The sequence below is a fragment of the Microbacterium sp. RU1D genome (assembly GCF_900156435.1).
GTDB lineage: Bacteria > Actinomycetota > Actinomycetes > Actinomycetales > Microbacteriaceae > Microbacterium.
In genome coordinates this window covers 395,598-451,727 of sequence record NZ_FTPQ01000003.1, presented here as the reverse complement: position 1 = coordinate 451,727, position 56,130 = coordinate 395,598, and the positions used below count along the sequence as shown (strand labels likewise).

Genomic DNA, 56,130 nt, shown 5'->3' with positions numbered 1-56,130 from the left:
GGGCGAGCGTGGACTCCTCGCGGACGCTCCCGCGGAGGCGGACGACGTCTTCGGCCGCGTACGTGCGCTCGATGCCGTCCCAGCGGGGATCGTTCTCCCACGCGGCGCGGATCTCATCGGCGGTCTCGGTCTGGTCGCCGGGGCGCAGGGGGTGCGAGGCGGGGGTGGCCTGGATCGTCATGTCGTCCTCCTTCGTGTGCCGGGGCGTCGGTGCCCCGTGGAGACCACTGTCGATGAAAAACAGGGCCTGAAAACGGGATTCATCATGTGAAGATCGCGCGATCTTCTGTCGGTGTGAGAACCTTCCGCTATGGACACCGGCGTCTCCATCCCCGCGGCTCCCCTCCCGTCCGACCATGAAGAGGTGGACACCCTCACCATCGGTCGGCGCATCCGGCAGCTGCGCGCCGCGCGCGGCATGACCCTCGACGACCTCGCGACCGCCGTCGGGCGCGCGCCGAGCCAGATGTCGATGATCGAGAACGGCCGGCGCGAGGCGAAGCTCACGCTGCTGCAGGCGATCGCCCGCGCGCTCGAGTGCAAGCTCGACCAGCTGCTGGATGCCGAGCCCCTCGACGCGCGCGCGACCCTCGAGCTCTCCGTGGAACGCGCCATGCGCGGGCAGACGTTCCAAGCCCTCGGGATCGCCCCCTTCCGCGTGGGCCGGTCGGTCCCCGACGAAGCGCTCGCCGCGATGCTCGCGCTGCAGGCCGAGATCGAGCGTCTGCGCGAGGAGCGCTCCGCGACCCCGGAGGAAGCGCGGCGGGCCAACGTCGCCCTCCGTCGGCTCATGCGCACGCAGGACAACCACTTCCCGGAGCTCGAGCGCGTGGCATCCGGCATCCTCGAGGCGATCGAGCACCCGGGCGGACCTCTCACGCAGCGCGGAGCGAGCGACATCGCCGCCCACCTCGGCTTCACGCTGCACTACGTGCCCGACCTGCCGTCGTCGACGCGGAGCATCGCGGATGCCAGGAACGGCCGGCTCTACCTCTCCACCACCGTCGCGAAGGGCGACCCGCGCGCCGCGGTGCTGCAGGCGCTGTCGAGCCGGATCCTCGGTCACGGCGAGCCGACGAGCTACGACGAGTTCCTGCGCCAGCGCGTCGAGACCAACTACCTCACCGGCGCGCTGCTCATGCCCGAGTCGCACGTCGTTCCGGCGCTGCGTGAGGCGAAGGAGCGGCGCACACTCAGCATCGAAGACCTCCGCGACGCCTACTCGGTGTCGTACGAGACCGCCGCGCACCGCTTCACCAATCTCGCGACGGTGCACCTCGGCATCCCGGTGCACTTCTTGAAGGTGCACGAGTCGGGGACCATCACGAAGGCGTACGAGAACGACGACGTGAACTTCCCCACCGACCGCCTGGGTTCGATCGAGGGGCAGATGTGCTGCCGGCGGTGGACGAGCCGCGTGGTCTTCGACGAGCACGACCGCTTCAACCCGTACTACCAGTACACCGACACGGGCAACGGCACCTACTGGTGCACCGCGCGCGTGGAGCAGTCGAGCGAGGGCGCGCACTCGGTGAGCGTGGGGGTGCGGTTCGACGACACGAAGTGGTTCCGCGGGCGCGACACGCCCAACCGCGGCGTCTCGCGGCACGCCGTCGAGGCGTGCTGCCGCCGAGCCCCCGCCGCCCTCGAGAACGCCTGGCGCGGGCAGGCCTGGCCGAACGTCCGCACGCCCCGGACCCTGCTCGCCACCCTGCCGACGGGGTCGTTCCCCGGAGTGGACACGACGGAGATGTACGAGTTCCTGGAGGCGCACGCGCCGGCGGAGGAGGGCGGGCGTCGATGACACCGACCGGGCCGCAGGCGGACCGGCCGCGGAGACGATGCCGTGCGGCGGCGAGGTCACCCGCCGTTGTGAGCGCGCCCCCCGCCCGGCCCTACCCCGCCAGCCGCAGCGCCGTCCACAGCTCCGCGCGCGCGGCGAACGACGACAGGTCCTTCCCGAGCACGCGCTGCGCGAGGGCGATGCGCGCCCGCACCGTGTGGCGATGGATGCCGAGCGCCGCTGCCGTCGCCTCGTGCGAGCAGTCGTGGGCGAGCCACGCGTCGAGGGTGTCGACCAGTGCCGATCCCTCGGTCTCATCGTGTCGACGCAGGGGAGCCAGCGCTCCCGCCGCGACCGTGCGCGCGGCCTCCGAATCCAACGCCGAGAGGAGCCCTGCCCGGGCGGTGTCGGCGAAGTCCGCCAGGCCGGCGTCCTCCGAACGGTCGCGCGCCGTTCGAGCCTGGGTCAGCGCGCGAGAGAACGTGTCGTACCCGGTGGGGGCCGAGCAGCCGACGACGAGCTCGAAGCGGGCGGCGATCTCAGTAAGGCTCTCCCGGGCGCCCGCCGGCACCACGAGAACCAGGCCGTCGTCGCCGCGGCCGAAGAAGAGCTCGCCCCGCCCCTCCTGCGCGCGCGTCTCGAGCCATTCCGAGAGCGCCGTCGAGCGCATCGCCGTCGCGGCGGTCACCCCCACGATGACCGGCGCGGTCGGCAGCGGACCGAACAGGTCGCGCGCCGAGCGTCGCGCGAGGGTCGGGTCGTCCGTCGAAAGCGACTGGACGAGGCCGGCGCGGAAGGTCCCGATGGCGCGACCCAGGCCGTCCTGCTGCTCCAGGGCGAGGGCGGCCATCGCGACGACGGCGGTCACGACGCTGCGGGCCTCGTGGTCGAGGTCGGAGGCCTCGATCGCCAGGGCGCCGCGCAGGTGCCCTCCGCGTCCGAGCGTCTGGACGCTCACGGCGCGGTCGCCGGCGGTCAGCGCTCCGGCCGCGCGCGTGCCGCGGCGGAGCATCGTCGTGACCTCGGCGGCGAGGGCGTCGGCGGTGGCGACGGGCAAGGCGCCCGCGGGGAAGGCGGTGCGCAGCGCACCCGCCGCGTCGTACAACCCCACCCAGCAATCGAGCTGCCGCGAGAGCTCGGCGAGGGTGGCCGACAGGCCGTCGGGCCGCAGGGCCGCGAGCGACACCGCGCGCTGCGCCGCGAGAGACCAGCTGCGACGCGCATAGGCGTCGGCCGCGATCGCCTCGGCACCCGCGCGCGCGACGGCGATGAAGGGGGTGCGGTACGGCACCTCGAACAGCGGCATCCCGGCCCGCCGGCACGCGTCGACCAGGGGAGCGGGGATGCCGTCGCGCACGACCTCCGTGCCGAATCCGAGGCCCTGCACGCCCCGCGCGAGCAGACGTCCGACGTAGGCCTCGTAGTCCGCGGCGGTCGCCTCGGCGAACTGGGTGCCCGTGGTCAGCAGGACGAGGCCTTCGCTGAGGAACGGCGTCGGATCGGCGAGGTCGCTCGAGTGCACCCATCGCACGGGGCGATCCAAGATGCCGGGAGCCAGGTCGTCGTCGGCGACGAGTCGCAGGTGCAGGTCGCGTCGGGACAGGAGGGCGCGCAGGCTCGGTGGGGCGGGGGCGGTGTCGGCCATCACATCTCCTGTACGACTCGTATACGACGGCGCCTGCGACTGTACAGGCAGGAGAGTGCGGGGCGCCGCGCGGCGTCCGTAGCATCGCCGCCATGAGCCTCGACACCCTCCCCCTCGTCGGCGGTCCGTCCCTCGCCCAGGAGCGCCGCATCGTCACCGCCATCCCCGGCCCGCGTTCGCAGGAGTTGCTGGAGCGAAAGGCCGCCGCTGTGGCATCCGGTGTCGGCCACACCGTGCCGATCCAGGCGGTCGCCGCCGGAGGCGGAGTCGTCGTCGACGCCGACGGCAACTCCCTCATCGACCTCGGCTCGGGCATCGCCGTCACGAGCGTCGGCAACGCCCACCCCGCGGTCGTCAAGGCCGTGCAGGAGCAGGTCGCCGCCTTCACCCACACGTGCTTCATGATCTCGCCCTACGACTCGTACGTGTCGGTGGCCGAGGCCCTGAACCGCCTCACGCCCGGTGACCACGCCAAGAAGAGCGCGCTGTTCAACTCGGGCGCCGAGGCCGTCGAGAACGCCGTCAAGATCGCGCGCAAGTACACCAAGCGCCAGGCCGTCGTCGCGTTCGACCACGGCTACCACGGCCGCACCAACCTGACCATGGCGCTCACGGCGAAGAACATGCCGTACAAGAGCGGCTTCGGACCCTTCGCGGCCGAGGTCTACCGCGCCCCCCTGTCGTACCCCTTCCGCGACGGGCTGACCGGCCCCGAGGCGGCAGCCAAGGCGATCTCCGTCATCGAGAAGCAGGTCGGCGCTGAGAACCTCGCGGCCGTCATCATCGAGCCGATCCAGGGCGAGGGCGGCTTCATCGTCCCCGCCGACGGCTTCCTCAACGCGATCGTCGACTGGTGCCACGACAACGGCGTCGTCTTCATCGCCGACGAGGTGCAGTCCGGCTTCGCCCGCACCGGCGCGATGTTCGCCAGCGAGCACTTCGGCATCGTCCCCGACCTCGTCACCACCGCCAAGGGCATCGCGGGCGGTCTGCCCCTCGCGGCCGTGACCGGTCGTGCCGAGATCATGGATGCCACCCACACCGGCGGTCTGGGCGGCACCTACGGCGGCAACCCGATCGCGTGCGCCGCGGCTCTGGCATCCATCGACGCCTTCGAGAACGAGGGCTTCGTCGAGCGCGCGCGGGAGATCGGCGTCCTGCTGAAGGACCGCCTGCACGCTCTGCAGCACAACGACCCGCGCATCGGCGACGTCCGCGGGCACGGCGCGATGATCGCCGTCGAGTTCGTGGACCCCACCACCGGCGCGCCCGACGCGGCGCTCACCTCGGCGGTGGCCAAGGCCGCGATCGCCGAGGGCGTGATCGTGCTGACCTGCGGCACGTACGGCAACGTCATCCGGTTCCTCCCGCCGCTGTCGATCGGCGACGACCTGCTGAACGAGGGTCTCGACGTGGTCGCGGCCGCCCTCGCCCGCAGCTGACACCCGTCCCGGCGGCGGCGGTCGACCCGAGAGCCCGCCGCCGTCGGGCCATCCACGAAGACGTGAACGACACAACGAAGGAAGTTCCCATGGATGACATCACCCGCGACGTGGTCGTGATCGGGGCCGGCGCCGCCGGTCTCACCGCGGCCAACGACCTGCGAAAGGCCGGTCTGTCGGTCGTCGTGCTGGAAGCGCGCGACCGCGTGGGCGGACGCCTGTGGACCGACGTCATCGACGGCGCGATGCTCGAGCTCGGAGGACAGTGGGTCTCGCCCGACCAGACCGCCCTGATCGACACGGTGGCCGACCTCGGCCTGTCGACCTACAGCCGCTACCGCGAGGGTGACAGCGTCTACGTCGGCGCCGACGGCGAGGCCAAGCGCTTCACGGGCGAGATGTTCCCCGTCGCGCCCGAGACCGAGAAGATCATCGACGAGATCACCGCGCGCCTGGACGCCATGGTCGCCGAGATCGACCCCGACAAGCCGTGGGAGCACCCGCGGGCCGTCGAGTGGGACAAGATCTCGTGGGACGCGTGGCTGCGCCGGCAGACCGACGACGACGAAGCCGTGCGCAACCTCGCCTTCGCGACGGGCTCGGCGATGCTCACCAAGCCCACGCACACGTTCTCCTTGCTGCAGTCGCTGCTCATGGCGGCATCCGCGGGATCGTACTCCCACCTCGTCGACGCGGACTTCATCCTCGACAAGCGCGTCACGGGCGGCCTCCAGCAAGTCCCCGAGCTGCTCGCCGAGCGTCTGGGCGACGACGTGCTGCTCAACCAGCCGGTCCGCCGCATCATCTGGGGCGATGAGTCGGCGCCGTCCGAGCGCCCCGCCGCCACGGACACCGGACGACGGGTCGACGAGCTGCGCGCCCTCACCGCGCGCGTCGAGGCCGCGGCATCCTCCTCCTCCGGCGTCACCGTGATCGCCGACGGCGTGACCGTGCGGGCCCGCTTCGCCGTGCTGGCGCTCGCGCCGGTGCTGTACTCGCGCATCTCCTTCGAGCCGCCGCTGCCGCGACTGCAGCACCAGATGCACCAGCACATCTCGATGGGCTTCGTCATCAAGGTGCACGCCGTGTACGACCGCCCGTTCTGGCGCGAGCAGGGGCTCTCGGGCACCGCCTTCAGCCCCTACGAGCTGTGCCACGAGGCGTACGACAACACCAATGACGGCGACGAGCGCGGCACCCTGGTCGGGTTCGTGTCGGACCAGAACGCCGACGACCTCTTCCGCCTCAGCCCCGAGGAGCGCAAGGAGCGCATCCTCGACTCGCTCGCCCGCTACTACGGGCCCGAGGCGAAGAACCCCGAGGTCTACTACGAGAGCGACTGGGGAACCGAGGAGTGGACCCGCGGAGCGTACGCGGCGAGCTTCGACCTGGGCGGCCTCCAGCGCTACGGCGCCGATCAGCGCCGGCCGGTCGGGGCAATCCACCTCGCCTGCAGCGACATGGCGGGTGCCGGTTACCAGCACGTCGACGGGGCGATCCGTCAGGGTCACCGCGCCGCCGACGAGATCCTCGAGCGGACGCGCGGATGAGCGGCGACCGCGTCGTCGTCGGCTACACGGCGACCGACGCCGGTGCCGACGCCCTCGCGTTGGGCGCCCGCCTGGGCGCAGCCCTCGGCGCCCCGGTCCACGTCGTCGTCGTCCTGCCCTCCCCGCAGGGCAACGTCTCGATCCCTACGGCCGCGTCCTACGACCGCCTGGTCGAGGACACGGCACGCGGATGGCTCCGCGACGCCCTCGCGCGCCTGGGCGACCCGGCCGGCATCCGGGGACACGTGCGCTACGCGCACGACGTCTCCGACGGCCTGGTCGCCGCGGCGGAGGAGTTCGGTGCGGGCGTGATCGTCGTCGGCACCGGCGGAGGCGGCCCGCGCGGTCGTCACCGTCTCGGCACGACCGCCGAGGAGCTGGTGCACTCGGCTCCCGTCCCCGTGGCGCTCGCCCCCGATGGTGCGCGCGAGGTCGACCCGTCGGTGGGTCTGCCGCGCGTCACCGCCGCGATCGGCACCCGCCCCGGCGCCGACGTGCTGCTCGACACCGCCGTCGCCGTCTCCCGCCGGGCGAAGGCCCCCTTGCGGCTCCTCTCGCTCGCCGGCGTCGACCTCCCCGCTCGCGTCGATGCGTCGCTGACCCGGCTGACCGGGCACGCTCACGCCGAGAGCGTGCTCGAGTCCGTCCGCGCGGATCTCCCCGCCGAGATCGCCGCCGAGGCGGTCGTCGGCACCGGCAGCGACATCGAAGACGCGGTGTCGCGCATCGAGTGGCAGCCGGGCGAAGTCGCCCTCGTCGGCTCGAGCCGGCTCGCGCAGCCGCGGCGCCTCTTCCTCGGCTCCACCGCAGGTCGCATCCTCCGCGCCCTGCCCGTCCCCATGATCGTGGTGCCCCGCACCTCGGAGGCTTCCTGATGACCACCTCTCGCAACGGCGCGAGTCCCGCACCCGACAGTGCCGTCACCACCGGCATCTCCAACAAGGGCCTGCGCGTCGGCTCGATCGGCATGATCGGCGCCGTCGTCATCGGCATCTCGACCATCGCCCCCGCTTACACCCTCACCGGCGCCCTCGGCCCCACGGTCTCGGCGGTCGGCTTCCAGGTTCCGGCGATCATCCTCGTCGGCTTCATCCCGATGCTCCTGGTGGCGCTCGGCTACCGCGAACTGAATTCCCGGATGCCGGATGCCGGCACCTCGTTCACCTGGGCGGCCCGCGCCTTCGGGCCCTGGGTCGGCTGGATGGCCGGGTGGGGTCTGGTCGCCGCCACGGTTATCGTGCTGTCGAACCTCGCCGGCATCGCGGTGGACTTCCTGTTCCTGCTCATCGCGCAGATCAGCGGCAATCCGGACATCGCCGAGATCACGCGCATCGTGCCCGTCAACGTCGCGGTGTGCCTGCTGTTCATGCTGCTGGCCACGATCGTGTCGTACCGCGACCTGCAGACCACGCAGCGGCTGCAGTACGGTCTCGTCGGGTTCCAGATCCTCGTGCTGCTCGTCTTCGCCGGCGCGGCCGTGGTCGAAACGATGAACGGCAACGCCTTCGACGCGAGCCCCGTTCAGGCGTCGTGGTTCAACCCGTTCGAGGTGCCCTCCTTCAGCGCCTTCGCCGCGGGCCTGTCGCTATCGATCTTCATCTTCTGGGGGTGGGACGTCATCCTCACCATGAACGAAGAGACGAAGGACCCCGACAAGACGCCGGGCCGCGCGGCCACCGTCACGGTGTTCCTGATCGTCGCCCTGTACCTCTTCATCGCGGTCGCGCTGCTGATGTTCGCCGGCAACGGCACGGGGGAGCTCGGCCTGGGCAACGAAGACATTCAGGAGAACGTCTTCTTCCACCTCTCGGGACCCATTCTCGGCCCCCTCGCCTTCCTCGTGTCGCTCGCTGTTCTGACCAGCTCGGCCTCCTCGCTCCAGGCGACCTTCGTCGGCCCCGCCCGCACGCTCCTGGCGATGGCGCACTACGACGCGCTGCCGCGGAAGTTCGCGAAGGTCAGCCCGCGGTTCTTCACCCCGGGCTACGCCACGATCGTCTCGGCGATCGTCGCCTCGGCGTTCTACGCGATCATGCGCGTGCTGAGCGAGAACGTTCTGACCGACACCATCACCGCCCTCGGCGCGATGATCTGCTTCTACTACGGCCTGACCGCGTTCGCGTGCGTCTGGTACTTCCGCAAGCAGTGGTTCGACTCCGTGCGCAACGTGTTCCTGACGCTGCTCGCGCCGCTGGTCGGCGGGGTCATCCTGGCCGTGCTGTTCGTGACCACCCTCATCGACAGCGCGAACCCCGACTACGGCTCGGGCTCGCAGATCGGCGGCGTGGGCCTCGTCTTCGTCATCACCGTCGTGATCATCGTCGTGGGCATCGTGCTGATGATCGCCCAGCGCATCGCGAGCCCGGCGTTCTTCCGCGGTGAGACCCTGGGACGGGAAGCGCCCGCCAGCGCCCGCCGCCGCCGCACGATCTGACCGCACCAGCCGACAACGAAACGAGAAGGAGCATCATGAGCGACTACGCCGTCGTCAATCCCGCCACCGGCGAGACCCTCGCCGAGTACGACAGCCTGACCGACGACGCGGTGGAGGCCGCCATCGCCTCCGCCCACGACGGGTTCGGCGTCTGGTCGCGCACCGCTCCCGCCGAGCGCGCCGCCGCGATCCGCCGCGTGGCCGAGCTGCACCGCGAGCGCCGCGACGAGCTCGCCGCGATCATCGTGCGCGAGATGGGCAAGCCCCTCGAGGCCGCGCTCGGCGAGGTCGACTTCGCCGCCGACATCACCGAGTACTACGCCGACAACATCGACAAGATCACCGGCGACACCCCGCTCGACATCCTCGGCGAAGGCACCGCGGTCATCCGCCGGTCGCCGCTGGGTGTGCTCCTGGGCATCATGCCGTGGAACTTCCCTTACTATCAGGTGGCCCGTTTCGCGGCGCCCAACCTGGCGGTGGGGAACACCATCCTGCTCAAGCACGCCCCCCAGTGCCCCGAGTCCGCCGAGGCCCTGCAGCAGATCTATCGCGACGCGGGTCTTCCCGAGGGCGCCTACGTCAACATCCGCGTGACCAACGACCAGGCGGCGACCATCATCGCCGACCGCCGCGTGCAGGGCGTCTCGGTGACCGGGTCCGAGCGCGCCGGTGCCGCCGTCGCCGAGATCGCCGGCCGCAACCTCAAGAAGGTGGCGCTCGAGCTCGGCGGGTCCGACCCGTTCATCCTGCTCTCCACCGACGACCTCGATGCCGCCGTGCAGGCCGCCGTCGACGCCCGCCTCGACAACAACGGCCAGTCGTGCAACGCCGCCAAGCGTTTCATCGTCGCCGATGACCTCTACGACGGGTTCCTGTCGAAGTTCACCGCCGCCCTCGGCGAGGCCAAGGTCGGCGACCCGTTCGCGGACGACACGGTGCTGGGCCCGCTGTCGTCGCTCACCGCGGCCGAGCGTCTCGACGAGCAGGTGCAGCGCGCCGTGTCGCAGGGCGCCACCGTCGAGGTCGGTGGAAAGCGCGACGGCGCCTTCTACCCGGGCACCGTGCTCACGGGCGTCACGAAGGACATGGACGCCTACGGCGAGGAGTTCTTCGGCCCCGTCGGCGTAATCTACCGCGTCTCGGGCGAGGACGAGGCGGTGGCCCTCGCCAACGACACCGGCTACGGCCTCGGCTCGTACGTCTTCACGACGGATGCCGAGCAGGCCGAGCGCATCGCCGACAGGATCGAGGCCGGCATGGTCTACGTCAACGTCGTGCTCGCCGACTCGCCCGAGCTGCCGTTCGGCGGCGTGAAGCGCAGCGGCACCTCCCGCGAGATGGGTCTGCTCGCGGCCGACGAGTTCGTGAACAAGAAGCTCATCCGCACGGTCTGATCGGACCGCGTGCGAACCCTCCGGACCCGGCAGACGGGCCCGGGGGGTTCGCGCGTTCCTGGATCCGTCGACGGTGGGGGAGGCGGGCGGATGCCCCGGCCCGCGCCCGCTGCCGGGTCGGACGGTCGCGGTCGAGGCCCTTCGCAGCCTGCCCGGTTCGCCTCACCGGGGGACATGACATAGACTGGGGAGTGCAGTCGAAATCTGCATTCTTTCGCTGTGCCCCCGGGCGCGCGGCATCCCTCCCCGAGGAATACCAGGCGGAAGCGCGCCGGTTTCGCATCCTGGATCCTTCGGGATCTTAGGGCGGTAGCTCAATTGGCAGAGCAGCGGTCTCCAAAACCGCAGGTTGCAGGTTCGATTCCTGTCCGCCCTGCGCACAGCGCACGCTGGCACAGACAGAGACCTGGGTGGTTCGATGACGCAAGACGAGGCGAAGGGCGAGGTCGTCGCAGACCGCGGCGCGCCCCGCGAGAAGAAGCTGAACTTCTTCGCGCGGATCGCTCTCTTCATTCGTCAGGTCTTCGCGGAACTTCGCAAGGTCGTCACGCCGACGCGGCAGGAACTGTTCAAGTTCACCGCCGTCGTCCTCGGGTTCGTCGTCGTCATGATGGCGATCGTCTACGGCCTCGACGTGTTGTTCGTGTGGATCACCACCGCCGTCTTCGGCGTCCCCGGTACCGCCGGCGCCTGACCGGCGTCTGGGCGGACGCGCGGCGCCGAGAGCGGCCGCCACTGAACGGAAGAGATCACAGTGTCTGAAAGATATGTCGACGACGCCGATTGGGCGACGGCCGCCGAGCAGTCGAGCGAGGACGACGAGGCCCAGGAGGGCAACGTGCTCGAGTCCCAGGAGCGCGCCTCCGACTCGGCTGAGCACACCGCCGTCCACATCGTCGACGACGAGACCGACGACGATGACGCCGACCTCGGCGACATCGACATCACCGACCCGGAGGCGGACGCGATCGTGAACGACGCTCTCGAGATCGACGAGACCAGCGAGGCCGAAGCCGCAGCCGACGTGCTGACGGACTCCCTCGCCGAAGAGCAGGCCGAAGAGGCCGCGGAAGCCGCCGACGAGGTCACCCCCTACGACGGCCCCGACATCAACGGCGAGCCCGACGCTCCCGTGCTCGATGAGGACTTCGTCGAGGAGGTCTCCGCGGCGGCATCCGTCGTCGACGAGGCCGAGGCCGACGAGTCGCCCGCCGACGCCGCCACCGACGTCGACGCCACGGACGATGAGGACGTCGACCCGTACGAGGCCTTCCGCACCGAGCTGCGCATGCTCCCGGGCAAGTGGTACGTCATCCACTCCTACGCCGGATTCGAGCGCAAGGTGAAGGCCAACATCGAGCAGCGCAAGTCGACGCTCGAGGTCGAGGACGACATCTACCAGGTCGAGGTCCCGATGGAGGACGTCGTCGAGATCAAGAACGGCCAGCGCAAGATGGTCAACCGCGTGCGCATCCCCGGCTACGTGCTGGTGCGCATGGACCTCAACGAAGACACCTGGTCGGTCGTCCGCCACACCCCCGGCGTCACCGGCTTCGTGGGCAACGCCCACAACCCGACGCCGCTGCGCTTCGAAGAGGCCTTCAACATGCTGAAGAGCCTCGTCGAGGTCAAGGAGTCCGCTCCCGCCAAGGCCGGCGCCGCCAAGGGCGCTCCGACCGCTCAGCGCGTCATCCCCGCCGAGGTCGACTTCGAGGCAGGCGAGACGATCACGATCAAGGAAGGCTCGTTCGCGGGCCTCCCCGGCACGATCAGCGAGATCAAGCCCGAAAGCGGCAAGCTCACCGTGCTCGTCTCCCTCTTCGAGCGCGAGACCCCCGTCGAGCTGTCGTTCGACCAGGTCACCAAGATGGTCTGACGCCCCGCGCGTCCTGCGAACGCCCCGCCCGGCTCCGTCCGGCGGGGCGTTCGCCGTTCTCCCACGCTTCCTCGCCGATAAACGCCGTCGCTGCCCAGACACGCGGCGCCGGACCGTGTCTCGGCACGCACGGCGTTTATCGCCGCCGCCCGCCGCCCGCCCGCCGCGCCGCCGCCGAGCTACCGCCGCGCTGCCGCCCGCCGCGCCGCCCGCCCGCCGCGCCGCCGCCGCGCTACCGCCGCGGCGCCGCCGCGCTGCCGCCCGCCGCCGCCCGCCCGCGGGGCCGCCGCCGAGCTACCGCCGCGCTGCCGCCCGCCGCGCCGCTGCCGCGCCGCCGCCGAGCTACCGCCGCGCCGCTGCCGCGCCGCCGCCGAGCTACCGCCGCGCCGCTGCCGCGCCGCCGCCGAGCTACCGCCGCGGCGCCGCCGCGCCGCTACCGCGCTGGCCCCGACAAACGCCGTCTGCATCGAGACACGCGGTGGCGGATCGTGTTTCGGCACGGGCGGCGTTTATCGCGGCAGCACGGCTACTCCGAACGCGGGTTGAGTCCGACGCCGCGGAGGTTGCGCCCATCGATCCGCGACACCACGGGCAGGCCCGCCGCCCTCAACGCCTCACGGAGGCCGTCGACCCTGAGCGCACCGCCGTAATCCCATCTCGCGATGCGCCACCCCGCACGTCGCAGTGCGTCTTCGCGGGTCTTCTCCGCCCGGACGGCCTCGGCAGCGGCCTCCGGGTCGTGACGGTCGTACTTCGTCCAGCCGTCGAACTCGCCGATCACCCGATGCTCCGGCCAGCAGAAGTCGGATCGGTAGGCGCGTCCGCCGACGCGATGCTCGGTCTGCAGGTCGACGGCGGGGAACCCGCACCACTCGATGACCGCACGGCTCACCGACTCGCCCACGGATTCCGACCGCTGATCGCCACGGCCCAGCACCCAGTCGAGCTTCCTCCGACTGCGCGGATTGCGCTGAGCCGCGGCGAGGTCGAGCAGCTCGGTCGAGGTGATCGCCCCGGTCCGGAGGGCGGCATCCGCGACCGCGAGTGCGAAGGCGGGCGGCAGGACGCGCGCGAGGTCGACCACGACGTCGGCGAGAGGGGAGCACCGGATGCCGTCGCTCTCGACGATGCGGCGACGGTCGGCGCTCGTGTGGACGCGCACGTCGCCGTAGGCGACCGAGCGCGCGCGTCGGGCGTCGAAGAGGTGGATGTGCCGGGGGTGGCCGAAGGTGGGGAGGCCGTACAGAGCCGCTGCCGATTCGTGGGAGAACACCGCACCGGCGTTCACGAGCCGGAACGCGTGCACGCGCAGGAGATATCTGTCCCACGGCGGCAGCGCCGCCCACTCGTTCAGTTCCGTGTACACCCCGGGCCGGACGCGATGCAGGTGCGGGTCGCGCGACGGGTGCGATCCGGGTGAGGGGGTCTCGGCCGCGGCGAACAACGGGAGAGGCGCGTTGCGGAACGCGGGAAAGTCGGCATCCATCCGCCGAGGGTGGCGCAAACGGCCCGCTCGCGGTGCCCGGGTGTGGATAACCCGGCCGCGCTCCGCCGATAAACGCCGTCCGTGTCGAGGCTTGCGGCGTCACACCGTGTTTCGGCACCGATGGCGTTTATCGGGGAGGGGGCGCCGGGGAGGGGGCGCGCGGGGGGAGGGGGCGCGCGGGGGCGCGCGCCGGGGGCGTGCCGGGGCGGGGGCGGAAGCGGGGGAGGAAGGATGGGTAGCGGATGCCGAAACGGCGCGCGTCGCGTACAATGGCAAGGTTGCGTGCGTCAGCGTGCGACGACCGCTGCCCGGAACCGCCGGGCGTGCGGGAGAGAGGGAGCCGCGAGGGTCCCGCTCGAGAGAGGAAAAGGATATGGCACCCAAGAAAAAGGTGACCGGCCTGATCAAGCTCCAGATCAAGGCGGGCGCGGCCAACCCCGCGCCGCCGATCGGTCCGGCGCTCGGTCAGCACGGCGTCAACATCATGGAGTTCTGCAAGGCGTACAACGCGGCGACCGAGGCCCAGCGCGGCAACGTCATCCCCGTCGAGATCACCGTCTACGAGGACCGCAGCTTCACGTTCATCCTGAAGACGCCCCCGGCTGCAGAGCTCATCAAGAAGGCCGCCGGCCTCGCGAAGGGCTCGCCCACCCCGCACACCACCAAGGTCGGCAAGCTGACCAAGGAGCAGGTCCGCGAGATCGCCACCACGAAGCAGCCCGACCTGAACGCGAACGACATCGAGGCCGCCTCGAAGATCATCGCCGGCACCGCCCGCTCCATGGGCATCACGGTCGAGGACTGAGGGAGATAACAATGGCTACCAAGTCCAAGGCATTCCGCGCCGCTGCTGAGAAGATCGCGGCCGACACGTTCTACACCCCCGCCGAGGCCGTCGCCCTGGCGAAGGAGACCGGCTCGAAGAAGTTCGACTCGACCGTCGAGGTCGCGCTGAAGCTCTCGGTCGACCCCCGTAAGGCAGACCAGATGGTCCGCGGCACGGTCATCCTGCCCCACGGCACGGGTAAGACCGCGCGCGTCATCGTCTTCGCCAACGGCCCCGCGGCCGAGGCGGCCCTCGCCGCCGGCGCCGACGAGGTCGGTGGCACCGACCTCATCGAGAAGGTCGCGGCCGGCTACACGTCGTTCGACGCCGCCGTCGCCACGCCCGAGCTCATGGGCCAGGTCGGTCGCCTCGGTAAGGTCCTCGGACCCCGCGGCCTCATGCCGAACCCCAAGACCGGCACCGTGACCCCCAACCCGGCCAAGGCCGTCGAGGAGATCAAGGGCGGAAAGATCGAGTTCCGCGTCGACAAGCACGCCAACGTGCACTTCGTCGTCGGCAAGGCCTCGTTCTCGGCCGAGCAGCTCGACGAGAACTTGAAGGCCGCGCTCGAGGAGATCGTCCGCCTCAAGCCGTCCAGCTCGAAGGGCCGCTACATCCAGAAGGGCGCCGTGTCGACCACCTTCGGTCCCGGCATCCCGCTGGACGTCAACGCCATCGTCTGACGTTCGTCTCACAGAAGCCCCGCCGTGCCTCGTGCCGGCGGGGCTTCTGCGTGCGCGCTGCACGGACGTGCAACACAGCGTCATCCGGGAAGACCGGAGCGCGCCGGTGTGTTGTGCTGGAGGGTGCGAACAGCACCGCACCGCAGCGCACCCTGCGCCGTACAGCACAGCACGCGCACGTCCGCGCGGCCCGCGAGGCCGCCGTCACCCCCTCCTCACACATGTCTGGAACAGCTATGCCCCGTCGTCGTCTGACCGTCCTCGCCGCCACCCTGGGCCTGAGCGCCCTCGCGCTGACCGCCTGCAGCGGCGGCGCCACGTCCGGAACGTCCTCCGACGCCGGCTCGGAGTACGACCTCGTTTCGGGCGGCACCCTGACCGTCGCCACGGAGGGGACCTACCGTCCCTTCTCCTACCACGAGGGTGCGGGAGAGCTCACCGGCTTCGACGTCGAGATCGCCGAGGCCGTCGCCGACAAGCTCGGCCTGCAGGTGAAGTTCCAGGAGACCCAGTGGGATGCCATCTTCGCCGGCCTCGACGCCGGTCGGTTCGACGTCATCGCCAACCAGGTCTCGATCAACGCGGAGCGCGAGCAGAAGTACACGTTCAGCGCGCCCTACACCGTCTCGCGCGGCGTCATCGTGACCACCGAGGACGACAACGCGATCTCGAGCTTCGCCGACCTGTCCGGCAAGACCACGGCGCAGTCGCTCACGAGCAACTGGTACGAGCTCGCCACCTCCAGCGGTGCGCAGGTCGAGGCCGTCGAGGGTTGGGCCCAGGCCGTCGCCCTCCTCAAGCAGGGCCGCGTGGATGCCACGATCAACGACCAGCTCACCTACCTCGACTACGAGAAGACCAACAGCCCCACGGGTCTCAAGGTCGCCGCCGAGACAGAGGACACCTCCGAGAGCGCCTTCGCCTTCAAGAAGGGCCAGGACGCGCTGGCACAGGCCGTCGACACCGCGCTCGAGGAACTGCGCGCCGACGGCACACTGGCCCAGATCAGCGAGAAGTACTTCGGCGCCGACGTCACCCAGTGACCCCGCGGCGCGATCGCGCGCTGTAAACCCCGCGGATCATCCGCCTCGGACCCCCTAGCGTGAGAGGCGGATGGTCCGCTCTCGCGTGAGACGCGCACGCACCCTGGAAGAAGAAGGAGGCTCATGAACGACCTGTGGACGTTGCTGCTCGACTCGTTCTGGCCGATGCTGCTGGCCGGACTCACGGGCACGATCCCGCTGTCGCTCGCCTCCTTCGCGATCGGTCTCGTCATCGCGTTGCTCATGGCGCTGCTGCGGCTGTCGCCGAACGTCGTGCTGTCGGGCTTCGCGCGGTTCTACATCTCGATCATCCGGGGGACGCCGCTGCTCGTGCAGCTGTTCGTCATCTTCTACGGCCTGCCCGCCGTGGGCGTGGTGATCGACCCGTTCCCCGCCGCCGTGATCGCGTTCTCGCTGAACGTCGGCGGGTACGCGGCCGAGGTCATCCGCGCCGCGATCCTCTCCGTCCCGCGCGGGCAGTGGGAGGCCGCACACACGGTCGGTCTGTCACCCCGCAAGACGCTGACGCGCATCATCCTGCCGCAGGCCGCGCGGGTGTCGGTGCCGCCGCTGTCGAACACGTTCATCTCGCTCGTGAAGGACAGCTCGCTGGCATCCCTCATCCTGGTGTCGGAGCTGTTCCGGCAGGCGCAGAACATCGCGGCGTTCTCGTACGAATTCATGGCCGTCTACCTCGAGGCGGCCCTCATCTACTGGCTGTTCTGCCTGGTGCTGTCGTTCGGGCAGAACGCCCTCGAGAAGAGGCTGGACCGTCATGTCGCCCACTGACCCCACCGCCCCGTTGCTGTCGGTCACGGGGCTGACGAAGAGCTTCGGCACGAATCGCGTGCTCGACGGCGTCGACCTCGAGGTGCGCCGTGGCGACGTGCTCGTGCTGATCGGCCCGTCCGGCTCGGGCAAGACGACGGTGTTGCGCTGCCTGAACGGTCTCGAGACACCCGACGGCGGTGTCGTCGCGTTCGACGGCGGACCGCGGGTCGACTTCGCCGGCAAGGCCGCCAAGACCGACCGTGCCGCTCTGCGTGACCGTTCGGCGATGGTGTTCCAGCACCACAACCTCTTCCCGCACCTCACCGTCATCCAGAACGTCATCGAGGGGCCCGTTCAGGCGCACGGGGTATCGAAAGCGGAAGCCGTCGCGAACGCCGAGCGACTGCTCGCGCGTGTCGGCCTCGCCGAGAAGCGGGACGCGTATCCGGCGGAGCTGTCGGGCGGCCAGCAGCAGCGCGTCGGGATCGTCCGCGCCCTCGCCCTGGAGCCCGATCTGCTGCTCTTCGACGAGCCCACCAGCGCCCTCGACCCCGAGCTGGTCGGCGAGGTGCTGAAGGTGCTGCGCGAGCTCGCGAACGAGGGGTGGACGATGGTCATCGTCACCCACGAGCTCGGTTTCGCGCGCGAGGTCGCCGACGAGGTGCTCTTCTTCGACGAGGGGGTGATCGTCGAGCGCGGTGCGCCCGCGACGCTGTTCACCCAACCCGAGAAGGAGCGCACGCGGCGATTCCTCGACCGCCTCCTCCGACCGCTCGACGGACCCGATCCGGCCTGACCCCGCGGCATCCACATCCTTGGGCAGCTGCCGCTTCGAACGTGGCACCCTGGGAGGATGAACCGCCTGCAGCGTCTGCTCGGTATCGACGTGCCGATCGTCCTCGGCCCCTTCGGCGGACTGTCGTCGATCGCCCTGACGGCGGCGGTGAGCGAGGGGGGAGGGTTCGGCTCGTTCGGGCTCTACGGCTACACGCCCGCCCGCATCCACGAGACGATCGCCCTGCTGCGCGCGGCGACGCGCCGCCCCTTCGCGGTGAACCTGTGGATGCCACGGGGCGACGAGATCACCCCGGACGACGTGGAATTGCAGCCCTTCCTGGATGCCGCGCGACCGCTGTTCGACGCGGCCGGGGTGGCCGTGCCGACGCCGCCCGAGGCGTTCCTCCCGCCGGTGGGCGCGCAGATCGACGCGGTGCTCGACGCGCGGCCTGATGCGCTCAGCGTCGTCTTCGGCGTTCCGGATGCCGAGCTGCGGGAGCGTGCGCACGACCGGGGGATCGCCCTGATCGGAACCGCGACCTCCGTCGCCGAGGCGCGAGCTCTGGAGGCGTCGGGAGTCGACGCGATCGTCGCGACGGGCGCCGAGGCGGGAGGGCACCGCGTGTCGTTCCTCGAGGATCCGGCCGCGTCCCTCGTCGGGACGTTCGCGCTGGTGCCGCAGGTGGTCGACGCCGTCTCCGTGCCGGTCATCGCCGCGGGTGGCATCGCGGACCGCCGCGGTGTGGCGGCGGCCTTCGCACTCGGTGCGGAAGGGGTGCAGGTGGGGACCGCGTTCCTGCGCACGCGGCAGTCGGCGGCGACGGACGGGCACCGGGCGGCGATCGCCGCGGCGGCCGACACCGACACGCGGCTGACACGGGTGATGAGCGGCCGCCTGGCGCGCGGCATCCCGAACCGGGCCATGCGTGAGCTCGAGACGTCGGGCATGATCGCGCCGTTCCCGGGGCAGAACTGGCTCACCGGTGTCTTCCGGGCGGCGGCGACCGCCGCGGGAGACGCGGAGCTGCTGTCGCTGTGGGCCGGGCAGGCCGCGGGCCTCAGCCGCTTCGACGACGCCGGCGACGTGCTCGCGGAGCTGCGGGCGGGGCTGCCGCTCTAGGCGGATCGGCGGATCGCGAACCCGCCGCGGGTTGCGGGCCGAGCTGCCGGAGGAGGCGGTCTCGAGCCGAGTCGAGGGCTGCGGGCCGGACGTCGCCTACGCGGTTTCGCGGATCTCGAAGCCGGCGGGGGACGCCTCGGCCGCACCGTTCTCCACCACGTCGACGTCGTCGACCCGAGCGGACGGCGGTCCGTCGTGCGCCCAGGCGATGACGGTCTCGACGGCGTCGGCGTCGCCCGCGACGACGGCCTCCACCGCGCCGTCGCGACGATTGCGCACCCATCCCCGTGTTCCCAGGCGCTGCGCCTCGGCGCGCAGGGCGTAGCGGAAGCCGACGCCCTGCACGCGGCCGGTCACGGTGATCGTCACGGTTCGCATCCCTTCATTCTCGTCGCCTCGTGGCCGGGGCGGGGGTCCGGGGCGTTTCCTCCGCGGCCGGGGCGTTCGACCCATGCCCCGATCGCACGATCGCGCCGCGAAAAGTGGTGGCACGGGGCCGTCCGACGGGGCGACACCTCACCGGGCCGGAGCGCACCTGCGGGCGACGCCGCTGCAGCCCCGATCAGTGCGGCAGCACGAGCGAGATCGCGATCGCCACCATGACCACCGCGATCAGCGCGTCGAGGATGCGCCATGCCCGCGGCGTGTCGAGCCAGCGGCCCAGGTAGCGCGCACCGAACCCGAGGGCGGTGAACCACACCAGGCTCGCCAGGCATGCGCCGACGGCGAACGCCCAGCGTCCGTCGCCGTGGGTCGAGGCGACCGAACCGAGCAGGAACACGGTGTCGAGATAGACGTGCGGGTTGAGCCACGTGAGGGCGAGACACGTCACGACGGTCGCCGCGAGGGTCGTCCGCGTGCGCAGCGCCGTGCCGTCGGCATCCGGAACCCCGGTGGATGCGGATGCCGTGGGGTCGACGCGCAGCGTCTCGCCGCTCGGTCGCAGCGCGCGGCGGGCCGCGAGCACGGCGTACCCGAGGAGGAAGGCCGCCCCCGCCCACCGCACCACGACGATCAGCCAGGGCACAGCCTGCAGCACGAGCCCGATGCCCGACACTCCCAGGAGGATCAGCACGGCGTCTGAGGCCGCGCACACGGCCACGACCGGGAGCAGGTGCTCCCGCCGCACGCCCTGCCGCAGCACGAAGAGGTTCTGCGCGCCGATGGCGATGATGAGCGAGAAGCCGAGGCCGAGTCCGGCGAGCAAGGAGGGGAGCACGGCTCGACGCTAAGCGCCGCGTCACGACAACACCAGCTCATGATTGTGCAGCACCATTAGCATCGCTTCATGTCGATCCCGCTCGATCTCGCCCGCACCCTCGCCGCCGTGGTGGAGGAAGGGACCCTGGATGCCGCGGCCCGCCGCCTGCACATCACCCCCTCGGCGGTCAGCCAGCGCGTACGGGCACTCGAGGACCGGGTGGGTCGCGTCGTGCTGGTGCGGTCGAAACCCGTCCGCACGACCGAGGCGGGGGACGCGATCGTGCGGTTGGCGCGCCAGCTGGCCCTTCTCGAGCACGACGCCCTCGCCGCGATCGGCGCGGACGACGGAGCCGCCGCCTCCCTGTCCCTCGCGGTGAACGCCGATTCGCTCGCGACGTGGTTCCTCCCGCCCCTGGCCCGGGTCGCGGCGCGGCACGCGGTCGTGTTCGACCTGCACCGCGATGACCAGGACTTCACCGCCGGCCTGCTCGAATCGGGCACCGTGATGGCGGCGGTGACCTCTCGCGAGGCGCCGGTGGCGGGATGCCGCGTGCGACCCCTCGGCATCCTGCGCTACGAACCCGTGGCGACGGCGGAGTTCGCAACGCGCTGGTTCCCGCGCGGAGCGGACGCCGAGGCCCTCTCTCGCGCTCCCCTCGTGGACTTCGACCGCCGCGACGATCTGCAGACGCAATGGCTCGCGCGCCGGGGTGTGGCCGCGGGCGATCCGCCGCGGCACCGCGTCCCCGCGTCGCAGGACTTCGCGACAGCGATCGAGCTCGGGCTCGGGTGGGGGCTGCTGCCCGGTTTCCAATCCGCCGACGGCCTCTCGGACGGCGCCCTCGTGCGGCTGGCCGACGACGCGATCGACGTGCCGCTGTACTGGCAGCAGTGGAACCTCACCTCGCCCCTGCTCGATCTCGTCGCCGACGAGGTGGTGGCGGAGGGGCGGCGCCGTCTCGCTGGCGTCTGACTCAGTCGTCGCTCACGCGCAGGACGACCTTGCCCCGCGTGTGCCCGCCCTCGATCATCGCGTGCGCCTCCCCGGCCTCGGCGAGCTCGAACACGCGCTCGATGTACACCCGGACGGCTCCGGAATCGAGCAGTCGCCCGATCGTGGCGAGGGCCCCGCCGTCGGGGATGGTCTTGTAGTCGGTGGAACGGATGCCGCGCGCCGCCGCCGCTTCCCGGAATCCGGGCCAAGCGCCCGTCGGGACCTCGATCAGCAGGCCGCCGGGGCGCAGCACCTCGAGCGACCGGGTGCCCGTGTCATCCGACACGTTGCCGATCAGGTCGATCACGACGTCGACGGTGTCGACGGCGTCCTCGAATCGGGTGGAGGTGTGATCGACGACCTCGGCGGCCCCCAGCTCCCGCAGCCATCCGAGGTTGCGGGGCGACGCCGTGGCGATGACGTGGGCGCCGAAGTAGGCGGCGAACTGCACCGCGAAGTGGCCCACGCCTCCGCTGCCGGCGTGGATGAGGATGCGCTGGCCCTGGTGCGCCAGGGCCGTCTCGACGACCAGGCCCCACGCGGTGAGGGCAGCCAGCGGGACGCCCGCGGCCTCGACGTGGGAGAGCGACGCGGGCTTGCGGGCGAGCGAGAGGGTGGGCACGACGGCGTACTCCGCGTATGCACCGGGGGTGCGCGGCACCGCCACCATGCCATAGACCTCGGTACCGACGGGGAACGGGTGAGCGTCGAAGGGAGCGCGCACGACGACCCCGCTGACGTCCAGGCCGAGCACGGACGGCCACGACGGGATCGCCGACGACATCCCGCGTCCCGCTCGCGTCGCCGCGTCGATCGGGTTGACGCCCGCGGCGACGACACGCACCAGCACCTCGCTCAGTACGGGTGTCGGCACGGCCACTTCCTCGACGTGAAGAGCGGATGCCGGCCCCGGAGCGTCGAGGACCACGGCATCCATCGTCTCCGGCACCGCGGGCGCGGGCTGGAGGGCGGTCTCGGGACGCGTCGATCGGAATCTCATCGGGCGCTCTCTCTCGCGTGCGGCGGTGTCGCGGCGGCTCCGCCGCGGTTCCCACAGTCAAGCGCGCCATTGTCTCGACGGTGTTACACCTCGGTCACCGTGTCGCGAAGCCGGTGTCTCCCGTCGGCGGCGAGCAGTGAGGGTCTGGAGGCCTGGTCCGTCGCGGGAGCAGCACGTGTGCGGCGCCTCGGCCGGGAAGCGCGGCGAACTCCGGGCGGGCGCGTCGCCTCGCGGGGGCGTCGCCGACGCCTCGCCCTCAGGCGCGCGTGCCGGTGCCGACGCCTCGCACCGCAGGCGTGCGGCACCTTGTCCGCGCCTCGACCTCAGTCGCGCGCGGGGACCTCGCCGACGGCGAGAGCGTGCAGCAGCGTCGAGAGGTGGCGGATGTCGTCGAGCGACCAATCGGCGATGGCGTCGAAGAGCCGGCTCTCGTGGGGAGCCCGCGCGTCGGCGAGACGGCTGTGGCCGAGCTCGGTCACGGCGATCAGGCGGGAGCGGCGGTCGTTGGGATCGGGCGTGCGGGTCACGAGCCCCAGCTCTTCGAGCTCGGTGATCGACCGGCTGAGGAAGCCCTTGTCGGCGCCGAGCCGTTCCGCGAGCGCGGAGAGGGTGAGCGGCCCGAACCGGCTGACGACCGAGAGGGCCTTGAACGTGGCCGGCAGCATCCCGGGGCTGACCCGTTCCGCCGCCTCGGAGACGAAGCGGCGGAACACGGTCATGAGCTCCGAGAACGACGACTCCAGGGCCTGCACGGCCTCACGGCGGTCGTCGTCCACGTCGCTCATCACGTCAGACATCCTCTCCCATCCCGGCGTCTCGATGCGCACGGCGCGAGGACGCGGCATCCTGGGTCGGCACGGTCCCGGTCGCGGCGAGCGTGGCCATGCCCTCGGGGACTGAGACCGTGGCGAAGTCGGCCTCGCTCGCGGCGACCCGCTCCGTGGTCGTCATGCGGGTCAGCGGACGGTTCGGCAGGAACAGGATCGCGATGAGGCTGACCACGGCCACGGGCACCGCGATCAGGAACGAGTGGGCGATCGACTGAGCGTAGATGTCCTCGACGATCGTGCGCACGCTCTCGGGGAGCGTCGAGACCTGCGGGATGATTCCGGACTGCAGGGTCTCGGCCACCGCGGCGCCGTTCGCACCCAGGCCCATGATCGCGGCCATGAGGTCGTCGGCGCGGTCGGTGAACAGGCTGGTGGCCATGCTGGCCAGCGCCGCGCCCATGACCGAGACGCCGATGGTGCCGCCGAGGCTCCGGAAGAACGTTACGCCCGAGCTCGCCGCACCCATCTGCGTGGGGTCGGCCGTGTTCTGCACGACCAGCACGAGGTTCTGCATCGTCATGCCGACGCCGGCGCCCAGCAGGGCCATGTAGAGCGACACGAGGGCGAAATTGGTGTCGTAGTGGATGGTCGACAGCAGGAACGAGCCCGCGATCAGCAGCACGCCACCCGTGATGAGGAACGGCTTCCAGTGCCCGAAGCGTGAGATGAGCGCGCCGACGACGATCGACGACACCAGCAGGCCGCCGATCATGGGGATCGTCATGACACCGGCCTCGGTCGGGGTCGCGCCGCGGGCCATCTGCATGTACTGGCTGAGGAACACCGACGTGCCGAACATCGCCAGGCCCGTCGCGATGGAGGCGATCGTGGCGAGCGTGAAGGTGGCGTCGCGGAAAAGGGTCAGCGGCACGAGCGGCTCGGAGGAGCGAAGCTCGACGATCACGAACAGGATCGCGGCCAGGACGGCCCCGCCGACCATGAGCAGCGTCTCGGTGCTCGCCCAGTCGAACGAGTTCCCGGCGTTGGTGACCCAGATCAGCAGCAGCGAGACGGCGGTCGACAGCAGCACGATGCCGACGTAGTCGATCTTCACCTTCCGCTTCGCGCGCACCGGCAGGTGCAGCGTGCGCTGCTGGATGAGCAGGGCGGCGACGGCGAAAGGCAGGGCGACGAAGAAGTTCCAGCGCCAGCCGAAGGCGTCGGTGATGACACCGCCCAGCAGGGGCCCGCCCACGGTCGCGACGGCCATGACCGCGCCGAAGAGGCCCATGTAGCGGCCACGCTCGCGCGGGCTGATGATGTCGGCCATGATCACCTGGCTGAGGGCGGCCAGGCCGCCGGCGCCGAGCCCCTGGACCGCGCGGAAGGCGATCAGCATCTCGGTGTTCTGCGAGAAGCCGGCAGCGGCGGTGGCGAGCACGAAGATCGCGATCGCGACCTGGATGAGCACCTTGCGGTTGAACAGGTCGGCGAGCTTGCCCCAGATGGGGGTCGAGATCGCGGTGGTGAGCAGGGTCGCGGTGATGACCCAGGTGTAGGCGTTCTGATCGCCCGACAGGTCATGCACGATGACGGGCAGTGACGTCGAGACGACGGTCGAGGCGAGCATCGACACGAACGTGCCGAGCAGCAGCCCGATGAGGGCCGGGAGCACGCGCCGCGGCGCGGCGGTCTCGGGGGAAGCAGTGGTCATGCGGAACTCCACGAACGGGGGATGGATGCCGCGACGACACTGGCGCGATTAGTTGACTGATGTCAACGATACGCCCATTGCTTGACTTGCGTCAACTATTAATCGAGGAGCGCGAGAGCGCGGTACCTCTCCGAGGGTTCCGGTCGCACCGGCTCCGGACGCGGCTGGCGCGCCTGCATCGTGCGGCGGTAGAGCTCGTCGATGAGCGAGGTGGCCAGGCCCACGAGCTTGGCGATCTCCCGCTCGTCGCGCTCGATCCACTGGCAGCGCGGTTCGTCGTGCAGGGGCACGAAGCCGTCGTGCTGCTCCCACGCCACGAGCGTGCGCTCGGCGCCGAGCACGTGCTGCTGCCACCAGATCTGGCGCATGTAGGTCTTGGGGATAGAGCGCCACGCCTTGTTCGTGGTCTTGATCTCGGCGAGGATCACGCGGCCTTCGCCGTCGACGACCACGCCGTCGGGCGTCGCCAGGTGCCTCTTCTCGACGACCGCGTGGTACAGCGCCGACGAGGGACGGATGCCGTGCGTCGCTGCCACCCAGGCCGCGATCTCGGGCTCACGGCGACGACCGTGCGCCGTGAAGGCGTTACCCGAGAAGCTGGAGCCCAGGAGCTTGGCATCCGCCGCTCGGAAGATCGCGTTGGCGCTCGTGAGTGCTGCGACGTCGGTCGCGGTGATGCCGCGCGAGCGGGCGCGGATCCACGCGACCCGATCGCGCGAGTCGGCGACGATCCGAGCGTCGAGGTCGGCGCTTCGGGAGGCGACGAGCTCGGGGGACATGCGTTCGACCCTAACCCCGTCCGCCCGTGGAGTGCATGCGAGCCGCGGCGCGTCGGCATCCAGGCCTTGTCCGCAAGGTAAGGGTGACCTAAGTTGTTCGCATGAGCACGAACCCCGAGCCCCTGCGGCGCCCCGACGGCGGCCTCTGGCGCGACCTGGAGGGCGCGGTGCTGCTCGGGGGAGACGCGCGGAACATCCCCGAGATGCGCCGGATCGCCGCCGCTCTCTCGCCCGCCGCGCACGTCACCGTCGTGGTCGAGGTGTGCGGATCGGAGCAGGTCGGCCTGATCGACGCGGGGGAGGGGCGCGTGAGCTGGCTCGACCGTTCGCTCGAGGGCGAACTGCGTCCGCGCGGCGAGCGTCTGGCGCAGGCCATCCACGCGTGGTGCGCCGAGTGGGCGTGCGGCGACGACGCGGTCTGCACCGTCTGGCTCGGCGCGCGCACGCCAGCGCGCATCGTGCGGATGACCCAGGCGCTGCTGCCCGAGCCGCGGGTGTCGTAAGGCGGGCGGCCGGGCCGGCGGTGGGGGTCGGGGGTCGGGGAGGCGACGCGGTCCACGGTCGCGGCGGGGCGGGCGGCGGGCCGGCGGGGCGCGGGGCGCGAGGCGCGGGGCGCGGCGCGGGGGCGCGGGCGCGACGGGGCCGACGGGACGGCGGATTGGCGGGAGGAGCGACGGTCGGGTACAGTAGACCCCAAGCCAAAGACCGTCGGTCATCGGAGTGCTCGCATTCCGATCGAAGCGTCTGCTGAGAAGCAGGGGACCTACGCAGGTAAACGAACTCCTTCGAGCTCCGTGCGCCTGCGCCGGAGCTCTTCTTTTTGTCCGGACCCCGGTGTCTTCGGCCGGCGCCCCGCCTCCGCGGAGCGCCTCGTACACACAAGGAGTGGCCATGGCGCAGAAGGATGCATCGGTCGCCGAGCTCACGAAGAACTTCGAGAACTCGACCGCCGTTCTGCTGACCGAGTACCGCGGTCTGACGGTTGCCCAGCTCAAGCAGCTGCGCAACGACATCCGTCAGGACGCGGATTACGCCGTGGTGAAGAACACGCTGACCAAGATCGCCGCGTCCAACGCGGGGGTCACGGGACTGGATGACGAGCTCAAGGGCCCGTCCGCCATCGCGTTCGTGCACGGCGACCCCGTCGCCGTCGCGAAGAGCCTGCGTGCCTTCGCCAAGGCTAACCCTCAGCTCGTGGTGAAGGGCGGCTACTTCGATGGCGCCCCCCTGACCGCGGATGAGGTCAACAAGCTCGCCGATCTCGAGAGCCGTGAAGTCCTGCTGGCGAAGCTCGCCGGTGCGATGAAGGCGACGATGACCAAGGCGGCATACGTCTTCCAGGCGCTTCCGTCGAAGGCCGTTCGCACGGTCGACGCGCTGCGCGAGAAGCAGGACACCGCGGCCTGACCCGGCCCGGATGATTAACCCGATCAAGGAGATACAACATGGCTAAGCTCAGCACCGAAGAGCTGCTCGACGCGTTCAAGGAGCTCACGCTCATCGAGCTGTCCGAGTTCGTCAAGGCGTTCGAGGAGACCTTCGACGTCACCGCTGCCGCCCCCGTGGCCGTGGCCGGCCCCGCCGCCGGTGGCGCCGCCCCCGCCGAAGAGGTCGAGGAGAAGGACTCGTTCGACGTCGTCCTCGAGGCCGCCGGTGACAAGAAGATCCAGGTCATCAAGGTCGTCCGCGAGCTCACCTCGCTCGGCCTCGGCGAGGCCAAGGCCGTCGTCGACGGTGCCCCCAAGGCCGTGCTCGAGGGCGCGAACAAGGAGACCGCCGAGAAGGCCAAGGAGGCCCTCGAGGGCGCCGGCGCCACGGTGACCCTGAAGTAATTTCAGCAACACCGTCGCTTTCGCGACACCCAGAACCCCGGATGCCGATCGGCATCCGGGGTTCTGTCGTTCCTCCCGCCGCGTGCACCGGCGAAGTCCCCAGCGAGCCCCGCACCGGCACCGGGTTTCATGCTGCGCGGAACCGGAATTCACCGGAACGAAACGAAAAAGTCTGGGAAAACCGTATGGGCATCGTTTACGGTCGTTGAGAACATCCCCCCGTCGATCCCCCCATCCGACGTCGTTCTCGTTCACACGTTCGTGCGTGCGTCGGTAACTGGAGACCCATGCCCATCGCTGCATCCGGCGTGCCCGCGCGCCGTTTCACGACCGCCCTCAGCGCCGCCCTCGGCGCCGCTCTGCTCGGTTCGGCCCTCGCCCCCCTGCCCGCCTTCGCGGCCGACGGCGCCAAGGTGGTGATCAACGAGGCCTACCTCGAGGGCGGAAGCGCCGGTGCCCCCTACACGCAGAAGTTCGTCGAGCTCTACAACGCCGGCGACACCGCGCAGGACCTGAGCGGATGGTCGCTCCAGTACCGCGCCGCGTCGAGCGTCGACGCGCCGAACGGTGCCAACACGCAGGCGCTCACCGGGTCCATCGCCGCGGGCGGTCACTACCTCATCGCGCTCCCGAGCAACGGTGACAACGGCGAGGCGCTCCCCGCCGCGGATGCCACGAGCACGGGGCTCAACCCGTCCGGCACGGACGGCCAGCTCTTCCTCGCGAATGTCACCGACCCCCTCGCTCTACCGGCGGGTCCGGTCGACGACGACCGCGTCGTCGACTTCCTCGGCTACGGCACCGGCGCGAGCTTCGAGACGGCGCCGGCCGTCGTCGACGGGCCCAACGGCACGCCGAATTCGCTGGTGCGCACCGACTTCGTCGACACCGACGACAATTCCGCGGACTTCACCAACGCCACGACCGTGACGCCGCAGGGGTCCGGGAGCGCATCGCCTCAGCCGGAGCCGACCGGCACCCCCACGCCCGGGCCCTCCACGCCGGCGCCGGCGCCCGGCGGGATCACCCCGATCCGCGACATCCAGGGCTCCGGCGCGACGACGCCGCTCGCCGACACCGTGGTGACCACCCGCGGCGTCGTGACCGCCGCGTATCCGACCGGCGGCTACAACGGCTTCTTCCTTCAGGCGGAGGGCACCGGGGGCGCGATCGACGTCGCAGCCCACACCGCCTCCGACGCGATCTTCGTCTACGGCTCCGCCGCCGCGGCATCCGTCTCCATCGGCGACCACGTCGAGGTGACCGGAACCGCGGGGGAGTACGACGGACAGACGCAGCTCACCGCCGACGCCGCGAGCGTGCGCATCCTCACCGAGCCCGCCGCTGAGGTCGCGCCCGCCGAGATCACGTGGCCGAAGACCGACGAGGAGCGCGAACGCTTCGAGGGGATGCTGCTGGCGCCGCAGGGCGACTTCACCGTCACGAACACGTACTCCACCAACCAGTACGCCGAGGTGGGACTCGCGGCCGGCACGACGCCCCTGCGCACGCCCACCGATGTCGCGCGTCCGGACACGCCCGAATACGTCGCGGCCGTCGCCGACAACAAGGCCCGCGCCGTGGTGCTCGACGACGGCGCATCGCTGGACTTCCTCCGTTCGGCGCAGGACGTCCCGCTCCCGTACGTCTCGCTCACCGACCCGGTTCGCGTCGGTGCCGCCGTGACTTTCACCGGACCGGTCATCCTCGACTACCGCAACAACGCGTGGAAGTTCCAGCCGACCGCGCAGCTGACCGTCGACAACGCCGACACGGTGCAGCCCGCGAGCTTCGCGAACACCCGCACCGCGGCCCCGGAGCCGGTCGGCGGCTCGGTGAAGATCTCGAGCTTCAACGTGCTCAACTACTTCACCACCACGGCCGAAAGCGTCGGGTGCACGTCGACCTACGACGACCGCGAGGGCAACCCCGTCACGGCCGACACCTGCCCCGCCCCCGGCCCCCGCGGGGCGGCCGACGCGGCCAACCTGGAGCGCCAGCAGGCGAAGATCGTCGCCGCCGTCAACGGCCTCGGTGCCGACGTCGTCTCGCTCGAGGAGATCGAGAACTCGGCCGTCTTCGGCAAGGACCGCGACGACGCCCTCTCCACGCTCGTCGACGCCCTCAATGCGGCCCTGGATGCCGACGAGTGGATCTTCGTGCCCTCACCGGCGGAGCTCCCGGCGTCGGAGGACGTCATCCGCACCGCCTTCATCTACAAGAAGGCCGTCGTCGCGCCGGTCGGTGACAGCGTGATCCTGGACGACCCGGCGTTCTCGAACGCCCGTCAGCCGCTGGCGCAGGCCTTCGCCCCCATCGATGACGCGGATGCCAAGATCCTCGCGATCGTGAACCACTTCAAGTCGAAGGGCGATAGCCGCCCCGCGGCGACGGGTGACAACGCCAACGGCATCCAAGGCGCCTTCAACGGTGATCGGGTGCGACAGGCCCAGGCCCTCGGCGCGTTCGCGGCGGAGAGGTCGGCGGCCGTCGGAACCGACGACGTCTTCCTGCTCGGCGACTTCAACGCCTACACGCAGGAGGACCCGATCCAGACGCTGCGCTCGTTCGGGTTCGAGCCGCTCGAGGCGGGCACGGGCAAGTACTCGTACTCGTTCAGCGGGCAGTCGGGCTCGCTCGATCACGTGCTCGCCTCGCCCTCGGCTCGCGAGCTCGTGACCGGCGTCGACATCTGGAACATCAACGCCGTCGAGGCGCTCGCGCTGGAGTACAGCCGGTACAACGACAACGCGCTGAACTTCTACGAGGCGACGCCTTACCGGTCGAGCGATCACGATCCCGTCGTCGTGGGCCTCGACCTGTCGTCGACGACCGATCTCACCCTGCTCGGCATCAACGACTTCCACGGTCGGATCGATGCGAACACGGTGAAGTTCGCGGGGACCGTCGAGCAGCTGCGGGCGGAAGCCGGCGAGGACAACACGCTCTTCCTCTCCAACGGCGACAACATCGGGGCCTCGCTGTTCGCCTCGGCGTACTTCGATGACGAGCCGACCATCGAGGTCTTGAACGCGCTCGAGCTCGCGGCATCCGCCGCGGGCAACCACGAGTTCGACAAGGGCGCCGCCGACCTGACGGGTCGCGTCTCCGACGCGGCCGACTTCCCCTACCTGGCGGCCAACGTGTACGAGGACGGGCAGCCTCTGCTCGACGAGTACGCGATCTTCGAGGTCGACGGAGTGCGCGTGGGCGTGATCGGCGCCGTCACGCAGGAGACGGCGCAGCTGGTCTCGCCCGGCGGCATCGAGGGCATCGAGTTCCGCGAGCCCGTCGCCGAGGTGAACCGCGTCGCGGCCGAGATCGAGGACCAGGTCGACGTCATCGTCGCCCAGTACCACGAGGGCGCCGCGGAGGGGGATTCGACGGGCGAGACCCTCGAGGAGGCCGTCGCCGCCGGCGGCGCGTTCGCGAAGATCGTGAACGAGACGGATGCCGCGGTCGATGCGATCTTGACCGGTCACACCCACCAGAAGTACGCGTGGAATGCTCCGATCCCCGGCGAAGAGGGCACGCGCCCGATCGTGCAGACCGGCAGCTACGGCGAGAACATCGGCGAGATCGTGCTGACGGTCGACCGTGACAGCGGCGAGGTCATCGATTCTTCGGCGCGCAACGTCGCCCGCCTCGCGGCGGAGACCGTTCCGGAAAAGCCGGAGCAGACCGAAGCGAACAGCGCCGCCCTGGACGCTGAGCTGATCGCGAGGTACCCGCGCGTGGCCGAGGTCGACCGTATCGTGACGCTCGCGCGCGCCGAGGCGGACCGCGTCGGCGCACAGCCCGTGGGCTCGGTGACGGCCGACATCACCACCGCCTTCCGCGGCGGCTCGTACGTCGACGGCGTCTATGCCGGTGGGCAGCGCGACGATCGGTCGAAGCAGTCCGCGCTGGGCGGTCTCGTCGCCGACGCGCTGCGCGAGACGCTCGCCGATCCCGCCCGCGGCGGAGCCGAGATCGCCCTGGTGAACGCGGGTGGTCTGCGCGCCGAGCTGTTCTACGGCGAGGACGGCGTCATCACGCTGGCCGAGGCGAATGCGGTGCTGCCGTTCGTGAACAACCTGTGGACCACCACGCTGACCGGCGACCAGCTGCGGCTCGCGCTCGAGCAGCAGTGGGGGGACACGGCCGGCCGCGACCGCGATCTGGCCCTGGGCGTCTCCGACAACGTGCGTGTGACGTACGACGCGTCGCGTGGGCCGGGGCAGCGCATCACCGGCATCTGGATCGACGGCGCCGCCGTCGACCCCGCGGCGTCGTACCGCGTCGGCTCGTTCAGCTTCCTCCTGCAGGGCGGCGACGCCTTCGCCGCTCTCGGCGAGGGGGCGGACACGCGCGACTCGGGCCTCATCGACCGCGACGGGTGGATCGCCTACTTGAAGGCCCATCCCGGTCTCGAGCCCGACTTCACGGCCCGTGCGGTTCAGCTCGCCGGCGCACCCGCGGACGTCGCGGCGGGCGACGACATCACCGTCGTCTTCTCGGACCTCGACCTGACCTCGCTCGGCGCTCCGGCCAACGCTTCGGTCTCGGCGTCGTGGTCGACGCAGGTCGGGGCGCCGTCGACCGCGTTCGCCGTCGCCGATGGTGCCGCGCGGGTGAGCCTGGCCGTCCCGGCCGACGCGTCCGGCGCGGTCGCGCTGCAGATCGTCGCCGAACCGAGCGGGACCGACGTGATGGTTCCGTTCCAGGTCGGCGCGGCTGCGGGCGACGACGGCTCGGGCTCGGGCTCGGGCTCGGATGAGGGTGGAGACGCGGGCCGGGGCGGGGCTCTCCCCGTCACCGGGTCCGACACGGGCTGGATGGGTGCGGGCGTGCTCGCGGCTCTCGGACTGCTCGGCCTCGGCGTGGTCGCGCGTCGACGGGCGGCCCGCCAGAGCGACTGACCCGGGACGACGACGAAGACCCCGGATGCCACCACCTGGCATCCGGGGTCTTCGTCGTTCAGGCGGTGCGCGGGGGAGCGGTCGAGGAGCGCACCACGAGACGGGTGTCCGCCTCGGTGCGCCGGGGCACCTCTCCGGTCCCCTCGATCATCCGCACCAGCATGCGCGTGGCCTCGATGCCCTGCGCCTGGGGGAACTGCTCGATCGTGGTGAGCGAGAACATCTCGGCGTAGTCGTGACCGTCGATGCCGACCACGCTGAGCTCGGTCGGAACGGAGATGCCCATGCGTCGCGCGGCGATGATGACGCCGATCGCGACCTCGTCGCACGCGGCGACCACACCCGTCGGACGCGATGCGGCGTCGGCCAGGAACGACGCGGCCGCGGCGTAGGCATCCGTGATCGTCAGGGTCGACGGCACGTTGCGGATGCGCACGGCCAGGCCGTTGTCGTTCATGGCGTTGCGGTAGCCGATCGATCGCTCGTCGACGTCTTTCGCGGGGGCGTCGGTACGCGGCGTGCTCCCGACGAAGGCGATGTCGGTGTGCCCGAGCGCGATCAGGTGCTGCGTGATGATGCGCGTGATGGCGATGTTGTCGAGACCCAGGGTGGGGACGCCGGAGAGCGCGTTGCCGATGCTGACGACGGGCTTGCCGATGTTGGCCAGGCGCTCCAGATCGGCGTCGTCGGGCTCGAGCGCCACGGCGATGACACCGTCGAACCGTTTGCGTGCGAGGTAGGTGGAGTAGAGGCTCTCGCGGTCACGCGACCCGGGTTCGGCGACGTACAGCGTGACGTCGTACCCGAGCGGGATCAGCGTACGCTCGACCCCCTCGACGATTGATCCGAAGTACCAGCGGTTGACCTTCGGCACGATGAGCGCGATCGTGCGCGTGCGTCCCGTGGCCAGGCTGACCGCGCTCGTGGAGGGCACGTATCCCAGGGACGCCGCGGCGTCGGCGACGCGCCGCCGTGTGCCGTCGGAGACGTAGCCGCCGCCCGTGAGAGCGCGGCTGGCCGTCGATTTGGACACGCCGGCCAGACGAGCCACGTCGGCGATTCCGCTCATGCGCAGGGTCTTCCTCGAGATGCGTCGACGTCCGTGTCGACGTCGAAGAAGAGTATCCGACATCGGGGGAAAGTGGAACCGGTTCCGGCAGGGTGAATCGTGATCGAGCCGCGTCATTTCGCGTGTTATCCGTTCGTGACCTGACGCCGGTTGCAACTGTTGTGGATTCCCTCTACGGTTGCCTGGAATCGGTTCCCGACAGGGTCCGATGCACCACTGAACTCAAAGAGGAGAGACCACATGGGTATGTCACAGCGGTATCGCCTGCTGGCTCCCGTCGGACTGCTGGCGGTCGGAGCGATCGCTCTCGCGGGCTGCGCCGAAGGTGACAGCAGCGGATCGGGCGGATCGGGTAGCGGAGAGACGACCGTGCGCATCGCCGGCGGCATCACCGGTACGGAGGCCGACGCGCTGAACCAGAGCTTCGAGCAGTTCACCCAGGACACCGGCATCAAGGTCGTCTACACCGGCGACAAGAGCTTCGAGGGCAACATCGTGACGAAGGTGTCCGGTGGTGACGCCCCCGACATCGCGATCGTCCCCCAGCCGGGTCTGCTCAAGACGCTCATCGGCACCGGCGAGGTGCAGGAAGCCTCCGACGCCGTCTCGTCGAACGTCGACGAGTACTGGGGCGAGGACTGGAAGTCGTACGGCACCGAGGACGGCACATTCTACGCCGCACCGATGCTCGCCAACCTCAAGGGCTACGTCTGGTACTCGCCGGCGAAGTTCAAGGAGTGGGGCGTCGAGGTTCCCAAGACGCTCGACGAGCTGATGACGCTCACCGCGACCATCCAGCAGAAGACCGGCGCGGCCCCGTGGTGCGCCGGCTTCGCCTCGGACGCCGCTTCGGGGTGGCCCGGAACCGACTGGGTCGAGGACATGGTCCTGCGCCTGTCGGGCCCCGACGTCTACGACCAGTGGGTGGCCAACGAGGTCAAGTTCACCGACCCGCAGATCAAGGCGGCCTTCGACGCGGTGGGCGAGATCCTCCTCAACCCCTCGTACGTCAACGCCGGCTTCGGCGACGTCAGCAGCATCAACTCGACCGCCTTCGCCGACGTGGCTGCCAAGGTCGCCGACGGCAGCTGCCCGATGACGCACCAGGCGTCGTTCCTCTCGGCCAACTTCCTCACGGTCACCAACGCAGCGGGTGAGACCCCCACGATCGCCCCGGACGGCGACGTGTACGCGTTCCTGACCCCCGGCGTGACCGAGGGCGAGCTCGCGGTCGAGGGTGGCGGCGAGTTCGTCGCGGCTTTCTCGGACGACGAGAGCGTGCAGAAGGTCGTCGAATTCATGTCGACGCCCGAGTTCGCCGACGCCCGTGTGAAGCTCGGCGGCGTCATTTCCGCCAACAAGGGCGCGGACCCCTCCCTCGCCTCGAGCGAGTTCCTCACCGAGGCGATGAAGACGCTGCAGGACCCGAAGACCACCCTGCGCTTCGACGCGTCCGACCTGATGCCGGCCACCGTCGGTGCGGGTTCGTTCTGGAAGGGCATGGTCAGCTGGATCGACGGCACCCCGACCGATCAGGTGCTCAGCGACATCCAGGCCGGTTACGACAACTGATCGAGCCGATCGAGAAAGGATGGGCCGCCCGCGACGCGGGCGGCCCATCCGGTCCATACTCATAATCCGCCCCCAGCTCCACACGGGCACTCATCGATGAGCACGAAGGCGTGTTCGGGAGGGACGTCATGACCGATATCAAGAACGCGGAGACGACGCCGGCGGCGTCGCCCCCGCCGGCCGGCCGGGGCAAGCCCGCGTCGCGCGGCTCCGCGGCCGCGAACCGCACCACGTTGCTCGTGGTGGTGGTGGGGCTCATCCTCGTGGTGGCGCTCTTCCTCTTCATGGTGACGCGCGCCCCCGCCGACACCAAGCCGACCACGCTCGGCTTCTCGCTCAACAGCTTCTTCATCTGGCTCGGCGGACTCAGCTCGATCGTGCAGATCCCGCTCGTGCTCGTCGTGTTCGGCGCGGTCGTGGGGCTCCTCCTGCTGCTCATCGAGTACGCTCCCCGCTCCGGCAAGGGCTACTTCTGGCTGCGCCTGGCCGCGTGCTTCGCCATCCCGATCCTCGCCTTCATGCTGCTGCGCCCGTACCAGAACGCGGTCATCTACGTCCTCGGCATCGCGATCATTCTCGGTGCGATCCTCTTCTACGCCGACTACCGGTCCCGCCAGGGCGCGGGTTACCTGTTCCAGCTCATCCTGTTCGCCGCGCCGGCGGCGATCCTGCTGCTCATCGGCCTCGTCTACCCGGCCATCACGACCTTCTTCCAGTCGTTCTTCGACAAGACCGGTGAGAACTTCGTCGGCTTCGAGAACTACATCTGGACGTTCACGAACCCCGAGGGCTTCTGGTCGGTCATCAACACCCTCATCTGGGTGCTGCTCGCCCCGACCATCGCCACGGCCATCGGCCTCGCCTACGCCGTCTTCATCGACCGGGCGGCGGGCGAGAAGTACCTCAAGGTGCTCATCTTCATGCCTTTCGCCATCTCGTTCGTGGGCGCGGGCATCATCTGGAAGTTCGTCTACGACTTCCGCCAGGGAGACCAGCTCGGCATCCTGAATGCGATCGTGACCGCCTTCGGCGGGCAGCCGATCTCGTGGCTGTCGGCGTCGCCCCTGATCAACACCCTGCTGCTCGTCGTGGTCTTCATCTGGAGCCAGACGGGTCTGGCGATGGTCATTCTCTCGGCCGCCATCAAGGCGGTCCCGCCGGAGCAGAACGAGGCGGCCGAGCTCGACGGCGCGAGCGCCTGGGAGCGGTTCATCAACGTGACCGTCCCCGGCATCCGCTCGTCGCTCATCGTGGTGCTGACCACCATCGCCATCGGCGCCCTGAAGATCTACGACATCGTCGCCGTGATGACCGGTGGCCGAAACGACTCGACCGTGCTCGCGTTCGAGATGGTCAACCAGCAGCAGCGGTTCCAGAGCTACGGGCACTCCGCAGCGCTGGCCGTGGTGCTGTTCGTCTTCGTGCTGCCGCTGATCATCTTCAACGTGCGCCAGATCCGGAAGCAGAGGGAAGTGCGATGACCACCTCCACCGTGGTGCTCGAGCCCACCACCGACACGCGCTCGGCCCGTCAGGTCGCCCGTGACACCCGCAAGCACGAGGCGATGGCACGAAAGCGTCTGACCTCGAAGGGGGCGACGATCGCGGCGATCGTCATCGCGTTCTTCTGGACGATCCCCACCTTCGGCCTTTTCATCACCTCGTTCCGGCCGGGATCCGACACCCAGTCGACCGGATGGTGGACCGTCTTCACCGACCCGTCGTTCACCCTGGAGAACTACCGGCTCGCGCTGACGTCGGGCGGCACCGCCCTGACGCTCGCGCAATCGTTCCTGAACTCGCTCGCCATCACCATCCCGGTGGTGCTGTTCGCGCTGGCGATCGCCTCGCTCATCGCCTACGCGTTCGCCTGGATCGACTTCAAGGGCCGCAACTTCTTCTTCATCTTCATCTTCGCGCTGCAGATCGTGCCGCTGCAGATGGCCCTCGTGCCCCTGCTGAGCCTGTTCTCGCGCGGACTGACGATCAACGAGGTGACGATCTTCCCGGGCTTCGACCTGCGCGGAGTGGAGCACAGCTTCGCCACCGTGTGGATCGCGCACGTGATCTTCGCGATGCCGCTGGCGGTCTTTCTCCTGCACAACTTCATCGCCGAGATCCCGGCCGAGGTGATCGAGGCCGCGCGCGTGGACGGCGCCGGCCACGGGCAGATCTTCTTCCGCCTGATCCTGCCGCTTGCGGCCCCCGCCCTGGCATCCTTCGCGGTGCTGGAGTTCATCTGGGTGTGGAACGACCTGCTCGTGGCGACGATCTTCGCCCCGTCGTCATCGTTGCCACTGACGCAATCGTTGAACTCGCTGTCGGGCACCTGGGGCGACCAGTGGTTCCTGCAGTCGGCCGGTACCTTCATCTCGATCCTGGTGCCGCTGATCGTGTTCTTCCTGCTGCAGCGCTTCTTCGTGCGCGGCCTGCTGGCGGGAGCCACGAAGGGCTGAGTCCGATCTGACGTCGAAGGGGCGTGGCATCCGCGAGGGTGTCGCGCCCCTTCCTCGTGCCGGGGAGCTGAGGTCGGCCGCGCGCTGTCACGTGGCGGCGAGAAACGGCATCCGTGCCGAGACACGCGGTGCGGATGCGTGTCTGGTGACGAATGGCGTTTATCGCGGTTGGGAGGGGGCCGCGCCGTCGCCGAGGACGGCGCAGGGGCACCGCGTGGCACGAGGGATTCGCGGGCGGATGCCGCTGTGCGGGACGGATGCCGCTGTGCGGGACAGATGCCGGTGGCGCGGGGCATGGCCGTGTGACGGGGTCGAGAAACGGCATTCGTCGCGAGACACGTCGTGCTGCCGTGTGTCTCGCGACGAATGCCGTTTATCGGGATGCGGGGGGGGGGGGGGGGGGGGGGGGGGGGGGGGGGGGGGGGGGGGGGGGGGGGGAGTTGGGCGGCGAGGCGGGCGCAGAGAGCGGCGGAGGCCGGTCAGGCGGTGGCCGGTCAGGCGGTGCAGCCGAGGCGCGACTGGATGTCGCGCATGGCGTCGAGCTCGGCCGACTGTCCGGTGACGATCGCGCCGGCGACCTCCTTGACGCGCGCGTCGTCGCCGAGCTCGATCACGGCCTCGGCCATGGGGATCGCGCCCTCGTGGTGGCGGATCATCAGGTCGAGGAACAGGCAGTCGGCGGGCTGGCCCTGCGCGCTGCGCAGCTCGTCGAGCTGGGCGTCGGTGGCCATCCCCATCTCGGACAGCAACTCCTCCTGGGACTTTCCCGCGGTGTCGCCGTGGCTGTGGGCGTCCGACTTCTCCATCCACGTCATGAGCGGCCGGCTCGACGCCTGGGGAAGCCCCCACTCGACCAGCCATCCGAACATCTCGCCGCGCTGACCCGACTGCGTCGTGGCGATGTCGTACGAGAGGGTGCGCAGCTCGTCATCGGAGGTCTTGCGGTAGATCTCCATCGCCATGAGCACCGCCTGCGTGTGGTGCACCTGCATGTCGCGCGCGAAGCCGGCCTCGGCCGAGGTGTCGGAGGGGTGGGCGGGCGCCGCCGTCGCGCCGAACGCCGTGAAGCGTCCGATCGCGAAGGCGACGGCCATCACGGCGACGGCGACGAGGGCGACGACGGCCCACCGGACCGCGGGACGCGCGACCGGGGTGTCGTCGCTCACGTCAGGCCTTGCCCGGTCCGTCGATCGCCCCGGAGCACGACGCGTTCGGCTCGGGAGCGTTCTGGCTGCGCCAGTACTCGGTGAAGAACTCGGAGATGCGCGGGTCGCTCGGGTCGTCGACCTTGAGCTGGTGGTTCCATGCGCTCACCGCGACGGGCGTGTCGAGGCCCGGGTAGGGCGAGAGAAGCGCGTAGCTGGAGGGCATGACGGCCTTGAGGGCGTCGATGCCGGCCTCGTCGACCTCGTCGGGGTTGTAGGTGATCCAGATGGCGCCGTGCTCGAGCGAGTGCACCGCGTTCTCGTTCTGCTGAGGCTCGGTGTAGACACCGCAGTTCAGCCAGTACGGGTTGTGGGGACCGCCGGCCGGGGGCGTCTGCTCGTACGTGACGGCGCCCTGCACGTGGTCGGAGCGGTTCTCGAACGTCTGCACGCCGTCGATCTCGCGCCCGGTGCTGTTGCCGGCCTGGTAGCTGGTGGGGGGTGCCGGGGCGAAGGCGAAGGATGCCACCACCAGGCCGACCACCGCGAGGGCGGCCGTGGAGCCCACGACCCACCACACGAGCCTGCCGCGCTTACGCTTCGCGACCTGCTTCTGGTATTCCGCGAGCTTCTCCTGGCGCTTCTGCTCGCGCTGCTGCTTGACGGTCAGGTCGATCTGGGCCTGCTTCGCGGGGTTTCCGCTCGCACGCTTGTCGGAGGGGGAGGTCATGCGCTGTGTTCAGTCTCTCTTCGGGCGGGACACATCGGCATCCGCCGACCTGTCCAGACTATTCGGATGAATGGGCCGCTGGCCTGGGAGGAAACCCCGAGCCGGGATGGTGGCCGGCGGGGGAGTCACGGTAGTATGACGATGTCGAATCGATTCGAGGTTCGACGATCCCCCCTTTTTTCTCAGCCCGGCTCGCGCCGGGCTGTCCGTGTTGCGAAACGAAACCAGACGCGTGCTCGATACTGCCTCCCACCCCGTCATCCCGACGTCGTCCCGCTCCGTGCCGACGACCACCGGCGCCATCCGCGCCCTCGGCAAGAACCCCGCGACCGCGCCGATCGTGCTGCACCCCGGTGACTCCATCCCCGCCTCGCGCCGGGTGCTGTACATCATCGTCCTCGGCGCGCTGACGGCCCTCGGTCCCTTCACGATCGACCTCTACCTTCCCGCTTTCCCGGTGCTCGAGGCCGATTTCCAGACGACCGCCGCCGCCATCCAGCTCACCCTGACCGGCACGATGATCGGCTTCGCCCTGGGGCAGCTGATCGTCGGCCCCCTGAGCGACAAGGTGGGTCGCCGCATCCCGCTGCTGTCGGTGACGGCGCTGCACGTGGCCGCGAGCATCTTCGCCGCCCTCGCCCCGACGCTGGGGACGCTCTCCGTCGCGCGCGTGCTCATGGGGGCGGGCGCCGCCGCGGGCGGCGTCGTGGCGGCCGCGATCATCCGCGACCTGTTCGGCGGCAAGCGGCTCGTGGTCATGCTCTCGCGCATGGCGATGGTGTCGGGGGTCGCGCCCGTGCTCGCCCCGCTCGCGGGATCGGCCCTGCTGCTGGTGATGAACTGGCGCGGCATCTTCGTCGTGCTCGCCGTCTACGGCGCCGTCATGCTCGTCTCGGCGATCCTCTTCGTGCCCGAAACGCTGCCTCCCGCCCGACGCGGCGGCCCGGGCGCCACGACCGTGTGGCAGCGCTACGGCAGCGTCTTCCGCGATCGCGTGTTCATCGGCGTGCTCATCATCGGCGCAATGGCCTTCAGCGGTCTGTTCTCGTACCTGTCGGCATCCTCGTTCCTGTTCCAGGTGACCTACGGCTTCAACCCGCAGCAGTACGGCGTGCTGTTCGCGGTCAACTCCGTCGGTGTCGTCGTCGGCGTGCAGATCGCCTCGCGCCTCGCCGCCCGCTTCGGCCCGCAGTGGGTGCTGGCGGTGTCGACCGCGGTGCTCGTGCTCGCGGGTGGGGCCATCGTGCTAACCGATCAGCTGGGCCTGGGCCTGTGGGGCACCGTCGTCCCGCTGTTCTTCTTCATGACCGCGTGCGGCTTCACGTTCCCGTGCGCGCAGGTGCTCGCGCTCGACCGGCACGGCAAGGCCGCCGGGACCGCGCAGTCGATCATCGGCGCCGCCAACTTCGGCGTGGCGGGGATTATCTCGCCCGTCGTCGGGCTGCTCGCGACGGGCTCGGGCATCACCGCCACGACCATGGCCGTGGTCATGGTCGGGTGCGCGGCGATCGGGGTGCTGTCGTTGTGGCTGCTCGTGCGCCCGCGCACGGTGGAGCGCCTCGCTCCCTGACCTCCGTCGGGCGGCTGCTCGAGCGCGGCGCGAAGTCGCGAAGAGTAGCAGGGCGGACGGTCCGCGCATCGACCGTTCCGCCCGCGCCCGCGACGCGGCATCATGAGGCGATGGATGCCACCGCGATCGACGACGTGCTCGACACCCGTCCGCAGCGTTTCCGCGCCGTCGTCGGCGTGGTGCTCATCGCGCTGGCGTGCGGATTGGGGGCGTGGGTCTTCTTCCGGGGGCCGAGTCCCTTCACCGTCGACGTGTGGTGGAACCAGCTTTTCGCCGCCGCCCCGTCGGAGCCGGTGTACGTCTTCGCGCTGGTCATGGACACCGTCGGCGGCCATCTGACGGCGGTCCTGATCGTGCCGGTGCTGGGGGCCCTCGCCTTGTTCCTCTCGCGGCGACGATGGTCGGCGCTGTACTTCCTCGCCGCGTCGGTGGGCAGCGCGCTGCTCGTGCAGGTGCTCAAGCACACGTTCGGACGCGCACGCCCCGAGGACATCCTGATCCTGAGCGACTACGGCTCCTTCCCCTCGGGTCATACAGCGAACGCCGCGACGATCGCCGTGGTGGCGGCGGTGCTGTTCCCCCGCGCGTGGGTGCGCGTCGTGGGCGTCGCGTGGATCGTGCTGATGGCCTTCAGCCGCACGTACCTTCACGCGCACTGGCTCTCCGACACCGCCGGTGGGGCCCTCGTGGGAGCCGGCGCGGCGTTCGTCCTCGCCGCGGCGTTCTCGCGCCTGCGCGCCCGCGACGAGGATCGCCTGACGATCCGCCGCCGGGGCAAGACGGATGCCGGGCCGGCGGTCTCGTCGTAGGCTGACGCGCATGAGCGAGCCCGGCGACGCGCCCTCCGTTCCCTCCGCGGCTGATGCCGAGGTCGCGCGACTGAGAGCGGAGGCCGAGGCGGCCGAAGCCGAGCTGCGACTCGCCCGCGCGCGTGCCGACCTCGCGGCGGCGGAGGCCGCGGCGGCGGCGGCGCGCGCTCGCGCGGCAGGGGGCGGACCGGCGCCGGCAGCGGAGGGCGGTGCTCCGGCGCTGGTCGCCGACCCGGCCGCGAAGATGCCGGCCGCACCGGTGGCATCCGCGTCGGAGCCGGCCGCGGCATCCTTGTCGACACCGAGCTCCCCGGCATCCGGTGTCCCCGCGCTGCCGGACGCGCCGCTCACCGACGCGCAGGTCGCGACGATCGCCGCCGGGTACACGGCCGACGGGGCGGCGCTCGACCTCGGCGTCCTGATGAACGGCGGGCCGGTGGCCTCCGTCCCCGTGCGGATCCCGCTGGCGATGACCAACCGGCACGGGCTCGTCGCGGGCGCCACGGGGACGGGCAAGACGCGCACGCTGCAGCTGCTGGCAGAGCAGCTGTCGGAGAACGGCGTTCCCGTGTTCGCCGCCGACATCAAGGGCGACCTGTCGGGCCTGGCGGCCGCGGGCGCGGCGAGCGAGAAGCTCGCCGCTCGCACCGCCGCCCTCGGGCAGGACTGGGCGGCGCGGGCTTTCCCGACCGAGTTCTACGCGCTCGGGGACGATGTGGGATCCGGCATCCCGGTGCGCGCGACCGTGTCGGGCTTCGGTCCGCTGCTGCTGAGCCGCGTGCTGGGGCTGAACGCCACGCAGGAGTCGAGCCTGGGCCTGGTGTTCCACTACGCCGACGAGAAGGGGCTGGCACTGGTGGACCTCGCCGACCTGCGGGCGGTGCTGACCTCCCTCACGGGCGACGAGGGCAAGGCCGAGCTCAAGGGCATCGGCGGGTTGTCGGCCGCGACCGCCGGCGTGATCCTGCGCGAACTCGTGGCGTTCTCGGCCGCGGGCGCCGATACCTTCTTCGGCGAGCCCGAGCTCGACGTCTCGGTCTTCCTCCGCACGGATGCCGCCGGCGCCGGCATCGTGAGCCTGCTCGAGGTGCCGAACGTCGCCGCGCGTCCGGAGCTGTACTCCACGTTCCTCATGTACCTGCTCGCCGAGCTGTACGAGGTCCTGCCGGAAGTGGGCGACCTGGACAAGCCCAAGCTGGTGTTCTTCTTCGACGAGGCGCACCTGCTCTTCCGCGACGCCTCGAAGGCCTTCCTCGAGGCCATCACGCAGACCGTGCGCCTCATCCGCTCCAAGGGCGTCGGCGTGTTCTTCGTCACTCAGACGCCGAAGGACGTGCCCGGCGACGTGCTGGCCCAGCTCGGCTCGCGTGTGCAGCACGCGCTGCGCGCCTTCACCCCCGACGACGCGAAGGCCCTCCGGGCGTCGGTGCGCACCTACCCCGACTCCGGCTACGACCTCGAACGCGTACTGCAGGAGCTCGGCACGGGCGAGGCCATCATCACCGTCATGAGCGAGCGCGGCGCTCCGACCCCGGTCGCGTGGACGCGCCTGTTCGCGCCGCGCGCCTCGATGTCGCCGATCACCGCGGATGCCATGGCATCGGCCGTGTCGGCATCCCCCCTGTTCCCGATGTACGCGACGCCGATCGACCGCGAGTCGGCGCGCGAGATCCTCGGCGCCCGCATGCAGGCGGCCACCGACGCGCGCGAGGCCGACGAGCGCGCGAAGAAGGCCGCGGCGGACGCCGCCGAGTACGCGAAGCAGAAGGCGGCGATCGACAAGGCGAACGCCGAGGCGCAGAAGAAGGCGCAGCGCGAGTACGAACGGATCCTCAAGAGCACCGCTGCTCCCCGCAGCCGCTCGAGCGCGCCCACCGCGGGCCTCGACGGGCTGCTCGGGCGCGGGGCGACGAAGAGCATCGTGAACGGCGTCATCCGCGGCTTGTTCGGCAACAGCCGTCGGCGCTGAGCGGGGCGCGCGGCGGCGTCGGGGTGCGCGGTGGCGTCGGGGGTGCGCGGCGGCGCGGGGTTCGCGCGAGGTCGGGGATCTGCGCAACCTCGGTGGCATCCGGGGGTGTCGGGCTGAGGTTGGGTGAATCGCTGAGGTTGCGCGACGGCCCGCGGGGTCACGCGAGCGGGAGCGGGGAGCGGAGGCGCACGAAACGTGGAGGGGGCGGATGCCGGGAGTCCTGGCATCCGCCCCCTTCGCGTCGCGTCAGGACCGGCGGATCGCCAGCGGCATCGTCGAGGTGTCGATGAGCGGGTCGCGGTCCTGACGCTCGACCAGGGCCTCGGCCTCGGCGGGCGTCTCGACCGTCGGCACGGAGCCGAGCAACGGGCGCTTCGCCGACTCGCGCATCGCGAGGAGGGCGATGAGACCAAGGGCCGCGAAGAACATGATGTAGAAGGCGGGCATGAGGGTGTTTCCGGTGGCGTTGATGAGCGCCTGGCTGAACAGCGGTGTCGTGCCGCCGAACAGCGACACGGCGACGTTGTACGCCACTGCCATCGCGCCGAAGCGCGACGCCTTCGGGAAGAGCGCGGGGAGGGCGGATGCCGAGATCGCGACGTAGAACGCCACCGGCACCGCCGCCATGAACAGCGCGATCATCACGGCCCACAGCTCGCCGATCTGCATGATGAGGAACGCGGGCACGAGCAGCACGAGAGCCGACCCCGCCGCGATGGCGTAGACGGGCTTGCGGCCGATGCGGTCGCTGAGTCGGCCGATCAGAGGCAGGGTCGCCGACATGACCAGCAGCACGGGCACCGTCGCGATCGCCGCCGACAGGTTGGAGACGCCGACCTCCTCCTCGAGGTAGGTCGGCATGTAGCTTGTCAGGGCGTAGCCGGCGGTGTTGGTGGCGGACACCAGGGCGATGCCGATCAGCAGCGGCTTCCAGTGGTGGCGCACGATGCCGAACAGTCCCTGACGCGCCATGGGGTCGTCGGCGTCGGCCTCGACCGCGCCGGTCTGCTCGAAGGCGGGGGTCTCGGGGATGCGCAGGCGGAAGTAGATCGCGACGATGCCGAGCGGGACGGCGAGGAGGAACGGGATGCGCCAGCCGTACTCCACCATCGCGTTCTCGCCCGAGATCGAGGTGGTGATCGCCGTGGTGATCGCGACGGCCGAGGCGCCCGCGGCGAAGCCCACGTAGGAGCCGACGTCGAGCCACGACGACCAGAACCCGCGGCGCTTGTCGGGTGAGAACTCCGACACGTAGGTCGTCGCTCCCGCGTACTCGCCGCCGGTGGAGAACCCCTGCACCATCTTCAGCAGGTAGAGCGGGATGATCGCCCACAGCCCGATCTGCGCGGAAGTGGGCAGGATGCCGATGAGCGCGGTGGCCGTGGCCATCATCGCCATCGTCAGGAACAGCACCTTCTGCCGGCCGATGCGGTCGCCGAGGGGACCGAGGACGAACCCGCCGAAGGGGCGGACGAGGAAGGAGATCGCGAAACCGAGGAGCGTGACCAGCAGGCCCCAGGGTTCGGGGACGTCGGAAGCGAAGACGACGGTGAGCGTGACGGCGAGGTAGCCGTAGATGCCGAAGTCGAACCACTCCATGAAATTGCCGACGACGGTGCCGCCGATCGCGGTGCGCACGCGCTTCTTGTCGACGACGATGACGTCGTCGACCTCGAGCCGGGGTGCTCCGGATGCCGAGGGGGATTTCTCGTTCATGCTTCTAGCGTTACCCCGATCCGCGTCGCGTTTCCAGTCCAGGCGCTGCGCGAAGGGGCGTGCTACCGGGGCGACCGCCGACGATCGAGCGCCTCACGTCAAGCCCCCGGGGATGTCGGCGGCCCGGCGTACCGTGTCGGGCATGACCGAGCTCTCCGCCCCCACCGGCCGCGAACCCGCCCTCGTCGCGCAGCCCCGTCCTGACGGGTCGGCGCCGCGCGCCCTCGTTCTGGGGGCGACCGGCTACCTCGGCGGTCGGCTCGTCCCGCGCCTGCGTGCGGCGGGCTATCGCGTGCGGGTGCTCGCGCGCGACCCGCGCCGGGTCGGTGCGTTCCCCTGGGGCGACGACGTCGAGGTCGCGACCGGCGACGCCACCGACGCCGAGGCGGTGCGCGCCGCCGTCGAGGGCGTCAATGTGCTGTACTACCTCATCCACTCGATGGGGAGCGCGCGCGATTTCGAGGCCACCGACCGCGTCGCCGCCCAGACCGTCGCCGACGCCGCCGCCGCGGCATCCGTCTCGCGCATCGTCTACCTCGGCGGTCTGCACCCCGACGACGCCACGCTGTCGGCGCACCTCCGCTCCCGCGTCGAGGTGGGCGAGATCCTCCTGCACAGCGGCGTGCCCACGCTCGTGCTCCAGGCCGGCGTCGTGATCGGGTCGGGCTCGGCGTCGTTCGAGATGGTGCGCCACCTCACCGACGTGCTGCCGTACATGCCCGCGCCCAAGTGGGTGCGCAACCACATCCAGCCCATCGCCGTTCGCGACGTGCTGCATTACCTGCTGGGGGCCGCGCGGGTCGCCCCGAACGTCAATCGCGCCGTCGACATCGGCGGTCCCGACGTGCTCCGCTACGGCCAGATGATGAACGGCTACGCCATGGAGGCGGGCCTGCCGCAGCGGGCCATCGCATCGCTGCCCGTGCTCACCCCGCGCCTCGCATCGCACTGGGTCAACCTCGTCACCCCCATCCCCAAGTCGATCGCGCGTCCGCTGGTGGAGTCGCTGCAGAACGACTGCGTCGTCAAGGACCGCGCGATCGACGACCTCGTCCCGCGGCCCGAAGGGGGTCTCATGCCCTATCGCGAGGCCGTCCGCCGGGCTCTCGGTCGCGTGAACGACGACGCGATCGAGACCAGCTGGCAGGATGCCGAGGTGTCGGGCGCTCCGAGCGACCCGCTGCCGAGCGACCCCGAGTGGGCGGGCCGACTGGTCTACACCGACATCCGCACCATGACCACGAAGGCCAATGCCGCTCAGCTGTGGTCGGTGATCGAGGGCATCGGCGGCGAGAACGGCTGGTACTCCTCCCCGCTGCTGTGGGCCATCCGCGGCTGGATGGACCGGCTGGTCGGCGGAGTCGGCCTCGCGCGCGGCCGGCGCAGCCGCTCGGTCGTCACCGTCGGCGACGCCCTCGACTTCTGGCGGGTCGAGGCCATCGAGCCGGGGCACCTGCTGCGCCTGCGCGCCGAGATGAAGGTGCCGGGTGGGGCGTGGCTCGAGCTGCGGGCGACGCCGGAAGGAGAGGGCGCGCGCTTCGACCAGCGCGCGCTGTTCTTCCCCACGGGCCTTGCCGGTCGCCTGTACTGGCTGTCGGTGCTGCCGTTCCACGGCCTCATCTTCAGCGGGATGGCGCGCCGCATCACGGCGGCCGCCGAGCACGTGCAGCGCGAAGACCTCGAGCCGAAGGCGAAGGCGGGGCGCATCGCCCCCGCGATTGCCGAGGTCGAGACCACCGCCGCCCCTCGGCCTAGAACGCACCGCCTAGGCTGAATCGCGTGCCCCACGTCGCCCGAGTCCTGACCGTCTCCGACCGCTCGGCAGCGGGCCTGCGCGAAGACCGCGGCGGTCCGCTCGCGGTCTCCCTGCTGCGTGAGGCGGGCTTCACGTGCGCCGACGCGCGGGTCGTTCCGGACGGCGCCGACAGCGTCGAGCGCGCCCTGCGCGCGCTCGCGGCCGAGGGCCCCGGTCTCCTCGTCACGACCGGCGGCACGGGCATCGCCCCGACCGACCGCACCCCCGAGGGCACCGCCCGCGTGTTGGACCGGGAGCTCCCCGGGATCGCCGAAGAGCTGCGCCGCCGAGGTCTCTCCGACACCCCCCTGTCGGTGATCTCGCGCGGACTGGCCGGGATCGTCGACCCCGGCACCCTCGTCGTCAACCTGCCCGGATCGACGCGCGCCGTGGCATCCGGAATCGCCGTGATCGCCGAGATCGCCCCGCACGTCCTCGACCAGCTCGCCGGAGGAGACCACTCATGAGCGCCGTCCGCATCGCCCGCCTGTCGGAGCAGCCCCTCGACCTCGACGTGCACCTCGATGCCGTCGAGGACTCCTCGTCGGGCGCCGTGACCACCTTCGTCGGGCGGGTGCGCGACACCGACCCCGATGCATCGGACGCCGTCGTGGCGCTGGAGTACAGCGCGCACCCCGACGCCGAACAGACCCTGCACCGCATCGCCGCCGACGCCGCCGCGGACACCGACGCGATCGTCGCCGTCAGCCACCGCGTGGGCCGGCTCGACGTGGGGGAGGCGGCGGTCGTGATCGCCGTGGCATCCGGTCACCGGGCGGCGGCGTTCGAGGTGTGCCGCACGATCATCGAGACGATCAAGACCGACCTGCCCGTGTGGAAGCGTCAGGTCGAGGCCGACGGTACGACGGAGTGGAAGGGCCTGGGCGGCTAGAGAACGATCTGCGCCGTCTCTGACCGCGCACCTCGAGCTGCTGTGAACCGGGCGGGCTCAGCCCCCGGCGAACGGCGGCAGCACGTCGACGTGGATGACGCCGTCGAGCGCCGCGTCGTCGTCGTGACGGGTGCCGTCGACGAGCACGGCGCAGCGGTCGAGGATGCCGCCGAGTTCGGGGTGGTCGGTGACGATCCCGGCGCGCAGCGTGGCGAGGGTCTGCTCCGAACGGTCCTCGCCATCCGTGCCGGCGGCCTCCGCGGCGGCGGCGAAGTACCGCACCCGCACGCTCACGCGGTCACCCCCGCATCGGGCTCGCCCGGTCGCGACCAGTCGCCCGACTTCCCGCCGGTCTTCGACACGATGCGCACGTTCTCGATGAACGTGCCCTTGTCCATGCCCTTCACCATGTCGACGATCGCCAATGCCGCGACCGAAACGCTCGTCAAGGCCTCCATCTCGACCCCCGTGCGATCCGCGGTGCCGACCGTGGCCTCGATCTCGACGCCGGCGTCGGTGATCTCGAGGTCGACCGAGGCGCGGTGCACGCCGATGACGTGCGCGAGCGGCAGCAGGGCGGGAGTGGACTTGGCGGCCTGGATCCCGGAGATCCGCGCCACGGCCAGCACATCGCCCTTGGGGGCGGTGCCGTCGCGCAGGGCCGCGACGACCTCGGGGGCGCAGCGCACGAACCCACGCGCCGTCGCGGTGCGGACGGTGGGCTGCTTCGCGGTGACGTCGACCATGCGGGCGTGGCCCGCGGCATCCAGGTGGGTGAAGGTCATGGGATCAGCATGACATCGAGAGCGTCGCCCACCGACACGGTGGACACCTCTGCGGGCACGATCGCGAAGGCCTCGGCGCGCGCGAGGGAGGCGGCCAGGTGCGATCCGGAGCCGCCGGCGGTGGCGGGGCGGACGGTGCCGGCGACGAGGTCGACGGCGGCGGGGAGGTACTGCCGGCGCCCCGGCGGCGTCGTCCAGGCCTCGGATGCCGTGAGCCGGGCGATGCGCCGGTCGAGCACCGCACGGCCCTGGAGCGCCAGCAACGCCGGACGCACGAACACCTCGAACGAGACCGCGACGCTGACCGGGTTGCCCGGGAGGCCGAAGACGAGCCGGCCGTCGTCGAGGACGCCGAACGCCTGCGGCTTACCGGGCTGCATCGACACCTTCTCGAACGCGATGCGGTCGCTCAGCGCGAGGCGCACCGGTTCGTAGGCGCCGGCGCTCACCCCTCCGGTGAATACGACGACGTCGGCGCGGCGCGCGCGCTCGAGCACGGTCTCGATGCCGGCGGGGTCGTCTCCGACGCGGTCGGCGAGCTCGAGGTCGGCGTCGGCTCCCGCCACCAGTGCGGCGAGGAGGGTGGCGTTGGAGTCGGGGGTTTGCCCTCTGGTGGGGGCGGTGCCCGGCGCCACCAGTTCGCTGCCGGTGGAGACCACGGCCACGCGCGGGCGACGGGCGACGCTCACAGAATCCACGCCCGCGGCGGCCGCGGCGGCCAGGGCGAAGGGGCCGAGGCGCTCGCCGGCCGACAGCACGGTGTCGCCTGAGCGGGTGTCGCCGCCGCGGCGACGGATGAAGGCGCCCGGCGCGGCCGGCGCCCGGCGCACCTCCACGGCGCCGAGGGAGTCGGCGAGGCCGCCGGCGGTGTCTTCGAACGGCACGATCGCGTCGGCATCGGCGGGCACGGCGGCGCCCGTCATGATGCGCGCCGCCTCCCCGGGGGCGATCGCGGGGTCGTCGGTGGTGCCGGCGGGCAGGTCGGCGATCACGCGCAGGGTCGCCGGGTGATCGGCATCCGCGCCCTCGACGTCGGAGAAGCGCACCGCGAAGCCGTCCATCGACGAATTGTCGAAGCCGGGCAGGTCGTGCGCGGCGAGGACGGGTTCGGCGAGGGTGCGTCCGGTGGCGTCGGCGAGCGGCACCGATTCGGCGGGCAGCAGCGTGACGGCGGCGAGCACGCGGGCGCGGTGCTCCTCCACGGTGAGCAGCGAGGTCATCGGGGCCTCCGGGGTCAGGGACGGGACACGGGGACGAGCGGGATGACGTCGTGGCGGGCGCGCAGCGCGTCGATCACGACGAGACGACCGAGAAGCGGTTCGCCGGCGCCGGTCACGAGCTTGAGCGCCTCGGTCGCCAGCATGCCGCCGACCTGGACGCACAGCGACCCCAGCACGCCGACCTGGGCGCAAGTCGGGGGCTCTCCGACCGATCCCGGGGGGAAGAGGTCGCCGAGCACGACGGGGGCGTGCCCCTCGGGCGGGGCCGACCAGAACACCGTCACCTGCGCCGCCCACTCCTGCACCGCTCCCCAGACGAGGGGGATGCCGAGGTCTTCGGCGGCCGCGGCGACGGCCTCGCGCGTGTCGAAGGTGTCGCTGCCGTCGATCACGAGGTGGGCCCCGTCGAACAGCTCGCGCGCGTTGTCGGCGGTGAGCCGGACGTTCCGCTCGTGCACGACGGTGAGCGGCGAGAGATCGCGCACCGCGCGGGCGGCGGACGCGGTCTTGGCGGTGCCGATGTCGTCGACGCGATGCGCGAGCTGGCGCTGCAGGTTGGTGCGCTCGACGGTGTCGTCGTCGATGATCACGAGCTCGCCGACGCCGGCGGCCGCGAGGGCGAGCAGCACGGGCGAGCCCAAGCCGCCCGCGCCCACCACGGCGATGCGGGCGGCGGCGATGCGGCGCTGCCCCTCCTCGCCGATGGCCGCGAGCACCGCGTGGCGGGCGGTGCGGATGAGCTCCTCCGGGGCGAGGGATGCCACCGGTTGGACGAGCGGCCTCATCCGCCGATCGCGCTCATCGTGCGCGCGGGCTGCACGAAGTCGGCCCGTTCCAGTCCGACACGGTCGGATCCGTGCGCGCGGGGCTTGGCCCACATGGCCTCGCGCCAGATCTGGGCGATGCCCTCGTCGTCGGAGCCGTCGCGGAGGGCCGCGAGCAGGTCGGTCTCCTCGTGCGAGAACAGGCACGAGCGCACCTTGCCGTCGGCGGTCACGCGCGTGCGCGTGCACGCGGCGCAGAACGGCTCGGTGACGGAGGAGATGATGCCCACGTGTCCGGCCACGGCGGTCTCTCCGCGCCGTCGCACCTCCCACCGCTCGGCGGGGGCGGCGCCGCGACCGCGCGGGTCGGGGGCGAGGTCGAAGGCCTCCTCGATCGCCGCGCGGATGTCGCGCGCGGGGATGACGTTCGTCGCCGACCACGAGCGGTCGCCGTCGAGGGGCATGTCCTCGATGAAGCGCATCTCGAAGCCGTTCGACACCGCCCAGTCGACCAGCGGGACGACCTCGGTGTCGTTGATGCCGCGCAGCAGCACCGCGTTGATCTTGATCGGACCGAGTCCCGCGGCGCGCGCCGCCTGCAGGCCCGCGAGCACCTTATCGAGGTGGGGGCGCCGGGTGAGCTCGGCGAAGGTCTCGGGGTGCAGGGTGTCGAGCGAGACGTTCAGGCGCGTGAGGCCGGCGTCCTTCAGTGCCTGCGCGCGGCGGTCGAGGCCGACGGCGTTGGTGGTCATCGAGATCGGGAGGTCGGGATTGTCGGCGCGGATGCCGGCGATGATGAACTCGAGGTCCTTGCGGACGAGGGGCTCGCCGCCGGTCAGGCGCAGTTCCTCCGCGCCGAGCGACTGGACCGCGACCCGCACGATGCGGCGGATCTCGTCGGTCGACATCAACTGCGATTGCGGCAGCCACGGCATCCCGTCAGCCGGCATGCAGTAGGTGCAGCGCAGGTTGCACTTGTCGACCACCGAGACGCGGAGGTCGGTGGCGGTGCGGCCGAACCGGTCGAGCAGACCGCCCTCTCGCGGGGCGCCCGAGGCGGGGAGCGCCGTCGCGCCGGACGTGCCACCCGTCGACCCCGGGCGCGCCGGTGCCGGGGCGCCGGTCGCGGGGAGCGCTGTGGCGCCCGAGGCGGTCACGGTCGCGCCGAGCGGCACGACGACCGGCCGTCGCGTCGCGCTCGCGTGCTCGGCATCCATGGGTCGAGCCTAGGCGAGCGCGCGGGGGGCGAGGGCGGTCGGCCGGGTGCCGGCGGCGCGGGTCGGGGTCGATGCGGCGAGCGCGGTCGGCCGCGAGTCGGCGCGCGGCTGGCATCTCGGCTGGCGGATGCCGGCGATCGGTCCGCGCGATCCCGCTCCGCGCGCGGGCCGCGGGTGCCGAGCCGGAGTAGCGTCGGGGGATGCCGAACACCTTCCGCATCGCCACGGCCGCCCGTCTGCTCGGGGTCAGCGACGACACGGTGCGGCGGTGGATCGACCAGGGGCTGCTGCCCACGACGGGGGCTTCGCCGGTCGAGATCCCCGGCGCCGCCCTCGCCGATCGCGCGGTCGCTCTCGCCGATGAACCCGACGACCCGACCGGGATCGCCTCGAGCGCGCGGAACCGGTTCACCGGGATCGTCACGCGCGTGCAGGTCGACGGCGTGATGGCCCAGGTCGACCTGCAATGCGGCCCGCACCGCGTGGTCTCGCTCATGTCGGCCGAGGCGGCGCGAGAGCTCGCGCTGGAGCCGGGTTCGCTCGCGGTCGCCTCGGTCAAGGCGACGGTCGTGACGGTGGAGGCGCCCCGCGGGTGAGGCCGCGCCGGCGGGGGCTCGGGCGTCACACCGTGAAGCGCGACCCGACCGCGTCGAGCGTGAGGTTCCAGAGGCGGCGGGCGTCGTCGGCCGGGCGGAAGGGCTCCCAGAGCTCGATCGCGCGGGCGGGACCGCCGATGAGGCGCGACGGGCCGAAGAACGTGCCGTCCGCGACCGGGGACGTCGCGGCGAGCACGGCGGGCTCGGCGGCGGATGCCACGGTGCCGGTGATGCGCAGGCGGGACAGCAGCCGGATGACGCGGCGCGCTCCGAGTTCGCGGTCGCGGCCCACGCCCGGCTGCGCGGCGAGCAGGTTGGTCGGTGAGACGCCGGGGTGTGCGAGGGTGCTGGTGAGGCCCCAGCCCTCGGCGCGGCTGCGTTCCTGCAGCTCGCGGGCGAAGAGCCCGATCGCGATCTTCGACTGCACGTACGACGCCATCGCGTCGTAGGGGGTGGCGGCGACGACCGCCTCGTCGAACCGGCCGCGCCGGGCGGCGATGCTCGTCTGGTGCACCACGCGGGCGTGCCCCGCGCGCAGCACCGGGAGCAGACCGAGGGTGAGCGCCGCGTGCCCGAGGTGGTTGGTGCCCCACTGCAGCTCGAAGCCGTCGGCGCTCTCCTGCCTCCGCGGAGGGGTCATGACCCCCGCGTTGTTGACCAGCAGGTGCACCGGGCGCCCCTCCTCGCGGAGGGTGCCGGACAGAGCGGCGACCGAGTCGAGGCTCGCGAGATCCAGCGCGCGCGTCGAGGCGACGGCATCCGGGACCTCCCGGCGCAGGGCGTCGAGAGCGCGACGGCCCTTCTCGGGGGAGCGGACGGGCAGCACCACCTCGGCGCCGAGTCCGGCGAGACGCGTCGCGATGACGGTGCCGATGCCGTCACTGGCGCCGGTGACGACGGCCAGGCGGCCGCGCAGGGGGCGGGGGGAGTCGGGGGACATGGGCGGTCCTTTCGTCGGGATGCCTCGATGCTCCCGCCGTGGGTGCGGAGGGACCAGTGCCCGCTCAGCCGCTGATCGGCGATCCACCCCTCGGTGTGCGGCGACCCCGTCGGCGCCGGTCGCGCGGGAGCCCGATGAGCGCGCGATCCGCGCCGGCTCGGCGCGGGGCCCGAGCGCCGGGAACGCGCGCGGCCGCTGGTCGGGCGGTCCGCGCCCGGGCGGGTGGCGGTCCGCGCCTCACCGTCCGGCGGTCGTGCCGATCACCGCGAGCAGGCGGAGCTTCTCGGCGCTCTCGCTGCCCGGCTGGGCGGTGTAGACGAGCAGGCGGTGCGCATGGTCGGGGTCGACCAGGGTCTGGCACGACAGGTCGAGCTGACCGACCTCGGGGTGCAGGAATCGCTTGACCGCGGGCGGCCGCGCGCCGACCTCGTGGGCGAGCCAAAGGGCGGCGAATTCGTCGCTGCGCGCGCGAAGGTCGTCGGCCAGCGCGGCGACCCGCGAGTCGGGGCCGCGCGCCGCGACCAGCTCGCGGAGCCCCGCCGTGTAGACCCGCGAGAGCGTGGCCTGTTCATCGGGCGGGTAGGCGGCGCGGGTCGACGGGTCGGTGAACCAGCGGTACCCGATGCTGCGCGCGGGGCCGGAGCGCAGGCGGGCGTCGCCCAGCAGGGCGATGCCCAGGCGGCTCTGGCGCAGGGTCTCGCCCAGTTCCGTGACGATCTCGGCGGGGGTGTCGTCGAGGCGGTCCAGGATGCGGAGCATTCCGGGACTGATGTGCTCGGTGCCTGCGTGGCGCAGGGGAGGCCGGTGGCCTGCGAGGTGGAACAGGTGATCGCGCTCGGCGAGGCTCAGGTGCAGTCCCTGGGCGAGAGCCGTCAGCATCTGCTCCGACGGCGTGGGGCCCGTGCCCCTCTCGAGGCGGGCGTAGTAGTCGGTCGACATGTGGCTGAGCAGGGCGACTTCTTCGCGCCGCAGGCCCGCCGTGCGGCGGCGCACGCCGCGGGCGAGCCCCACGTCTTCCGGCTGGAGGGCTTCGCGTCGGCGCTGCAGGAAATCGCCCAGGCTGGTCAGGTCGCTCACGTCGTTCCTCGCACCCCCCGTTCCTACCCGGTGCGTCTGGATCACACCAGGACTCGCCGATCCACCCCTCGATTTATCCGCAGAAGCACCCGAATCGGCGCTGGGGGTCCGCGCGTACGGAATACTGAGACGAGCGGCCCTCGGCGTCGCCGAAAGGATGCCATGTCCCGCTCGCTCCGTCTTCTCGCCCTCGCCGCTGCTGCCGCCCTCCTCGCCGGGTGCGCGAGCACCCCGCCCGCGCCCGCGGCATCCGCCGACGCTCCGTCCGGAACGGTGGAGGTCTACGCCGCGGCCTCGCTGCAGCGCTCGTTCGACGAGATCGCGCGCGCGTTCGAGGCGCAGAACCCCGGCACCACGGTCAGTGCCGTGTACGACGGCTCGAGCACTCTCGCGACGCAGATCGCCGAGGGCGCGCCCGCCGACGTTTTCGCCTCGGCCGACGAGAAGAACATGGCGAAGGTCGCGGCCCAGGCGCCGGATCCGCAGCTCTTCGCGGGCAACACGCTCGTCATCGCCGCGCCGAAGGACAACCCCGCGAACGTGCGCGGCCTCGACGACCTCACGCGGGTGACGACCGTGCTGTGCGCGTCGGAGGTGCCCTGCGGTGCCGCCTCGCAGACGCTGTTGTCGAACGCCGGGGTGGCCGTGACCCCCGCGAGTGCCGAGCAGAACGTCACGGCCGTGCTCACGAAGGTCGCCGCGGGCGAAGCTGATGCGGGCCTCGTCTACGCCACCGACGTGGTCGGCCGCGACGACGTCGAGGCGATCGTGCCGGCGGGGGCGGATGCCGTGGTGAACCGGTATCCGATCGCGACGCTCTCCGAGGCCCCGAACCCCGACGCCGCCGCCGCGTTCGTGGCGTTCGTGCTGTCGGACGCGGGGCAGCAGATCCTCGCCGACCAGGGCTTCCGGGCGCCGTGACGGGTGGCTTCGTCCCGCGCTGGCTCGCGATCCCGGCCGCCGTCGGGCTGCTGTTCCTGCTCGTCCCGCTGACTGCCCTCGTCGCCCGCGTGGAGTGGGGGACGCTGTGGTCCGACGTCACCTCTCCCGCGGCGCTGTCGGCCCTCGGCCTGTCGTTGGGGACCGGGGCCGTGGCGACCGTGCTGTGCGCGATCGTCGGCATCCCTCTCGCCCTCGTGATCGCCCGCAGCCCCGCGCGGGTCGCGGCCGTGCTGCGTGCGCTCGTGACCGTGCCCCTCGTGCTGCCCCCGATGGTGGGCGGTGTCGCCCTGCTCTACCTGTTCGGGCGCAACGGCGCGCTCGGGGTGCTCGGCCTGCCGTTCACCACCGCGGCGGTCGTGCTGGCGCAGGTGTTCGTGGCCCTGCCCTTCCTCGTTCTCGCGGTGGAGGGCGCGCTGCGCAGCACCGGCGTGGAGTTCGAGCGCACGGCCGCTTCACTCGGGGCGTCGCGCGCCATGATCCTGCGGCGGATCACCCTGCCGCTCGCGGCCCCCGGCCTCGTCGCGGGGGTCGTGCTGTGCTTCGCGCGGGCGATCGGCGAGTTCGGTGCGACGGCGCTGTTCGCGGGCAACCGTCCCGGCGTCACGCAGACCATGCCGCTCGCGATCTACACCGCCTTCAACGGCGCGGGCGTCTCGCAGGGCACCGCGGTCGCGCTGTCGCTGCTGCTGCTGGTGACCGCCGTCGCCGTGCTGCTGCTCGTGCGCGGGTGGCGGCCGGGGGTGGGCCGATGAGCGCCGCGGATGCCGGGACGCCCGGCCGCGGCCGGCGCGATGCTGCGGGGGCCGGTGCCGCCACGCCGCGCCCCGGGGGCGCGGGAGCG

At 71.2% G+C, this 56,130-nt stretch carries 52 protein-coding genes and 1 tRNA gene (2 of these 53 running past the window's edge); 33 read left to right on the top strand and 20 right to left on the bottom strand.

Annotation, left to right across the window (positions count from 1 at the left end; genetic code table 11):
* Nucleotides 1–181, bottom strand: the 5' portion of a protein-coding gene (gene aceA / locus B0B15_RS14370) for an isocitrate lyase (RefSeq protein ID WP_076677221.1). It extends 1,136 nt beyond the left edge of the window; 181 of the gene's 1,317 nt are visible here — the first part of the coding sequence; its start codon is at nt 179–181; its stop codon lies beyond the left edge, outside the window.
* 129 nt (nt 182–310) lie between these two features.
* Here aceA and B0B15_RS14365 point away from each other — a divergent pair, with 129 nt between their 5' ends.
* Entirely contained in the window at nt 311–1,804 is a 1,494-nt protein-coding gene (locus B0B15_RS14365; protein WP_076677219.1) for a helix-turn-helix transcriptional regulator, read from the top strand.
* A 91-nt stretch (nt 1,805–1,895) separates the two neighbouring features.
* On the opposite strand, the gene B0B15_RS14360 is transcribed toward B0B15_RS14365, so the two are convergent.
* Complete coding sequence (locus B0B15_RS14360) at nt 1,896–3,428, bottom strand: PucR family transcriptional regulator (RefSeq protein WP_076677698.1); 1,533 nt, start codon at nt 3,426–3,428, stop codon at nt 1,896–1,898.
* A 92-nt stretch (nt 3,429–3,520) separates the two neighbouring features.
* Here B0B15_RS14360 and gabT point away from each other — a divergent pair, with 92 nt between their 5' ends.
* The 8 genes from gabT (at nt 3,521) to nusG (ending at nt 12,127) form a co-directional block, all read left to right on the top strand.
* Nucleotides 3,521–4,870, top strand: a complete 1,350-nt coding sequence (gabT, locus tag B0B15_RS14355) for a 4-aminobutyrate--2-oxoglutarate transaminase (protein ID WP_176776648.1) — start codon at nt 3,521–3,523, stop codon at nt 4,868–4,870.
* A gap of 89 nt (nt 4,871–4,959) precedes the next feature.
* A complete protein-coding gene (locus B0B15_RS14350) occupies nt 4,960–6,420 on the top strand; it encodes a flavin monoamine oxidase family protein (RefSeq protein ID WP_076677217.1) in 1,461 nt (486 codons plus the stop codon).
* Entirely contained in the window at nt 6,417–7,295 is an 879-nt protein-coding gene (locus B0B15_RS14345) for a universal stress protein (protein WP_076677215.1), read from the top strand. The genes B0B15_RS14350 and B0B15_RS14345 overlap by 4 nt, the downstream gene beginning before the upstream one ends.
* Complete coding sequence (locus B0B15_RS14340; RefSeq protein ID WP_076677213.1) at nt 7,295–8,854, top strand: APC family permease; 1,560 nt, start codon at nt 7,295–7,297, stop codon at nt 8,852–8,854. Before B0B15_RS14345 ends, B0B15_RS14340 begins: the two co-directional genes overlap by 1 nt.
* A gap of 35 nt (nt 8,855–8,889) precedes the next feature.
* The gene (locus B0B15_RS14335; protein WP_076677211.1) at nt 8,890–10,251 is read left to right on the top strand and encodes an NAD-dependent succinate-semialdehyde dehydrogenase; all 1,362 of its coding nucleotides are present in this window, start codon (nt 8,890–8,892) and stop codon (nt 10,249–10,251) included.
* Between the two features lie 303 nt (nt 10,252–10,554).
* Nucleotides 10,555–10,627, top strand: a tRNA-Trp gene (locus B0B15_RS14330).
* Between the two features lie 42 nt (nt 10,628–10,669).
* The gene (gene secE / locus B0B15_RS14325) at nt 10,670–10,945 is read left to right on the top strand and encodes a preprotein translocase subunit SecE (RefSeq protein ID WP_076677209.1); all 276 of its coding nucleotides are present in this window, start codon (nt 10,670–10,672) and stop codon (nt 10,943–10,945) included.
* Between the two features lie 60 nt (nt 10,946–11,005).
* Entirely contained in the window at nt 11,006–12,127 is a 1,122-nt protein-coding gene (nusG, locus tag B0B15_RS14320; RefSeq protein WP_076677207.1) for a transcription termination/antitermination protein NusG, read from the top strand.
* 526 nt (nt 12,128–12,653) lie between these two features.
* Here the strand turns inward: nusG and B0B15_RS14315 are convergent.
* Nucleotides 12,654–13,613: a hypothetical protein gene (locus B0B15_RS14315; protein ID WP_076677206.1), complete on the bottom strand. Its 960-nt coding sequence runs from the start codon at nt 13,611–13,613 to the stop codon at nt 12,654–12,656.
* Nucleotides 13,614–13,986: 373 nt separating this feature from the next.
* Between B0B15_RS14315 and rplK the strand changes: the two genes are divergently transcribed.
* The 6 genes from rplK (at nt 13,987) to B0B15_RS14285 (ending at nt 18,833) form a co-directional block, all read left to right on the top strand.
* A complete protein-coding gene (rplK, locus tag B0B15_RS14310; protein ID WP_058232721.1) occupies nt 13,987–14,418 on the top strand; it encodes a 50S ribosomal protein L11 in 432 nt (143 codons plus the stop codon).
* Nucleotides 14,419–14,429: 11 nt separating this feature from the next.
* Nucleotides 14,430–15,122, top strand: a complete 693-nt coding sequence (gene rplA, locus B0B15_RS14305; RefSeq protein ID WP_076677204.1) for a 50S ribosomal protein L1 — start codon at nt 14,430–14,432, stop codon at nt 15,120–15,122.
* A gap of 236 nt (nt 15,123–15,358) precedes the next feature.
* The gene (locus B0B15_RS14300; RefSeq protein ID WP_076677202.1) at nt 15,359–16,165 is read left to right on the top strand and encodes an amino acid ABC transporter substrate-binding protein; all 807 of its coding nucleotides are present in this window, start codon (nt 15,359–15,361) and stop codon (nt 16,163–16,165) included.
* 123 nt (nt 16,166–16,288) lie between these two features.
* Nucleotides 16,289–16,954 carry an amino acid ABC transporter permease gene (locus B0B15_RS14295; protein ID WP_076677200.1) on the top strand — a complete coding sequence of 222 codons (666 nt, stop codon included), beginning with the start codon at nt 16,289–16,291 and terminating at the stop codon, nt 16,952–16,954.
* Nucleotides 16,941–17,732, top strand: a complete 792-nt coding sequence (locus tag B0B15_RS14290; RefSeq protein WP_076677198.1) for an amino acid ABC transporter ATP-binding protein — start codon at nt 16,941–16,943, stop codon at nt 17,730–17,732. Before B0B15_RS14295 ends, B0B15_RS14290 begins: the two co-directional genes overlap by 14 nt.
* A 57-nt stretch (nt 17,733–17,789) precedes the next feature.
* On the top strand, nt 17,790–18,833 hold the full coding sequence (locus tag B0B15_RS14285; protein ID WP_076677196.1) for an NAD(P)H-dependent flavin oxidoreductase: 1,044 nt from the start codon (nt 17,790–17,792) through the stop codon (nt 18,831–18,833).
* Between the two features lie 96 nt (nt 18,834–18,929).
* Here the strand turns inward: B0B15_RS14285 and B0B15_RS14280 are convergent, their stop codons facing one another.
* Together B0B15_RS14280 and B0B15_RS14275 are read right to left on the bottom strand one after the other, a co-directional pair.
* Nucleotides 18,930–19,211 (bottom strand): acylphosphatase, encoded by a 282-nt coding sequence (locus tag B0B15_RS14280; RefSeq protein WP_076677194.1) that lies wholly within the window; start codon nt 19,209–19,211, stop codon nt 18,930–18,932.
* A gap of 184 nt (nt 19,212–19,395) precedes the next feature.
* On the bottom strand, nt 19,396–20,052 hold the full coding sequence (locus tag B0B15_RS14275; RefSeq protein WP_076677192.1) for a LysE/ArgO family amino acid transporter: 657 nt from the start codon (nt 20,050–20,052) through the stop codon (nt 19,396–19,398).
* 69 nt (nt 20,053–20,121) lie between these two features.
* On the opposite strand from B0B15_RS14275, the gene B0B15_RS14270 reads away from it, so the two are divergent.
* On the top strand, nt 20,122–21,009 hold the full coding sequence (locus B0B15_RS14270; RefSeq protein ID WP_076677190.1) for a LysR family transcriptional regulator ArgP: 888 nt from the start codon (nt 20,122–20,124) through the stop codon (nt 21,007–21,009).
* Nucleotide 21,010: 1 nt separating this feature from the next.
* Here B0B15_RS14270 and B0B15_RS14265 read toward each other — a convergent pair whose 3' ends face one another.
* The 4 genes from B0B15_RS14265 to B0B15_RS14250 form a co-directional block, all read right to left on the bottom strand.
* Complete coding sequence (locus tag B0B15_RS14265) at nt 21,011–22,030, bottom strand: NADP-dependent oxidoreductase (protein ID WP_076677188.1); 1,020 nt, start codon at nt 22,028–22,030, stop codon at nt 21,011–21,013.
* 323 nt (nt 22,031–22,353) lie between these two features.
* Nucleotides 22,354–22,815, bottom strand: coding sequence for a MarR family winged helix-turn-helix transcriptional regulator (locus tag B0B15_RS14260; RefSeq protein WP_306169559.1), 462 nt, complete (start codon nt 22,813–22,815; stop codon nt 22,354–22,356).
* A 4-nt stretch (nt 22,816–22,819) separates the two neighbouring features.
* On the bottom strand, nt 22,820–24,514 hold the full coding sequence (locus B0B15_RS14255; RefSeq protein ID WP_076677184.1) for an MDR family MFS transporter: 1,695 nt from the start codon (nt 24,512–24,514) through the stop codon (nt 22,820–22,822).
* Nucleotides 24,515–24,612: 98 nt separating this feature from the next.
* The gene (locus B0B15_RS14250; protein ID WP_076677182.1) at nt 24,613–25,293 is read right to left on the bottom strand and encodes a YqaJ viral recombinase family protein; all 681 of its coding nucleotides are present in this window, start codon (nt 25,291–25,293) and stop codon (nt 24,613–24,615) included.
* Between the two features lie 101 nt (nt 25,294–25,394).
* Between B0B15_RS14250 and B0B15_RS14245 the strand changes: the two genes are divergently transcribed.
* The 4 genes from B0B15_RS14245 (at nt 25,395) to B0B15_RS14225 (ending at nt 32,026) form a co-directional block, all read left to right on the top strand.
* Nucleotides 25,395–25,796 (top strand): SIP domain-containing protein, encoded by a 402-nt coding sequence (locus tag B0B15_RS14245; protein WP_076677180.1) that lies wholly within the window; start codon nt 25,395–25,397, stop codon nt 25,794–25,796.
* A 388-nt stretch (nt 25,797–26,184) separates the two neighbouring features.
* Nucleotides 26,185–26,700, top strand: coding sequence for a 50S ribosomal protein L10 (rplJ, locus tag B0B15_RS14240; protein WP_076677178.1), 516 nt, complete (start codon nt 26,185–26,187; stop codon nt 26,698–26,700).
* Between the two features lie 38 nt (nt 26,701–26,738).
* A complete protein-coding gene (gene rplL, locus B0B15_RS14235; RefSeq protein ID WP_055956082.1) occupies nt 26,739–27,125 on the top strand; it encodes a 50S ribosomal protein L7/L12 in 387 nt (128 codons plus the stop codon).
* A gap of 287 nt (nt 27,126–27,412) precedes the next feature.
* Nucleotides 27,413–32,026: an ExeM/NucH family extracellular endonuclease gene (locus B0B15_RS14225; protein ID WP_083709060.1), complete on the top strand. Its 4,614-nt coding sequence runs from the start codon at nt 27,413–27,415 to the stop codon at nt 32,024–32,026.
* Nucleotides 32,027–32,084: 58 nt separating this feature from the next.
* Here B0B15_RS14225 and B0B15_RS14220 read toward each other — a convergent pair whose 3' ends face one another.
* On the bottom strand, nt 32,085–33,095 hold the full coding sequence (locus B0B15_RS14220) for a LacI family DNA-binding transcriptional regulator (RefSeq protein ID WP_076677176.1): 1,011 nt from the start codon (nt 33,093–33,095) through the stop codon (nt 32,085–32,087).
* A gap of 240 nt (nt 33,096–33,335) precedes the next feature.
* Between B0B15_RS14220 and B0B15_RS14215 the strand changes: the two genes are divergently transcribed.
* From B0B15_RS14215 to B0B15_RS14205, 3 genes are all read left to right on the top strand, one after another.
* Nucleotides 33,336–34,667, top strand: coding sequence for an ABC transporter substrate-binding protein (locus B0B15_RS14215; protein WP_076677173.1), 1,332 nt, complete (start codon nt 33,336–33,338; stop codon nt 34,665–34,667).
* 128 nt (nt 34,668–34,795) lie between these two features.
* The gene (locus B0B15_RS14210) at nt 34,796–36,148 is read left to right on the top strand and encodes a carbohydrate ABC transporter permease (protein WP_256334304.1); all 1,353 of its coding nucleotides are present in this window, start codon (nt 34,796–34,798) and stop codon (nt 36,146–36,148) included.
* A complete protein-coding gene (locus B0B15_RS14205; RefSeq protein WP_076677171.1) occupies nt 36,145–37,122 on the top strand; it encodes a carbohydrate ABC transporter permease in 978 nt (325 codons plus the stop codon). Before B0B15_RS14210 ends, B0B15_RS14205 begins: the two co-directional genes overlap by 4 nt.
* A 494-nt stretch (nt 37,123–37,616) precedes the next feature.
* Here B0B15_RS14205 and B0B15_RS14200 read toward each other — a convergent pair whose 3' ends face one another.
* Both B0B15_RS14200 and B0B15_RS14195 read right to left on the bottom strand, forming a co-directional pair.
* Complete coding sequence (locus B0B15_RS14200; RefSeq protein ID WP_076677169.1) at nt 37,617–38,288, bottom strand: DUF305 domain-containing protein; 672 nt, start codon at nt 38,286–38,288, stop codon at nt 37,617–37,619.
* 1 nt (nt 38,289) lies between these two features.
* On the bottom strand, nt 38,290–38,997 hold the full coding sequence (locus B0B15_RS14195) for a DUF3105 domain-containing protein (protein ID WP_076677167.1): 708 nt from the start codon (nt 38,995–38,997) through the stop codon (nt 38,290–38,292).
* Nucleotides 38,998–39,229: 232 nt separating this feature from the next.
* Between B0B15_RS14195 and B0B15_RS14190 the strand changes: the two genes are divergently transcribed.
* The 3 genes from B0B15_RS14190 (at nt 39,230) to B0B15_RS14180 (ending at nt 43,345) form a co-directional block, all read left to right on the top strand.
* Nucleotides 39,230–40,567, top strand: a complete 1,338-nt coding sequence (locus B0B15_RS14190) for a multidrug effflux MFS transporter (protein WP_176776649.1) — start codon at nt 39,230–39,232, stop codon at nt 40,565–40,567.
* A 110-nt stretch (nt 40,568–40,677) separates the two neighbouring features.
* Entirely contained in the window at nt 40,678–41,376 is a 699-nt protein-coding gene (locus tag B0B15_RS14185; protein WP_076677164.1) for a phosphatase PAP2 family protein, read from the top strand.
* Nucleotides 41,377–41,386: 10 nt separating this feature from the next.
* Nucleotides 41,387–43,345 (top strand): helicase HerA-like domain-containing protein, encoded by a 1,959-nt coding sequence (locus tag B0B15_RS14180; RefSeq protein WP_076677161.1) that lies wholly within the window; start codon nt 41,387–41,389, stop codon nt 43,343–43,345.
* Between the two features lie 246 nt (nt 43,346–43,591).
* On the opposite strand, the gene B0B15_RS14175 is transcribed toward B0B15_RS14180, so the two are convergent.
* On the bottom strand, nt 43,592–45,061 hold the full coding sequence (locus B0B15_RS14175) for an MFS transporter (protein ID WP_076677159.1): 1,470 nt from the start codon (nt 45,059–45,061) through the stop codon (nt 43,592–43,594).
* A 142-nt stretch (nt 45,062–45,203) separates the two neighbouring features.
* On the opposite strand from B0B15_RS14175, the gene B0B15_RS14170 reads away from it, so the two are divergent.
* From B0B15_RS14170 to B0B15_RS14160, 3 genes are read left to right on the top strand one after another with little or no spacing between them, the layout of a single operon-like run.
* Nucleotides 45,204–46,835 carry an SDR family oxidoreductase gene (locus B0B15_RS14170; RefSeq protein WP_256334305.1) on the top strand — a complete coding sequence of 544 codons (1,632 nt, stop codon included), beginning with the start codon at nt 45,204–45,206 and terminating at the stop codon, nt 46,833–46,835.
* A gap of 5 nt (nt 46,836–46,840) precedes the next feature.
* Nucleotides 46,841–47,323, top strand: coding sequence for a MogA/MoaB family molybdenum cofactor biosynthesis protein (locus B0B15_RS14165; RefSeq protein ID WP_076677154.1), 483 nt, complete (start codon nt 46,841–46,843; stop codon nt 47,321–47,323).
* Nucleotides 47,320–47,748, top strand: a complete 429-nt coding sequence (locus B0B15_RS14160; RefSeq protein ID WP_076677151.1) for a molybdenum cofactor biosynthesis protein MoaE — start codon at nt 47,320–47,322, stop codon at nt 47,746–47,748. Before B0B15_RS14165 ends, B0B15_RS14160 begins: the two co-directional genes overlap by 4 nt.
* Nucleotides 47,749–47,805: 57 nt before the next feature.
* Here the strand turns inward: B0B15_RS14160 and B0B15_RS14155 are convergent, their stop codons facing one another.
* From B0B15_RS14155 to moaA, 5 genes are read right to left on the bottom strand one after another with little or no spacing between them, the layout of a single operon-like run.
* Nucleotides 47,806–48,042, bottom strand: a complete 237-nt coding sequence (locus B0B15_RS14155) for a MoaD/ThiS family protein (RefSeq protein ID WP_076677148.1) — start codon at nt 48,040–48,042, stop codon at nt 47,806–47,808.
* Nucleotides 48,039–48,533, bottom strand: coding sequence for a cyclic pyranopterin monophosphate synthase MoaC (gene moaC, locus B0B15_RS14150; RefSeq protein WP_076677145.1), 495 nt, complete (start codon nt 48,531–48,533; stop codon nt 48,039–48,041). The genes B0B15_RS14155 and moaC overlap by 4 nt, the downstream gene beginning before the upstream one ends.
* Complete coding sequence (glp, locus tag B0B15_RS14145; protein ID WP_076677143.1) at nt 48,530–49,753, bottom strand: molybdopterin molybdotransferase MoeA; 1,224 nt, start codon at nt 49,751–49,753, stop codon at nt 48,530–48,532. The genes moaC and glp overlap by 4 nt, the downstream gene beginning before the upstream one ends.
* Before the next feature lie 14 nt (nt 49,754–49,767).
* A complete protein-coding gene (locus B0B15_RS14140) occupies nt 49,768–50,538 on the bottom strand; it encodes a HesA/MoeB/ThiF family protein (protein ID WP_076677140.1) in 771 nt (256 codons plus the stop codon).
* Nucleotides 50,535–51,734 carry a GTP 3',8-cyclase MoaA gene (gene moaA / locus B0B15_RS14135; RefSeq protein ID WP_083709058.1) on the bottom strand — a complete coding sequence of 400 codons (1,200 nt, stop codon included), beginning with the start codon at nt 51,732–51,734 and terminating at the stop codon, nt 50,535–50,537. The genes B0B15_RS14140 and moaA overlap by 4 nt, the downstream gene beginning before the upstream one ends.
* Nucleotides 51,735–51,934: 200 nt before the next feature.
* Between moaA and B0B15_RS14130 the strand changes: the two genes are divergently transcribed.
* Nucleotides 51,935–52,330, top strand: a complete 396-nt coding sequence (locus tag B0B15_RS14130; RefSeq protein ID WP_076677137.1) for a TOBE domain-containing protein — start codon at nt 51,935–51,937, stop codon at nt 52,328–52,330.
* Nucleotides 52,331–52,355: 25 nt separating this feature from the next.
* Here the strand turns inward: B0B15_RS14130 and B0B15_RS14125 are convergent, their stop codons facing one another.
* Both B0B15_RS14125 and B0B15_RS14120 read right to left on the bottom strand, forming a co-directional pair.
* Nucleotides 52,356–53,270 carry an SDR family oxidoreductase gene (locus tag B0B15_RS14125; protein WP_076677135.1) on the bottom strand — a complete coding sequence of 305 codons (915 nt, stop codon included), beginning with the start codon at nt 53,268–53,270 and terminating at the stop codon, nt 52,356–52,358.
* Between the two features lie 237 nt (nt 53,271–53,507).
* Nucleotides 53,508–54,347 carry a helix-turn-helix transcriptional regulator gene (locus B0B15_RS14120; protein WP_076677133.1) on the bottom strand — a complete coding sequence of 280 codons (840 nt, stop codon included), beginning with the start codon at nt 54,345–54,347 and terminating at the stop codon, nt 53,508–53,510.
* Nucleotides 54,348–54,509: 162 nt separating this feature from the next.
* Here B0B15_RS14120 and modA point away from each other — a divergent pair, with 162 nt between their 5' ends.
* The 3 genes in view from modA to B0B15_RS14105 are tightly spaced (each overlapping or abutting the next) and all read left to right on the top strand, a layout consistent with a single transcriptional unit that may run on beyond the window.
* The gene (gene modA / locus B0B15_RS14115) at nt 54,510–55,268 is read left to right on the top strand and encodes a molybdate ABC transporter substrate-binding protein (RefSeq protein WP_076677130.1); all 759 of its coding nucleotides are present in this window, start codon (nt 54,510–54,512) and stop codon (nt 55,266–55,268) included.
* A complete protein-coding gene (gene modB, locus B0B15_RS14110; RefSeq protein WP_076677127.1) occupies nt 55,265–56,041 on the top strand; it encodes a molybdate ABC transporter permease subunit in 777 nt (258 codons plus the stop codon). Before modA ends, modB begins: the two co-directional genes overlap by 4 nt.
* Nucleotides 56,038–56,130, top strand: partial view of an ATP-binding cassette domain-containing protein gene (locus B0B15_RS14105; protein ID WP_083709097.1) — the start only. 1,068 nt of this gene lie beyond the right edge of the window; the window shows 93 of its 1,161 coding nt (coding positions 1–93); it begins with the start codon at nt 56,038–56,040; its stop codon lies off the right edge, out of view. The genes modB and B0B15_RS14105 overlap by 4 nt, the downstream gene beginning before the upstream one ends.

Bases quoted from the DNA above. Each gene is read 5' to 3' on its own strand.
- B0B15_RS14130 (WP_076677137.1), top strand. From the start codon at position 51,935: ATGCCGAACACCTTCCGCATCGCCACGGCCGCCCGTCTGCTCGGGGTC.
- B0B15_RS14315 (WP_076677206.1), bottom strand. From the start codon at position 13,613: ATGGATGCCGACTTTCCCGCGTTCCGCAACGCGCCTCTCCCGTTGTTC.
- B0B15_RS14255 (WP_076677184.1), bottom strand. From the start codon at position 24,514: ATGACCACTGCTTCCCCCGAGACCGCCGCGCCGCGGCGCGTGCTCCCG.
- secE (WP_076677209.1), top strand. From the start codon at position 10,670: ATGACGCAAGACGAGGCGAAGGGCGAGGTCGTCGCAGACCGCGGCGCG.
- B0B15_RS14290 (WP_076677198.1), top strand. From the start codon at position 16,941: ATGTCGCCCACTGACCCCACCGCCCCGTTGCTGTCGGTCACGGGGCTG.
- gabT (WP_176776648.1), top strand. From the start codon at position 3,521: ATGAGCCTCGACACCCTCCCCCTCGTCGGCGGTCCGTCCCTCGCCCAG.
- B0B15_RS14265 (WP_076677188.1), bottom strand. From the start codon at position 22,030: ATGAGATTCCGATCGACGCGTCCCGAGACCGCCCTCCAGCCCGCGCCC.
- glp (WP_076677143.1), bottom strand. From the start codon at position 49,753: ATGACCTCGCTGCTCACCGTGGAGGAGCACCGCGCCCGCGTGCTCGCC.
- B0B15_RS14350 (WP_076677217.1), top strand. From the start codon at position 4,960: ATGGATGACATCACCCGCGACGTGGTCGTGATCGGGGCCGGCGCCGCC.
- rplJ (WP_076677178.1), top strand. From the start codon at position 26,185: ATGGCGCAGAAGGATGCATCGGTCGCCGAGCTCACGAAGAACTTCGAG.
- B0B15_RS14245 (WP_076677180.1), top strand. From the start codon at position 25,395: ATGAGCACGAACCCCGAGCCCCTGCGGCGCCCCGACGGCGGCCTCTGG.
- B0B15_RS14340 (WP_076677213.1), top strand. From the start codon at position 7,295: ATGACCACCTCTCGCAACGGCGCGAGTCCCGCACCCGACAGTGCCGTC.
- B0B15_RS14220 (WP_076677176.1), bottom strand. From the start codon at position 33,095: ATGAGCGGAATCGCCGACGTGGCTCGTCTGGCCGGCGTGTCCAAATCG.
- B0B15_RS14360 (WP_076677698.1), bottom strand. From the start codon at position 3,428: ATGGCCGACACCGCCCCCGCCCCACCGAGCCTGCGCGCCCTCCTGTCC.
- B0B15_RS14365 (WP_076677219.1), top strand. From the start codon at position 311: ATGGACACCGGCGTCTCCATCCCCGCGGCTCCCCTCCCGTCCGACCAT.
- rplA (WP_076677204.1), top strand. From the start codon at position 14,430: ATGGCTACCAAGTCCAAGGCATTCCGCGCCGCTGCTGAGAAGATCGCG.
- B0B15_RS14160 (WP_076677151.1), top strand. From the start codon at position 47,320: ATGAGCGCCGTCCGCATCGCCCGCCTGTCGGAGCAGCCCCTCGACCTC.
- B0B15_RS14180 (WP_076677161.1), top strand. From the start codon at position 41,387: ATGAGCGAGCCCGGCGACGCGCCCTCCGTTCCCTCCGCGGCTGATGCC.
- rplK (WP_058232721.1), top strand. From the start codon at position 13,987: ATGGCACCCAAGAAAAAGGTGACCGGCCTGATCAAGCTCCAGATCAAG.
- B0B15_RS14215 (WP_076677173.1), top strand. From the start codon at position 33,336: ATGGGTATGTCACAGCGGTATCGCCTGCTGGCTCCCGTCGGACTGCTG.
- moaC (WP_076677145.1), bottom strand. From the start codon at position 48,533: ATGACCTTCACCCACCTGGATGCCGCGGGCCACGCCCGCATGGTCGAC.
- B0B15_RS14205 (WP_076677171.1), top strand. From the start codon at position 36,145: ATGACCACCTCCACCGTGGTGCTCGAGCCCACCACCGACACGCGCTCG.
- B0B15_RS14345 (WP_076677215.1), top strand. From the start codon at position 6,417: ATGAGCGGCGACCGCGTCGTCGTCGGCTACACGGCGACCGACGCCGGT.
- B0B15_RS14195 (WP_076677167.1), bottom strand. From the start codon at position 38,997: ATGACCTCCCCCTCCGACAAGCGTGCGAGCGGAAACCCCGCGAAGCAG.
- B0B15_RS14225 (WP_083709060.1), top strand. From the start codon at position 27,413: ATGCCCATCGCTGCATCCGGCGTGCCCGCGCGCCGTTTCACGACCGCC.
- B0B15_RS14185 (WP_076677164.1), top strand. From the start codon at position 40,678: ATGGATGCCACCGCGATCGACGACGTGCTCGACACCCGTCCGCAGCGT.
- B0B15_RS14250 (WP_076677182.1), bottom strand. From the start codon at position 25,293: ATGTCCCCCGAGCTCGTCGCCTCCCGAAGCGCCGACCTCGACGCTCGG.
- B0B15_RS14175 (WP_076677159.1), bottom strand. From the start codon at position 45,061: ATGAACGAGAAATCCCCCTCGGCATCCGGAGCACCCCGGCTCGAGGTC.
- B0B15_RS14285 (WP_076677196.1), top strand. From the start codon at position 17,790: ATGAACCGCCTGCAGCGTCTGCTCGGTATCGACGTGCCGATCGTCCTC.
- B0B15_RS14280 (WP_076677194.1), bottom strand. From the start codon at position 19,211: ATGCGAACCGTGACGATCACCGTGACCGGCCGCGTGCAGGGCGTCGGC.
- modA (WP_076677130.1), top strand. From the start codon at position 54,510: ATGTCCCGCTCGCTCCGTCTTCTCGCCCTCGCCGCTGCTGCCGCCCTC.
- B0B15_RS14260 (WP_306169559.1), bottom strand. From the start codon at position 22,815: ATGAGCGACGTGGACGACGACCGCCGTGAGGCCGTGCAGGCCCTGGAG.
- B0B15_RS14300 (WP_076677202.1), top strand. From the start codon at position 15,359: ATGCCCCGTCGTCGTCTGACCGTCCTCGCCGCCACCCTGGGCCTGAGC.
- B0B15_RS14295 (WP_076677200.1), top strand. From the start codon at position 16,289: ATGAACGACCTGTGGACGTTGCTGCTCGACTCGTTCTGGCCGATGCTG.
- B0B15_RS14270 (WP_076677190.1), top strand. From the start codon at position 20,122: ATGTCGATCCCGCTCGATCTCGCCCGCACCCTCGCCGCCGTGGTGGAG.
- moaA (WP_083709058.1), bottom strand. From the start codon at position 51,734: ATGGATGCCGAGCACGCGAGCGCGACGCGACGGCCGGTCGTCGTGCCG.
- B0B15_RS14335 (WP_076677211.1), top strand. From the start codon at position 8,890: ATGAGCGACTACGCCGTCGTCAATCCCGCCACCGGCGAGACCCTCGCC.
- B0B15_RS14210 (WP_256334304.1), top strand. From the start codon at position 34,796: ATGACCGATATCAAGAACGCGGAGACGACGCCGGCGGCGTCGCCCCCG.
- B0B15_RS14170 (WP_256334305.1), top strand. From the start codon at position 45,204: ATGACCGAGCTCTCCGCCCCCACCGGCCGCGAACCCGCCCTCGTCGCG.
- rplL (WP_055956082.1), top strand. From the start codon at position 26,739: ATGGCTAAGCTCAGCACCGAAGAGCTGCTCGACGCGTTCAAGGAGCTC.
- B0B15_RS14140 (WP_076677140.1), bottom strand. From the start codon at position 50,538: ATGAGGCCGCTCGTCCAACCGGTGGCATCCCTCGCCCCGGAGGAGCTC.
- B0B15_RS14125 (WP_076677135.1), bottom strand. From the start codon at position 53,270: ATGTCCCCCGACTCCCCCCGCCCCCTGCGCGGCCGCCTGGCCGTCGTC.